The following is a 56,435-nucleotide window of genomic DNA, read 5'->3' as shown; positions in this document are numbered from 1 at the left end:
CTTCGCCAGCCAGCCGCAAACCCAGAAGACCTTCTCCGAAAACATCCCCTACGGCCCGGTGCACAAGGGCACGCTGGACCTGTTGCCGGCGGACGTGCGCGACGCGCTGCCCACCGCGCCGGCCAACCTCGAAGGCGCCCGCTCGGTGGACGCGGCCTTCTGGGTCGACCACGGCGAAGAGCTGGAACAGCGCTTCAACGCCTGGGCCGCTCGCTGATTTGCCTTTCCTGATCCGCGCCCGGCGCTTGCGCCGGGCCTGCCTTGCCAACGACGCGTGAGAAACACAATGACAACGACGCAAAACCAGGCGACGACGCTGGAGCTGAGCACCATCCAGCCCATCGCCGCGCACGAACGACACGGCCGCGCCCGCGACCTCTTCACCATCTGGTTCGGCAGCAACATCATGCTGCTGACCGTGGTCACCGGCGCCCTGGCGGTCACCGTGTTCAAGCTGCCGTTCTTCGCCGCCGTGCTGGCGCTGGTGCTGGGCAACCTGGTGGGCGGCGTGTTCATGGCCCTGCACTCGGCCCAGGGCCCGCAGCTGGGCGTGCCGCAGATGGTGCAGACCCGCGGCCAGTTCGGCTCCTTTGGCTCGCTGCTGGTGGTCGCCCTGGTGGTGATCATGTACCTGGGCTTCTTCGCCTCCAACCTGGTGCTCGGCGGCCAGGCGCTGCATGCACGCTTCGAGGTGATCGGCACCAACACCGGCATCCTGCTGGTGGGCGCGATCAGCGTGATCGCCACGGTGTTCGGCTACCGCCTGATCCACGGCTACACCCGCGTGATGTCCTGGCTGTCCGGCGCGGTATTGCTGGTCAGCTTCGTCTGGCTGGTGTTCGTCCACGGCCTGCCGACGGACCTGCTGCAGCGCAACGAGAACAACATCCCCGGCTTCCTCGGCGCGCTGTCCATCGCCGCGCTGTGGCAATTAGCGTATGCGCCCTACGTTTCCGACTACTCGCGCTACATGCCGCAGGGTACCGGTTCGCGCACCGCGTTCTGGTCCAGCTACTGGGGCTGCTGCCTGGGCTCGATCCTGCCGATGCTGCTGGGCGTGCTGGTCGGCCTGTCGGTAGGCGAGGGCGACGTCATCGCCGGCCTGATCGAGATGACCGGCGGCTTCAGCGCCGTGATGGTCGCAGTGTTCTCCATCGGCATCGCCGCCACCAACTCGATGAACCTGTATTGCGGCACGCTCTCGGCCATCACTGTCGGCCAGACGCTGATCCCGGCCTGGTCGGCCAAGGCCGGCTGGCGCGCGGTGATTGCCCTGGCGCTGTTCGGCGGCTCGCTGACCATCGCCCTGCTCGGCCAGGACAACTTCATGGCCAACTACACCAACTTCATCCTGCTGCTGCTCTACGTGCTGGTGCCCTGGAGTGCGATCAACCTGGTCGACTACTACCTGATCGCCCACGGCGAGTACGACGTGCTGTCGTTCTTCCGTCGTGACGGCGGCATCTACGGCACCTTCAACTGGACCGCGGTGAACTGCTACATCCTCGGCATCCTGGTGCAGGTTCCGTTCATGTCCACCGCGCTCTACACCGGCGCTGCCGCACAAGCCATGAACGGTGCGGACATCTCCTGGGTCGTCGGCCTGGGCGTGGTCTCGCCGGTCTACTGGCTGTTCAGCCGCAAGCGCCAACGCGCCCTCGAGGCGGCCCGCGCATGAGCCGTCGTACCGGGTTCTTCTTCGACGAGCGCTGCTTCTGGCACGCAACCGGGCTGCACGCGCTGATCCTTCCCGTCGGTGGCTGGTTGCAGCCGCCGGTGGGCGGCGGCCACGCCGAATCGCCGGAGAGCAAGCGCCGGCTGAAAAGCCTGATGGACGTTTCCGGCCTGAGCAGCCAGCTGCACCTATCCAGCGCGCCGCTGGCCAGCGAGGAAGACCTGCTGCGCGTGCACCCGGCGAGCTACCTGGAGCGCTTCAAGGCCTACAGCGAAGTTGGCCACGGCGACATGGGCGAGGAGACCATGGTCAGCCATGGCACCTATGACATCGCCCGGCAATCCGCCGGCCTGACCATCGCTGCGGTGGATGCGGTGCTGCGCGGTGAGTTGGACAACGCCTACGCGCTGTCCCGCCCGCCGGGTCACCACTGCCTGCCCGATCGCGGCATGGGCTTCTGCTACCTGGCGAACATCGCCGTGGCGGTGGAGACGGCCAAGGCGCGCCACGGCATCCAGCGCGTGGCGGTGCTCGACTGGGACGTGCACCACGGCAACGGCACCGAGGCGATCTTCTACGGCCGTGACGACGTGCTGACCCTGTCGATCCACCAGGCCGACTGCTACCCCACGGGGACTGGTGCGGTGGACGATATTGGCGAAGGTGCGGGCAAGGGCTACAACCTCAACGTGCCGCTCTATCCGGGCAGCGGTGACGACGCCTATCGCGTGGCCATGGAAACCCTCATCGTGCCGGCGCTGGAACGCTTCCAGCCCGAGCTGATCGTGGTCGCCAGTGGCTTCGACGCCAACGGCGTGGACCCGCTGGCGCGGATGCTCGCCCACAGCGAAACCTTCCGCTTCATGACCGCTGCGGTGCGTGACGCTGCCGAGCGCCTGTGCGATGGCAAGCTGGTCGTGGTGCACGAAGGCGGCTACGCGGAAGCCTATGTGCCGTTCTGCGGTCATGCAGTGATCGAGGAAATGGTTGGCGTGCGCACCGAAGTGGTCGATCCCTTCCTGCCGATGCTCGAAGGCCAGCAGCCGGACGCGGACTTCCGCGCCTTCCAGCGCCAGGCGCTGGAGCGGATGGCGGCGAAGCTGCTGGGCTGATGTTGCTGGCATGGGGCCTGGCGACGTAACGGCGGATAACCGCTAGCGGTTATTCGCCCTACGCCAGGGGTTCGGCCCCACGTAGGGCAAATAACGCCCCAGGCGTTATCCGCCGCCGGTCCTGGTCGAACCTGGGCCCGCGTCCTACAACGTTTTCCTGCCCGAGCGGCTAGAGTGGGGATTCCATCCAAAACAACGGATCGCGTCCCCATGAAGTTGCTGCTCCTTCCCCTCGGCCTGCTGGCCTTCTCCTCCTTCGCCCAGGCCGCTGCCGACTGCGCCGACGCCCAGACCCAGGCGGATATCAACGCCTGCATCGGCTCCGCTTACAAAGCCAGCGACAAACGCCTCAACGACCTCTACGGACAGTACCGCCAGCGCCTGGATGCCGGGCAGAAGAAGGCCCTGACCGCCGCGCAGAAAGCCTGGCTGAACTACCGCGACCTGAGCTGCAAGTTCGAGACGTCCAGCGTCGAAGGCGGCTCCGGTTATCCGATGGCCTACAGCAATTGCCTGAAGGCCATGACCGATAACCGCATCAAGGAACTGCAGACGCTGTCCGACTGCCAGGAAGGCGACTTCAACTGTCCCGCTCCGAAGCGCTGAACTGCTTTGTAGGATGGCGTGGAGCGAAGCGATACCCATCAATTCTCGGCACCGCCAGCATGGGTATCGCTGCGCTCCACCCATCCTACGAGGGCCTTGCGGGCCCGGCTGTTGTGGGAGCGAGCTTGCTCGCGAACAGATTTCCCGGTTGCGTCGGCGTTGGGCGGGTTCGCGAGCAAGCTCGCTCCTACAGATCAGGCCCACCGCGATTCATTCGACGTGGTGCCGAGGCTCGCCATCGCGGACGGAGTCCGCTGCTGCGAGGGAGCGAGGCACAAAAAAAAGGGAGCCTTGCGGCTCCCCGGAGAGACGGCCGCGCTGGGGAGCACGGCCGGGAGCAGGTGCGCCGTCAGGCGGCGCGGAACAGGTTGTGCGGGTCGATGACGAATTTCTTCGGCACGCCGGCATCGAACTCGCCATAGCCCTTGGGTGCGTCGTCCAGGGTGATGACTTCCACCCCGACGATGTCGGCGATCTTGATGCGATCCCACATGATCGCCTGCATCAGCTGGCGGTTGTACTTCATCACCGGGGTCTGGCCGGTGTGGAAGCTGTGCGACTTGGCCCAGCCCAGGCCGAAGCGAATGCTCAGCGCACCGTGCTTGGCCGCGTCGTCCACCGCGCCCGGATCCTCGGTGACGTACAGGCCCGGAATACCGATCTTGCCGGCAACCCGAACCACGCCCATCAGCGAGTTCAGCACGGTCGCCGGAGCCTCGTGCTGCGAGCCCGAATGGCCATGGCCGCGGGCCTCGAAGCCCACCGCGTCGACTGCGCAGTCCACTTCCGGCTCGCCCAGCAGATCGGCGATCTGCTCGTGCAGCGGAGTGTCCTTGGACAGGTCGGCGATCTCGAAGCCCTGGGCCTTGGCGTGGGCCAGGCGGGTCGGGTTGACGTCACCGACGATCACCACGGCGGCGCCCAGCAGGCGCGCCGACGCAGCAGCGGCCAGGCCGACCGGACCGGCACCGGCGATGTAGACGGTGCTGCCCGGACCGACGCCGGCAGTCACCGCGCCGTGGTAGCCGGTGGGCAGGATGTCGGAGAGGCAGGTCAGGTCGCGGATCTTCTCCATCGCCGCGTCGCGGTTGGGCAGTTTCAGCAGGTTGAAGTCGGCGTAGGGCACCAGTACGTATTCCGCCTGGCCGCCGACCCAGCCGCCCATGTCGACGTAGCCGTAGGCACCGCCGGCACGGGCCGGGTTGACCGTCAGGCAGACGCCGGTGTGCTGCTCCTTGCAGGTTCGGCAGTGGCCGCAGGCGACGTTGAACGGCACCGAGACCAGGTCGCCGATCTTCATGGTTTCCACGCCACGGCCGATCTCGACGACTTCACCGGTGATCTCGTGGCCCAGCACCAGGCCTTCCGGCGCGGTGGTGCGGCCGCGGACCATGTGCTGGTCGGAGCCGCAGATGTTGGTGGAGACCACGCGCAGGATCACCCCGTGGTCGATCTGCTTGCCCTGCGGGTCCTGCATCTTCGGATAGGGGATGTTCTGGACCTCGACCTTTCCCGGGCCGAGATAAACCACACCACGATTGCCAGACATACGCATTCCTCATTGTGTTTGTGGGTACAAAGGCGGGCCTTGCGGCGCGCGGTTCTGCACTGGGATGTCGTGTGTTGCGCGACAGGGCCGGTAGGTACTGCTGGCAGCCGGCTGGGCTGTCGGTGTTGCTCGGTGCGTGGAAGTGGGCCTGAGAGCCCCTCTCCCCCAACCCTCTCCCATAGGGAGAGGGGGCTTGTTCGGTACGCTGGCTGGTCACCGGCTTCACCGGTGGCTCCAGAAGCGTAGGGCGGATGAGCTCCATCCATCCGCCGTTGCAGGCGTCATGGCGGATAACGCCGGTGGCGTTATGCGCCCTACGGGAGTGCCGCGGTTACAGCACCACTGTCCGGTTGGCGTTCAGGAAGACGCGTTTTTCGATGTGGTAGCCCACGGCTTTCGCGAGGGTCAGGCACTCCACGTCGCGGCCCTTGGCGATCAGGTCCTCGGGGTAGTGGGAGTGGTCCACGGGCTCGACGCCCTGGGCGATGATCGGCCCCTCGTCGAGGTCGTTGTTGATGTAGTGGGCGGTGGCGCCGACCAGCTTCACGCCCTTCTGGTAAGCCTGGTGATAAGGCTTGGCACCCTTGAAGCCGGGCAGCAGCGAGTGGTGGATGTTGATCGCCCAGCCGTCCAGGCGCCGGCACAGCTCGGGAGAGAGCACCTGCATATAGCGCGCGAGGATCACCAGTTCGGCGCCGGTGTCTTCGATCACCTGCCAGACCTTCGCCTCCTGCGCGCCCTTGTCGTTAGGGTCGAGGGCGAAGTGGTGGTAGGGGATGCCATGCCAACGCGCCAGCGGCTCCAGGTCCGGGTGGTTGGAGACCACCGCCGCCACGTCCATCGGCAACTGGCCGATGCGCTGGCGGTAGAGCAGGTCGTTCAGGCAGTGGTCGGCCTTGGAGACCATGATCACCACCTTGCTGCGATAGCCTGGCGGGGTCAGCTCGACATTCATCTGGAACGGCGAGACGCGATCGGCGAGGCCGGCGCGGAAGGCCGCTTCGTCGAAGCCGTCGCCGGCGCGGAATTCGATGCGGATGAAGAAGCGCTGGGCCAGGCGGTCGTCGAAGGAGTGGTGCTCGGTGACGTAGCAGCGCTGTTCGAACAGGTAGCGCGTGACCACGTCCACCGTGCCCAGCAGGCTCGGGCTGTCGGCGGTGAGGATCCAGGTATCGGGGGTGCGGCTCATGGTCTGGCTCCGAAGTTTTCCTCTGGGTGCAGAGGTTGGAGTGGGGTTTCCCTCACCCCGGCCCTCTCCCAGGGGGAGAGGGGGAAAAGCGCTTCTTACGCCGCTACCTGCAGGCCGTACTCGGCGCAGGCGTCCTGCAGCCACAGCCAGATGTAGTCGGAGAAGCTGCGGCGCACCACCAGTTCCCAGGTGTGTTCGCCGGTATGACGGATCACCAGCTGGGACTTGGCGAAGTTCGTGCCCACCGCCTTGCCCACCGGGAAGTTGCTCGGATGCACGTCGTAGCCGGTGGACTTCATCAGCACTTCGCGGACCTTGGCGCCCTCGAGCTCCAGCAGGGTCTGGCCGCCGCTGACGTTGATCACCGAGTAGTGCAGTTCTTCGCCCAGTGCTTCGCGCAGACGCTGTTCGACGGCGAACTCCTCGCCGCCGGGGACGATCAGCAGCCACTCGTCCGGGCCGAGCCACTGCAGCGAGGTTTCGCCCTTGGCCACCAGGCCCAGGGCCACCGGCAGCTCCAGGCCCAGGGCCTGGTGCACGCCGCCGGCGAAGGCCGGGTCGTGGGCGTCGCCGCGCAGGGTCAGGTGGCCGAGGAATTTCTTCTCGCGCAGGGTCACGCCGGCGTTGGCCACCTTGCGTGCGGCGAGCTTGTCCAGCTCGGCGTGGTGCAGGGGCGATTCGGCCTGGATGCCGTCGGCGGGGCGTTGCTGGTAGAGGTTGGCTTTGCTCATGTTCTGTTCACCTTGGGATTCTGGCGCTTTCCCTCTCCCCAACCCTCTCCCTGAAGGAAGAGGGGGCGGATCGGCTTTTGCTTGCAGCTTGTGGCTTGCCGCCTGAGGCTGCTTTCAATCAATCCACGTTCTGCCGTTCGCCTTTCGGGTCGTAGAACACCGAGCTGCAGATTTCCGCCTCGATCACCCGGCCATCCGCCAGCGGCGCATAGACCTTCTCGCCCAGGCGCTTGATGCCGCCCTTCACCACCGCCAGGGCGAAGCTGTAGCCCAGGCTGCTGCTCATGTAGCTGGAGGTGACGTGGCCGACCATGGTCGCCGGGACGCTGTGCTGCGGGGTGAACAGCAGTTGCGCGCCCTCGGGCAGCAGGTCCATCGGGTTGGTCGGCTTCAGGCCCACCAGCTGCTTGCGGTCTTCGCGCTGGCAGTCGGCGCGGTTCATGCCGCGCCAGCCGATCCACGAGAACGGTTTGGTACGACCGACCGCCCAACCCATGTTGAGGTCGTCCGGGGTGACCGAGGCATCGGTGTCCTGGCCGACGATGATGAAGCCCTTCTCGGCGCGCAGGACGTGCATGGTCTCGGTGCCGTACGGCGTCAGGTTGTACTTGGCGCCGGCGGCGATGATGGCCTCCAGCACACCCATGGCGTAGTTGGCCTGGATGTTCACCTCGTAGGACAGCTCGCCGGTGAAGGAGATGCGGAACACCCGCGCCGGCACGCCGGCGACCTTGCCTTCCTTCCAGGTCATGAAGGGGAAGGCGTCCTTGTCCAGATCGATGTCGGTGACCTCGGCCAGCAGCTTGCGGCTGTTGGGGCCGGACAGGGTCAGGGTGGCCCAGTGGTCGGTGACCGAGGTGAAGTACACCTTCAGCTCCGGCCATTCGGTCTGGTGGTACAGCTCCAGCCACTCCAGCACGCGCGCCGCGCCGCCGGTGGTGGTGGTCATGACGAAGTGGTTGTCCGCCAGGCACGCGGTCACGCCGTCGTCGAAGACCATGCCGTCTTCCTTGCACATCAGGCCGTAGCGGGCCTTGCCCACGTCCAGCTTGGTCCAGGCGTTGGTGTAGACGCGGTTGAGGAACTCGCGAGCGTCCGGGCCCTGGATGTCGATCTTGCCCAGGGTCGAGGCGTCCAGCAGACCGACCGACTCACGCACGGCGCGGCATTCGCGGGCCACGGCGGCGTGCATGTCTTCGCCACGCTTGGGGAAGTACCAGGGGCGCTTCCACTGGCCGACGTCCTCGAACTCGGCGCCATTCTTCACGTGCCAGGCGTGCAGGGCGGTGAAGCGCACCGGCTCGAACAGGTGGCCGCAGTGCCGGCCGGCGACGGCGCCGAAGGTCACTGGGGTGTAGTTGGGGCGGAACATGGTGGTGCCGGTGTCGGCGATGCTCTTGCCCTGGGCGCGGGCGGCGATGGCCAGGCCGTTGATGTTGCCCAGCTTGCCCTGGTCGGTACCGAAGCCCAGCGCGGTGTAGCGCTTGACGTGCTCGATGGACTCGAAGCCCTCGCGGCAGGCCAGTTCGATGGCGGCGGCGGTGACGTCGTTCTGGGTGTCGACGAACTGCTTGGGCGCGCGCGCCGTGGATTTCTCGTGGGGCACCTGGAACAGCGCGAGGGTGGCGTCCTCGGCGCGCTCGGCGACCACTGGCAGTTCACCGTCGACGGCCTTGAAGCCGCCGTCGACCGCCGCCTGGCTGCCGGCCTGGTAGCCGTCGGCCAGGGCATCGGCGAGGCGGAACACGCCGTTCACCGCGCCGGCACAGATACGCTTCTGGAAGGCCAGGCCGGGCACGAAGGCGAGGATGTCCTCGCGCCATTCCGGCTTGCCGCCCAGGTGCGAGGCCAGGTGCACCACCGGGCTGTAGCCGCCGGAGCTGGCGACCAGGTCGCAGTCCAGCCATTCGCCGGGCGCGTTGACGGTGTGGCGGAAGGTGTCGATGGACGCCACCTTGGCGCCGGTCACGCGTTTGCAGCCGCGTGCCTCGATCACTGCGCTGCCGGTGATGACCCGCATGCCGCGCTTGCGCGCTTCCTCGACCCATTCGCCGCGCGGATTGGGGCGGGCGTCGGCGATGGCGACCACCTGCAGACCGGCTTCCTGCCAGTCCAGGGCGACGCGGTAGGCGTAGTCGTTGTTGGTGGACAGCACCAGTTTCTTGCCCGGTGCCACGCCATAGCGGCGCACATAGGTAGAGACGGCGCCGGCGAGCATGTTGCCCGGCACGTCGTTGTTCGCGTACACCAGCGGGCGCTCGTGGGCGCCGGCAGCGAGCACCACGCGGTTGGCACGCACGCGGTGCACGCGCATGCGCACCTGGCCCAGCGGAGCGGTTTCGCCGATGTGATCGGTGCGGCGCTCATGGATGGTGAGGAAGTTGTGGTCGTGGTAGCCGTTGACCGTGGCGCGCGGCAGCAGGATCACGTCCGGGTTGCCTTCCAGCTCGGCGATGGCCTTGGCCACCCATTCCTCGGCCGGCTTGCCGTCGAGGGTTTCGCGGGTATCGAGCAGGCTGCCGCCGAACTCTTCCTGTTCGTCGGCGAGGATCACCCGCGCACCGCTGCGCGAGGCGGCCAGGGCGGCGGCGATACCGGCGGGGCCGGCGCCGACGATCAGCACGTCGGCGTGGTGGTTCATCCAGTCGTAGCTGTCCGGGTCCACTTCGGTGGGCGCGCGGCCAAGGCCCGCGGCCTTGCGGATGTACTTCTCGTAGGTCAGCCACATGGACTGCGGGTACATGAAGGTCTTGTAGTAGAAGCCGGGCGGCATCAGCTTGCCGCCGACCTTGCCGAAGATCCCCATGAGATCGTTCTGCACGTTCGGCCAGCCGTTGGTGGCGGTCGCTACCAGCCCGCTGTACAGCGCCTGCTGGGTGGCGCGCACGTTGGGCACCTGGGTGGATTCGCGCGAGCCGATCTGCAGGATGGCGTTGGGCTCTTCGGCGCCGGCGGCGACGATGCCGCGCGGGCGCGAGTACTTGAAGCTGCGACCGAGGATGTCGACGCCGTTGGCCAGCAGCGCAGCGGCCAGGGTGTCACCGGCGAAGCCCTGGTAGCTCTGGCCGTTGAAGCTGAAGGTCAGTGGCTTGTTGCGGTCGATGCGACCGCCACGGGACAGGCGATTGATCTGGCTCATTAGGCCTTCTCCACGGCGGGCTGGACGGCGGCTTGCTTTTCGGTGTCAGCATCGGCGGCGGTGACGCTGGGCTTTTCGCCGATCTTGTAGGTTTCGAGGATTTCGTAGGTCACCGTGTGGCGGGTGACGTTGAAGTACTGGCGGCAGCCGGCGGCGTGCACCCACAGTTCGTGGTGGATACCGCGCGGGTTGTCGCGGAAGAACAGGTAGTCGCCCCACTCGGCATCGGTGCAGGCGGCGGGGTCGAGCGGGCGCGGGATGTGCGCCTGGCCCTTGGCGTGGAATTCCTCTTCGGAACGCAGCTCGCCGCAATGGGGGCAGAAGATGTTCAGCATTTTTGTAGCCTCCCGAGTTTCTTTCCGAGTGGCGCGGGGTGTTGGCGTTTCGCCGAGCCACCCTCACCCGCCCTTCGGGCACCCTCTCCCAGGGGGAGAAGGTCATCAGTTGTCGCCCTACGGACGAATGTTCAATGAGCTACGGCCGCAGCGCCGTGTTCGTCGATCAGCGCGCCGGTGTGGAAGCGTTCGATGGAGAAGGGCGCGGCCAGCGGGTGCGGCTCGCCCTTGGCGAGGGTGGCGGCGAAGACGTTGCCCGAGCCGGGGGTGGCCTTGAAGCCGCCGGTGCCCCAGCCGCAGTTGAAGAACAGGTTCTTCACCGGGGTCTTGCCGATGATCGGGCAGGCGTCCGGGGTGGTGTCGACGATGCCGCCCCACTGGCGGTTCATGCGCACGCGGGAGAGCACCGGGAACATCTCGACGATGGCCTGCAGGGTGTGCTCGATCACCGGGTAGGAGCCGCGCTGGCCGTAGCCGTTGTAGCCGTCGATGCCGGCGCCGATGACCAGGTCGCCCTTGTCCGACTGGCTGATGTAGCCGTGCACGGCGTTGGACATGATCACGCTGTCGATGATCGGTTTCAGCGGCTCGGAAACCAGCGCCTGCAGCGGGTGGGATTCGATCGGCAGGCGGAAGCCGGCGAGCATCGCCATGTGTCCGGAGTTGCCGGCGGTGACCACGCCGACGCGCTTGGCGCCGATGAAGCCGCGATTGGTCTCGACGCCGATCACCGCGCCATCCTGCTTGCGGAAGCCGATCACTTCGGTCTGCTGGATCAGGTCCACGCCCAGGGCGTCGGCGGCACGGGCGAAGCCCCAGGCCACGGCGTCGTGACGGGCGACGCCGCCGCGACGTTGCACGGTGGAGCCCATGACCGGGTAGCGGGCGCTTTTGGTGCAGTTCAGGTAGGGAATCTCTTCGGCTACCTGCTGGGCGTTGAGCAGCTCGCCGTCCACGCCGTTGAGGCGGTTGGCACTGACGCGGCGTTCGCCGTCGCGCATGTCCTGCAGGGTGTGGCAGAGGTTGTAGACCCCGCGCTGGGAGAACATGACGTTGTAGTTCAGGTCCTGGGACAGGCCTTCCCACAGCTTCATCGCGTGTTCATAGAGCAGCGCCGACTCGTCCCACAGGTAGTTGGAACGCACGATGGTGGTGTTGCGCGCGGTGTTGCCGCCGCCCAGCCAGCCCTTCTCGATCACCGCGACGTTGGTGATGCCGTGCTCCTTGGCCAGGTAGTAGGCAGTGGCCAGGCCGTGCCCGCCGCCGCCGACGATGACCACGTCATACACCGGCTTGGGCGTGGGCGTGCGCCACATGCGCTGCCAGTTCTCGTGGTGGCTCAGGGAGTGCTTGAACAGGCCGAAGCCGGAGTAGCGTTGCATGGGGTGCTCCTGAAATCTCTAGTCGCCGTGCCGCCCCTGCAGGAGCGAGCTTGCTCGCGAATGGCCTCGCAGCGGGGCTGTTCGCGAGCGAGCTCGCTCCTACAGAAGAGCCTTGGGGAATCTCAACGGTAGACCGGGAAGTCCGCGCACAGCCCGGCGACCTGGGTCGCCACCTTGGCCTCGACGTCGGCGTCGCCCAGGTGGTCCAGCACGTCGCTGATCCAGCCGGCCAGCTCGCGGCACTGCTCTTCCTTCAGGCCACGGGTGGTGACGGCCGGCGTACCGATGCGGATGCCGGAGGTGACGAACGGGCTCTGCGGGTCGTTCGGCACGGCGTTCTTGTTCACCGTGATGCCGACGCGGCCGAGGGCGGCGTCGGCTTCCTTGCCGGTGAGACCCTGCTTCACCAGGCTGATCAGCATCAGGTGGTTGTCGGTGCCGCCGGACACCACGTCGTAGCCGCGCTCGATGAATACCTTGGCCATGGCCTGGGCGTTCCTGATCACCTGGGCCTGGTAGTCCTTGAAGCCTGGCTCCAGCGCCTCCTTGAAGCACACCGCCTTGGCGGCGATCACGTGCATCAGCGGGCCGCCCTGGGCGCCGGGGAAGACGGCGGAGTTGAGCTTCTTCTCGATCTCTTCGTTGGATTTCGCCAGGATCAGGCCGCCGCGCGGGCCGCGCAGGGTCTTGTGGGTGGTGGTGGTGACCACGTCGGCGTAGGGCAGCGGGTTCGGATACAGGCCGGCGGCGACCAGGCCGGCAACGTGGGCCATGTCGACGAACAGCAGCGCCCCGACCTTGTCGGCGATGGCGCGGAAGCGCGGGAAATCCAGCGTCTTGGAGTAAGCGGAGAAGCCGGCGACGATCATCTTCGGCTTGTGCTCCACGGCCAGGCGCTCGACTTCGTCGTAGTCGATCAGCCCGGTGTCGGTGTTGAGGCCGTACTGAACCGCGTTGTACAGCTTGCCGGAGGACGACACCTTGGCGCCGTGGGTCAGGTGGCCGCCGTGGGCCAGGCTCATGCCCAGGATGGTGTCGCCGGCGTTGATCAGCGCGAGGTATACGGCGGAGTTGGCCGAGGAACCGGAGTGCGGCTGCACGTTGGCGTAGTCGGCGCCGAACAGCTGCTTGGCGCGGTCGATGGCCAGCTGCTCGACCTTATCCACATGCTCGCAGCCACCGTAGTAGCGCTTGCCCGGATAGCCTTCGGCGTACTTGTTGGTCAGCCCGCTGCCCTGGGCCTGCATGACGCGCTTGCTGGTGTAGTTCTCCGAGGCGATCAGCTCGAGGTGGTCCTCCTGGCGGGCCTCCTCGGCATCCATCGCCGCGAGCAGTTCGTCGTCATAGCCCTGGATCTGGTCGTGCTTGCTGAACATCGCTGGTCTCCCTGCGGCGCCCGGAAGCGCCATGGCCGGTACGGGGCCGAGTGGCCCCCATGGCAGCGATGGTATGACTGGCCCTGCCGGACCAGATGCCTACGCACGCCGCGGCTAGGTGCGTTTGCGACATGCCGCGACAGGCGCAGAAGCGACCCGGTGCGTGGAATTGGCCCCTGTCCCAGGTCAGAATGCGACATCCCCGCGCCAGGACGGCGTGGCCTGTGGAGCCCAGGCGATGAATCGCTGCCTTCTATCCGTTTCGCTGTGTCTTGCCCTGCTGATCTCGACGCTATCGGCCTGGGGCATGTCGCGGTTGTTCGACGGCGACGCACAGGTGTGGCAACGCGGCGACACCCTGTGCTTCGGCGGCAAGGCGTTCAAGTCGCCCGGGATGTTCTTCAACCGCCTGCTGGACGTCGACCAGCGGCAGGTCGCCGTGAGTTACATCGAGGTCTATCGCGACCCCTACGAGACGTTGTGGGCGGCGGGCGCCGAAGACCCGACAGTCGGCGCGCCGCTGCGCAGCGACACCTGCTTCGCCTACGGACAGGCCATTCCCGGCTTCAAGCAAACGCGTCCCGCGCAATCGCTGGTTCCCGGGCTGTACCACGTCACGCTCAACGGCCGCGACAGTGCCGGCGATGGCGCGCGGGCGACGTTCATGCGGACCTTCTGCCTGGCGCCGCGCGGCGACCGGCTGGCAGTGGTCGACGCCATCTACGACAAGACCCTCGGTCGCTGGCGCTGCGATCCAGCGTAATGCAGCTGCCGATAGGAACCGCTCGGCCAAGGGACTAAACTGCGCCCCTCACGATATGCGAGGACGCCATGAACCGCTCCCTGACTCTGCTTTCCGCCCTGCTGCTCACCGCGACGCTGCAGGGCTGTGGTGACGACAGCAAACCTGCCAAGGCCGAAGCGCCCGCAGCCGCCGGCACCGCCGCAGCCACGCCGGCCGGCGACAGCTGCACCGGCCATGTACTGGAAAAGGCCCTGCCGCCGACCAAGGCCATCTACGGCTACCCCTACCTGTCCCGCGAGTGCGGCTACGACGACGCCACCATCGTCTATGGCAAGGCCGACGGCACCCAGCACCTGGTCGTGACCCTGACCGACACCGGCCTGCCGGCGCCGGGCGCCGACCAGCAGGGCGAGGCTGCCAAGCAGTATCTGGCCGCCCAGGCCAAGCTGCGCGACACCACCGCGAAGAACGTCTCGCTGCTCAACCAGGCGCGCCAGGCCGCGCTGCAGAACGGCACCGCCGCGCAGTTCGGCGGCGAGCAGTACCTGCCGCTGATCGACAGCACGCGCATGGGCGACCCGCTGGCGATCAGCGTGCCGGGCCCGGACGACAAGGCCGGCGAGTCCAGCCTGACCGGCCTGATCAAGGGCCGCTACGTGCTCAACATGACTTCGCCGGACAAGCCCAACGGCGGCACCGCCCAGTCCCTGCGCGAGCTGTTCGTGCCGATCTCCGAGCAGATGGCGCTGACCAAGCTGCCGTGACAGATAGAGAGATATCTGACATTTAGGCGTCCAAAGTTCTGATCCTCCACCTCTCCTATATCTGAGGAAAATCTCCGGCGTTGCTTATCACCCAACGTCAGGAAGAGGTGGAGGACCATGAATTTCAAAGCACGAGGCCTGCCGCTATTCCTGGCGGCACTGCTGTCGCTCTCCGCGCACGCGGTGCAGATGCCTGCGCAGCCGGTCCACGAAATCAAGGCTTACAGCGGTACCGATGGGGTCAAGGTCTGGCTCGAGCAGATCGGGCCGCGCCGGGCCAACATGTATCTGCTGCGCGTCGGCGGGGTCGATCACGCCTGGAACATGCGCATTCAGCGGATGGATGGGCTGAGCCTGCTAGACGAGTCGCTGTTCAAGCTGCATTCCCAGCGCGAGGAGCCGATTGCCCTGGTGCTGCGCGGCGACTGCGGCGAAGTCATGCTCCCCGGTGAGCGCGTTGGGCGCCGGGTCTGCTACGACCAGGCACTCTCGACGGCGCAGGACCCCGCTCAGTTCGTCTCGGCTTACCTGCAGCAACGCCGGTAGGCCTTGGCGGGCTGCACGAGGGACGGGGTTTTCGCTACGCTGCTGACTGACTTTATGCGCAGTGCCGAGGCAGCCCCATGACCGACAACACCCAACAGTTCGCCAGCGACAACTATTCCGGCATCTGCCCCGAAGCCTGGGCAGCCATGGCCGAGGCCAACCGTGGCCACGAACGCGCCTATGGCGACGACCAGTGGACCGCCCGTGCCTCCGACTACTTCCGCGAGCTGTTCGAGACCGACTGCGAAGTGTTTTTCGCCTTCAACGGCACCGCCGCCAACTCCCTGGCCCTGGCGGCGCTGTGCCAGAGCTACCACAGCGTGATCTGCGCCGAGACCGCCCACGTCGAGACCGACGAGTGCGGCGCGCCGGAGTTCTTCTCCAACGGCTCCAAGCTACTGCTGGCGCGCACAGACGCCCAGGGCAAGCTGACCCCGGAAGCGATCCGCGAGATCGCCCTGAAGCGCCAGGACATCCACTATCCCAAGCCGCGCGTGGTCACCATCACCCAGGCCACCGAGGTCGGCACCGTCTACCGCCCGGACGAGCTGCAGGCGCTCAGCGCCACCTGTCGCGAACTGGGCCTGCACCTGCACATGGACGGCGCGCGCTTCTCCAACGCCTGCGCCTTCCTCGGCGCGACGCCGGCCGAGCTGACCTGGAAGGCCGGCGTCGAGGTGCTGTGCTTCGGCGGTACCAAGAACGGCATGGCAGTGGGCGAGGCCATCCTGTTCTTCAACCGCGAGCTGGCCGAAGGCTTCGACTACCGCTGCAAGCAGGCTGGCCAACTGGCCTCGAAGATGCGCTTCCTCGCCGCGCCCTGGGTCGGTGTGCTGCAGGACGATGCCTGGATGCACTACGCCAGCCATGCCAACCGCTGTGCACAACTGCTCGCCGAGCGTGTCGCCGATGTGCCGGGGGTGCAACTGATGTTCCCGGTGGAAGCCAACGGCGTGTTCCTGCAGATGTCCGAACCCGCGCTGGAAGCCTTGCGCCAGCTCGGCTGGCGCTTCTACACCTTCATCGGCGCCGGCGGCGCGCGCTTCATGTGCTCGTGGGATACCGAGATCGAGCGGGTCGAGGAACTGGCTGCCGACATTCGCAAGGTCATGGCGGCCGGCTGAAACGCGCCTGAGTTGTCCCCAGGCGCTGGGGACGGTTGCACGGGCAACCTGTCGCCAACCTGTGGATGAATGATTGCAGGCCACGGGTGGCGTGGCTTGCACAGGTCAGGTCAATATTTGAGCGACGCACGCCTTATGGTAGGAGCGAGCTTGCTCGCGAACCTCTTCCGCCTGATTTCACAGGGTGAAGCGAGGCTACGGATGTTCGCGAGCAAGCTCGCTCCTACAAGGGGTCTTACTCCCCACAGCGATTGGCACAGGATGAGGCGGTGGTCTCAGCCGGCACGGATTGCCCCCTCTCCCTGAGGGAGAGGGCTAGGGGAGGCAATGGCTCGGGCCTCCCGGAGAACAAGCAGGGTTTCTATATCTTCACCGCCGTCCCGCTCACGCTGACCATCAGCATGCTGCCGTTCTGGCCCACCACCTCGTAATCCAGGTCGATGCCGACCACGGCGTTGGCGCCCAGCTCCTGCGCGCGCTCCTGCAACTCCTCGAAGGCGATCTCGCGCGCCCGCCCCAACTCCTTCTCGTACGCTCCGGAGCGGCCACCGATGATGTCGCGCAGGCCGGCGAACAGGTCGCGGAACACGTTGGCGCCGAGGATCGCCTCGCCGACCACGATGCCGCGGTATTCCTGGATGGTCTTGCCCTCGATGGTGGGTGTGGTGGTCAGGATCATGGGACTGGCTCCTCTGCTGGGGGAAATCCAGCATAGCCCCGCACCCCACGGAAGGCCGCGACGGCTGTGTTTCAGCGTTTGCCGAAGGTACCGGGGAAAGCTTGTGATAAAGCTGTGGACAACCTGGTGGAAAATGACGCTCCCATGGCACTTTCGTGAAGGCGGAAAAATCTCTGCGGATCTTTACCAAGTGCCCGCCATACGGGGCTTTCAGGCGGAATACTGAATGTCGAGGAGATCTCCACAGCTGCTGTGGAGGCACACTTGCCCAACCTGTGGAAAACCTGTTGGGAGGAGCCTGCGCAGCTGATGGCGCCTGGCTTGCCTGGATCTGGCTGTTTTCTGATCAAACCCTTCTTTTCAATCACTTGGGAGCCTGTGTATCGATTTTGGCAAAGGGTCTGTGCACGATCTTTCCTCCGCTATCCCCGGTTTGTGTTGACCCACTTGTGCGCCTCCTGTGGAAAACATCGTCCGTGCCACGCCTGCCGTGGGTTTCACGGCCTTGCTCAAGATATGACCAGCGAGAGGCGCAAGCAGCTGATCCACAGCGACTTTTCCCCAATGGCGGGGCCAGCGTAAAACTTTCCACAATGGCTGTGGGGCGAATCTCGAGGAAGCTGTGGACAAGCTGTACCCAGATCGCTGGAGGCCGCGCACGGCGCGCTGTTCTTGTCTCAGTACGCTTTTTGATCAAATGGTGAGAGTGGCGTCGTTACTGGCTTGCAGCGGATTTCCCGACGAGTTTTCCACATCGGCTGTGCAGCGTTCTGCCAGGAACTTGTGGGCGGGTTGTGGATGGATTGCTGCGAGCCCCGCTCCCTCTGGCTCCCGTGAGGTTGATCAATATTTGTCCAGGGCCGCGAGGGGAGGCTGCCTATAATTTACCCACGCCGGGCAGAAACCCTGGGGGCGGGAGATTCAGCATGTCCAGTTACTCGGTGGAACAGATCCGCACCGTGGCCCTGGTCGGTCATGGTGACAGCGGCAAGACCCTGCTTGCCGAGGCGCTGCTGCAGCACGCCGGAGCAATCCCCAGCATGGGCTCGCTGGAGCGCGGCGACACCCTCTGCGACTCCGACCCCATGGAGCGCGAATACCACCACTCCCTGGCCGCCGCACTGGCGCACTTCGAGCACGCGGGCGCGCACATCCGCCTGGTCGACACTCCCGGTTATCCCGACTTCATCGGCCACGCGTTGCCGGCGCTGGCCGCGGTGGAAACCGCGCTGGTGGTGGTGAACGCGCAGAACGGCATTGAGCTGTCCACGCGGCGGATGATGGACTGGGCCGGCGAACGCGGCCTGTGCCGGATGCTGGTGGTGAACAAGATCGATGCTGAACGCGTTGACCTGCCGGCCCTGTTGGCGGGTTTGCGCGAGTCGTTCGGCAAGGAAGTACTGCCGCTCAATCTGCCCGCCGGGGGCGGTGCACGGGTGGTGGATTGCTTCTTCAATCCCGACGGCGAGGCTGACTTCTCCTCCGTGGCCGAGGCGCACCAGGCGCTGGTGGACCAGGTGGTTGAAGTGGATGAGGCGCTGATGGCGCATTATCTGGAGGAAGGCGAGGTGGCGCCCGAGGCGCTGCACGAACCCTTCGAGCGCGCGCTGCGCGAAGGGCACCTGATTCCCCTGTGCTTCGTTTCCGCACGCAGCGGTGACGGTGTACCCGAGCTGGCCGATATTCTTGCGCGCCTCGCGCCCAATCCCTGCGAGGGCAATCCGCCGCTGTTCCTGCGCACCGACGACAAGGGCAGGGAACACCCGGTGACCTGTCAGCCGGACCCCAAGGCCCATGTGCTGGCCCACGTGTTCAAGGTGGTGATCGACCCCTTTGTCGGCCGCCTGGCCGTGTTCCGCGTGCACCAGGGCACGATCCGCCGGGAAATGCAGCTGTTCGCCGGCGACGGACGCAAGCCGTTCAAGGTCGGCCACCTGTTGCGCCTGCAGGGAAAGAAGCATGAGGAGGCGCCGTGGCTGATCCCCGGAGACTTCGGCGCGCTGACCAAGGTCGACGAACTGGAGTACGGGGTGGTGCTGCACGACTCCCACGATGAGGACCATATCCATCTGAAGCCGCTGGAATTCCCCGAGCCGATGCAGGGCCTGGCCATCGAGGCGAGCCGCCGCGGCGACGAGCAGCGCCTGGCGGAAATCCTCCAGCGCCTGCAGGCCGAGGACCCGTGCGTGCGCCTGGACTACAACGCCTCGACCCAGCAGACCGTACTGCGCGGTATGGGCGAGATGCACCTGCGCTACCTGCTGGAACGCATGGCCGGACAATACAAGCTGGAGGTGCACACCCGCGCGCCCGCCGTGCCCTACCGCGAGACCGCCAGCCGCGTGGCGGAGGGCCACAGCCGGCACAAGAAGCAGACGGGCGGAGCGGGGCAGTTCGGCGAGGTGTACCTGCGCGTCGAGCCGCTGCCGCGTGGTGAGGGTTTCGCTTTCGTCGATGCGATCAAGGGCGGGGTGATTCCCGGCAACTTCATCCCCTCGGTGGAAAAGGGGGTGCGCTCGGCGCTGACGGCCGGGCCGCTGGCCGGCTTCCCGGTGGAAGACGTCAAGGTCACGGTGTTCGACGGCAAGAGCCACTCGGTGGATTCCAAGGACATCGCCTTCCAGGCCGCCGGGCGCAAGGCCATGCTCGATGCCCTGCGCAACGCCGGTGGCGTCGTGCTGGAGCCGGTGATGCAGATCGATGTGACGACGCCCGAGGCGCATCTGGGCGACATCACCGCCGATCTCACTGGCCGCCGGGGCCAGGTGCTGGGTACCGAGTCGTTATCCACCAGCGTGGCGTTGGTGCGCGGGCAGGTTCCGCTGGCGGAGCTGGACGGCTATGCCAACCGGCTCAAGTCCATCACCGCCGGCCAGGGGCTCTACAACCTTTCCTCCAGCCATTACAGCGCCGTCCCACAGGACGTGCAGCAGCGCCTGTCCAGTGGCTACAAGGCAACCCCGGAAGAAGACTGAGCGAATGTGGATAGTTGTCGCAGGCAGGTGTCGCAAAGGCCCATGCCTGTGCGCTTTCACGCGTCTCCACAGCAGTCCTGCATGTCTGCTGAAAGCCACGTGGCATGCGGGTTGCAGGCGGGATCGAGGCGGCCAGGCGGTTCGGCCGGAGGTGTCTCCGACCTGGTGTCGGGATACCTCCGGCCTGTGGATAACTCAGTGGGTAACGTGTGGGACGGATGGGGGCAGCCTGTGATCAGTACTCGATCACCACGTCGCCCTTGGGCACGCTGCAGCAGGACAGGATGTAGCCTTCGGCGACGTCTTCGTCGGTGATCCCGCCGTTGTGCTCCATCTCCACCTCGCCGGAACGCTTCATCACCTTGCAGGTGCCGCAGATGCCCATGCCGCAGGCCTTGGGAATGTGCAGGCCGAGCTGGGCGGCGGCGGCGTGGACAGTCTCGCCCGGCGCCACGCGGATGCTCTTGCCGGTGTCGCAGAACTCCACGAGGTTCTGCTCGGCCAGCGGCACGGCCGGCGCTTCGGCGGCCTCGGCGGCCAGTTCCTTCACGTCGGCGCGGACTTCCGGCGGGGTCGGGCCGAAGGCTTCCTCGTGGTAGCGCGACATGTCGTAGCCCTCGGCTTCGAGCAGGCGCTTGACCGCGTGCATGTAGGGCGTCGGGCCGCAGCAGAAGACCTCGCGTTCGAGGTAGTCCGGGGCCATCAGCTGCAACATGGCCTTGTTCAGGAAGCCCCGGTAGCCAGCCCAGGATTCGCCCATCTCGTACTTCTCGCAGACCAGGTACAGCTTGAAGTTGTTGATCCGCGAGTTCATGTGCTCCAGCTCGCGGTGATAGATGATGTCCTTGGGCGTGCGCGCGCTGTGCACGAAGACCATGTCGACGTTGGCGTTGGTGTCGAAGAACCAGCGCGACATCGACATCACCGGGGTGATGCCGACGCCACCGGAGAGGAACAGTACCTTCTCGGCCGGGAAGTCGATGGCGTTGAAGTTGCCCACTGGCCCGTGCACCGGGATCTGGTCGCCCTCCTTGAGGTTGTCGTGCAGCCAGTTCGACACCTTGCCGCCGGGTACGCGCTTGATGGTGATGGAGAAGCTGTAGGGCACCGAGGGCGAGCTGGAGATGGTGTAGGAACGCATGATCGGCTGGCCGTCGATCTCCAGCTCCAGGGTGACGAACTGCCCCGGCTTGAAGAAGAACATGATCGGCGCGTCGGCCATGAAGCAGAAGGTGCGCACATCCCAGGTTTCCTGGATGGCTTTCACGCAGCGCACCAGGTGGCGGCCGTTGGCCCAGGTCTGGGTGTTGACCGGGTTGAGGAAGGTGTTCGTCGACATGCTGTCTCTCCGCGCACGCGGGCCGTGCTGGGCCTGATGGGGCAGCGCCGGGGCCTGCTTGTCTGCGTCGCGTGGACATAGAAAGCACGGCGCCTGTCGGCATGCCTGATGGGGCGGATTGTGTGCACGAGGATGCCCGCTGCATTTACCTGCCAGCGACATTTGCATGCTTATCGCGACCTGCCGCCTGGCACGTGCCGTTGCGCGTCGGGAAATGATCTGGCCGTGTCGCCCATGGATAAGGGTATTCCCGGGTCGCGGCCCCACACTCAGCTTCATGCCGAGCAACCCCCAGGTTGAGCGAGACGGCAGGAAACGGCGCACTCGGCGCGCCTGACACCTGCCGCAAATGCCCTGCGTGGCAAACCGTATCAGCCACTTATTTCCGCCGGCAGCCCGACCGGGCTGCGGCATGAGGACCTAGCAATGGACGTCACCACCACCCTGAGTCTGGGCGACCCGCTGGAACCGGCCCGCAAGGCCACCGCCGAGATGCTGCGCACTCGCGACCACAGCTTCTCGCTGCCGCAGCCCTTCTACAACGACGAGCGCCTGTTCCAGCTGGACATGCAGGAGATCTTCCACAAGGAATGGCTGATCGCCGGGATGACCTGCGAGATTCCCGCCAAGGGCAACTTCCTCACCCTGCAGATCGGCGACAACCCGGTGATCGTGCTGCGCGGCGCCGAGGGCAAGATCCACGCCTTCCACAACGTCTGCCGCCACCGCGGCTCGCGCCTGTGCGTCAGCGACAAGGGCAAGGTCGCCAAGCTGGTCTGCCCTTACCACCAGTGGACCTACGAGCTGGACGGCCGCCTGCTGTTCGCCGGCACCGAGATGGGCGCGGACTTCGACATGAAGGACTACAGCCTGAAGCCGGTGAACGTGAAGACCGCCGGCGGCTACATCTTCATCTCGCTGTCGGAGAACCCGCCGGCCATCGACGACTTCCTGCGTACGCTCGAGCACTACATGGAGCCGTACGACATGGAGAACACCAAGGTGGCGGTGCAGACCACGCTGCGGGAAAAGGCCAACTGGAAGCTGGTGCTGGAAAACAACCGCGAGTGCTACCACTGCAACGGTTCGCACCCGGAGCTGCTGAACACCCTGCTGGAGTGGGACGACGTTACCGACCCGCGCGCCAGCCAGGCGTTCAAGGACCAGGTCGCGGCATGCACCACTGCCTGGGACGCGGAAAAGATTCCCTACGCCCACGCCAGCTTCGGCCTGCGCAACCGCATCGTGCGCATGCCGCTGCTGCAGGGCACCGTGTCCATGACCATGGACGGCAAGCAGGGCAGCAAGAAGCTCATGGGCCGCATCCAGAACCCGGACCTGGGCTCGATGCGCATCCTGCACCTGCCGCATTCGTGGAACCACTGCATGGGCGACCACCTGATCGTCTTCACCGTGTGGCCGATCAGCGCGCAGGAAACCGTGGTCACCACCAAGTGGCTGGTGCACAAGGATGCGGTGGAAGGCGTCGACTACGACGTGGCGCGCCTGCGCGAAGTCTGGGACGCCACCAACGATCAGGACCGCCGCCTGGCCGAAGAGAACCAGCGTGGCATCAACTCCACCGCCTATCAGCCGGGGCCGTACTCGAAGACCTACGAGTTCGGCGTGATCAACTTCCTCGACTGGTACAGCGAGCGGATGCTCAACAACCTGGGCGAGGAATCCGCCCACGCGCGCCTGGTCGCCGAGAAGTAGGCCCCGCCCCATCGGCGCCCCCGTTAGCGGGGGCGCTGTCGTTACCGAGGAAGCCACGTGGACGCCATGCTCTTCTACAGCAGCTCCGCCTTCGTCACCGGCCTGGTGGCGTGGAACCTCTTCGCCTGCTGGCGCAAGCGCTGATCTCCGTCGCTGTGCTCTTTGTAGGATGGGTGGAGCGCAGCGATACCCATCGGCGCGGCCCGCGATCGCAAATTGATGGGTATCGCTGCGCTCCACGCCATCCTACGTCTCGGCTCTGAACCACCTCCTTATCTGTAATCCGCGGCTTCCGAGTCTTTGCACGGCACGCATTCCCCTGCACGACGCAAACGCTGTCGCCCATGTCGTGAGGTTGACGCTTTCGGGTCGACCCTGGTCGTTTTCGAACCGGGTCGTCTCCGGGGGCAGGGATATCCTGCCTGCAAAGCGTCGGCACAAGTCCCGGCGCGCCAAGCCTGACAAGCCTTGCCTGAATAGAGAGACGCCAAGATGAGCCCAGCCGAACTTCACGCCGACAGCATCGTCATCGATGGCCTGATCATCGCCAAGTGGAACCGCGAGCTGTTCGAAGACATGCGCAAGGGTGGCCTGACCGCCGCGAACTGCACCGTGTCCGTGTGGGAAGGCTTCCAGGCCACGGTGAACAACATCGTCGCCAGCCAGAAGCTGATCCGCGAGAACGGCGACCTGGTCATCCCGGTGCGCACCACGGCCGACATCCGCAAGGCCAAGGAGCAGGGCAAGACCGGCATCCTCTTCGGCTTCCAGAACGCCCATGCGTTCGAGGACCAGATCGGCTATGTGGAGGTGTTCAAGCAGCTGGGCGTGGGCATCGTGCAGATGTGCTACAACACCCAGAACCTGGTCGGCACCGGCTGCTACGAGCGCGACGGCGGCCTCTCCGGCTTCGGCCGCGAGATCGTCGCGGAGATGAACCGCGTGGGCATCATGTGCGACCTGTCCCACGTCGGCTCGAAGACCTCCGAGGAAGTCATCCTCGAGTCGAAGAAGCCCGTCACCTATTCCCACTGCCTGCCGTCGGGCCTCAAGGAACATCCGCGCAACAAGTCCGACGCCGAGCTGAAGTTCATCGCCGACCACGGCGGCTTCGTCGGCGTGACCATGTTCGCGCCCTTCCTCGCCAAGGGCATCGACTCGACCATCGACGACTACGCCGAAGCCATCGAGTACGTGATGAACCTCGTCGGCGAGGATGCCATCGGCATCGGCACCGACTTCACCCAGGGCCACGGCCAGGACTTCTTCGAGTGGCTGACCCACGACAAGGGTTACGCCCGCCGCCTCACCAACTTCGGGAAGATCGTCAACCCGCTGGGCATCCGCACCGTGGGCGAATTCCCCAACCTCACCGAGAACCTGCTCAAGCGCGGCATGCCCGAGCGCGTGGTGCGCAAGGTCATGGGCGAGAACTGGGTGCGCGTCCTGAAGGACGTCTGGGGCGAATAAGCCGCCTTTCCCCCTCTCCCGCTGGGAGAGGGCCGGGGTGAGGGCTGCCGGCGCTCACCCGTGAACCCCTCACCCCAACCCTCTCCCCAAGGGAGAGGGAGCCAAAAGAATTGGAGCGAAACCCCATGGCCAAACATGCCCCCGAACTGCCCATCGAAGTCGACAGCGAAACCGGCGTCTGGACCACCGATGCCCTGCCGATGCTCTACGTGCCGCGGCATTTCTTCGTCAACAACCATATGGGCATCGAGGAAGAGCTGGGCGCCGAGCGTTATGCCGAAATCCTCTACAAGGCCGGCTACAAGTCCGCCTGGCACTGGTGCGAGAAGGAAGCCGAGTGCCACGGGCTGGTCGGCGTGGAAGTCTTCGAGCACTACATGAAGCGCCTGTCCCAGCGTGGCTGGGGGCTGTTCCAGATCGAGCAGATCGACCTCGACGCCGGCACCGCCCAGGTACGCCTGAAGCACTCGGCCTTCGTCTACGTCTACGGCAAGGTCAACCGCAAGGTCGACTACATGTTCACCGGCTGGTTCGCCGGCGCCATGGACCAGATTCTCCAGGCCCGCGGCAGCGCCATCCGCACCGTGGCCGAGCAGGTCTACAGCGGCGCCGAGGAAGGCCACGACGATGGCCTGTTCGTCGTCAAACCTCTCTAACAACCCCATTCAATCGAGATTGAAAACGTAGCGAGCGAAGGGTAGGCGAGGCGGAGGCTGGATCGAAAAGCGGAGAGTAAATAAGCATTTTCGATCCAGCCTCCAACGCTGCATAACCGAGCGCAGTAGTTTTCAGAGGATGCCGCAATGGCTTTCGAGTCTATGTTCCAGCCGATCCAGATCGGCAAGCTGACCATCCGCAACCGCGTGCTCTCCACCGCTCACGCCGAGGTGTATGCCACCGACGGCGGCATGACCACCGAGCGCTACGTGAAGTACTACGAGGAGAAGGCCAAGGGCGGTATCGGCCTGGCCATCTGCGGCGGTTCCTCCGTGGTCGCCATCGACAGCCCGCAGGAATGGTGGAGTTCGGTGAACCTCTCCACCGACCGCATCATCCCGCACTTCCAGAACCTCGCCGATGCCATGCACAAGCATGGCGCCAAGATCATGATCCAGATTACCCACATGGGCCGCCGCTCGCGCTGGGACGGTTTCAATTGGCCGACCCTGATGTCGCCCTCGGGTATCCGCGAACCGGTGCACCGCGCCACCTGCAAGACCATCGAGCCGGAAGAGATCTGGCGGGTGATCGGCAACTACGCGCAAGCCGCGCGCCGCGCCAAGGCCGGTGGGCTGGACGGCGTCGAGCTGTCCGCGGTGCACCAGCACATGATCGACCAGTTCTGGAGCCCGCGAGTCAACAAGCGCACCGACGAATGGGGCGGCAGCTTCGAGGGCCGCATGAAGTTCGGCCTGGAAGTGCTCAAGGCCGTGCGTGCCGAGGTGGGCGACGACTTCTGCATCGGCATGCGCATCTGCGGTGACGAGTTCCACCCGGACGGCCTCACCCACGACGACATGAAGCAGATCGCCAAGTACTACAGCGACACCGGCATGATCGACTTCATCGGCGTAGTCGGCTCGGGTTGCGACACCCACAACACCCTGGCCAACGTCATCCCGAACATGACCTACCCGCCGGAGCCGTTCCTGCACCTGGCGGCCGGCATCAAGGAAGTGGTCAACGTACCGGTGCTGCACGCGCAGAACATCAAGGACCCGAACCAGGCCACGCGCATCCTCGAAGGCGGCTACGTGGACATGGTCGGCATGACCCGCGCGCACATCGCCGACCCGCACCTGATCGCCAAGATCAAGATGGGCCAGATCGACCAGATCAAGCAGTGCGTCGGCGCCAACTACTGCATCGACCGCCAGTACCAGGGCCTGGACGTGCTGTGCATTCAGAACGCCGCCACCTCCCGTGAATACATGGGCGTGCCGCACATCATCGAGAAGACCACCGGCGTGAAGCGCAAGGTGGTGGTTGTCGGCGGTGGTCCGGCCGGCATGGAAGCCGCACGCGTCGCTGCCGAACGCGGCCACGACGTCACCCTGTTCGAGAAGAAGGACCAGCTTGGCGGGCAGATCACCACCGCCTCGAAAGCCCCGCAGCGCGACCAGATTGCCGGTATCACCCGCTGGTACCAGCTGGAGCTGGCGCGGCTGAACGTCGACCTGCGCCTGGGCACCGGCGCGGATGCCGACACCATCCTCGACCTGCGCCCCGACGTGGTGGTGCTGGCCAACGGCGGCCATCCGTTCCTCGAGCAGAACGAACACTGGGGCGCCGCCGACGGGCTGGTGGTCAGCAGTTGGGACGTACTCGACGGCAAGGTCGCGCCGGGCAAGAACGTGCTGGTCTACGACACCATCTGCGAGTTCAGCGGCATGTCGGTGGCGGACTTCCTTGCCGACAAGGGCGCCCAGGTCGAGATCGTCACCGACGACATCAAGCCCGGCGTGGCCATCGGCGGCACCACGTTCCCGACCTACTACCGCAGCATGTACCCCAAGGAAGTGATCATGACCGGCGACTTGATGCTGGAGAAGGTCTACCGCGAGGGCGACAAGCTGGTGGCGGTGCTGGAGAACGAATACACCGGCGCGAAAGAGGAGCGGGTGGTCGACCAGATCGTCGTCGAGAACGGCGTGCGCCCGGACGAGAGCCTGTACTACGCGCTCAAGCAGGGCTCGCGCAACAAGGGCCAGATCGACGTCGAGGCGCTGTTCGCGATCAAGCCGCAGCCGTGCCTCAGCGCTCTTGATGACAACAGTGGGGGCGACGGTTACCTGCTGTTCCGCATCGGCGACTGCGTGGCCCAGCGCAACACCCACGCGGCGATCTACGACGCGCTGCGACTGTGCAAGGACTTTTAAGAGCAGCATCAGGCTGCAGGCGACAGGCTACAGGTGAGCGCTTTGCCTGGAGCCTGGAGCTTGTAGCCTGCCGCTGCGGCGAAGGTGGTTTTCCATGTTGAGCACGCTGCTTCCCATCCTCCTTTTCATCGCCCTGGCACTGGCCGCATTCGGTGCCGTGAAGCGCTTCGCGATGTGGCGCTGTGGCCGGCCCGCGCAGGTCGACTGGATCGGCGGCCTGCTGAAGATGCCGCGCCGTTACCTGGTGGACCTGCACCACGTGGTCGAGCGCGACAAGTACATGTCGAAGACGCACGTGGCCACCGCCGGCGGCTTCGTGCTGGCCGCGCTGCTGGCCATCCTCGTGCATGGTTTTGGCCTGCACAGTCGCATCCTCGGATTCGCCCTGCTGGCGGCCACCGCGCTGATGTTCTGCGGTGCGCTGTTCGTCGCCAAGCGCCGCCTCGACCCGCCGTCGCGCCTGTCGAAAGGCCCGTGGATGCGCCTGCCGAAAAGCCTGCTGATGTTCTCGGCGAGTTTCTTCATCGCCACCCTGCCGGTGGCCGGCATCCTGCCGGAAGGTTTCGGCGGCTGGTTCCTTGCAGCCATCCTCGCCATCGGGGTGGCCTGGGGGGTGTCCGAGCTGTTCTTCGGCATGACCTGGGGCGGGCCGATGAAGCACGCCTTCGCCGGTGCCCTGCACCTGGCCTGGCACCGCCGTTCGGAGCGCTTCGGCGGTGGCCGCTCCACCGGCCTCAAGCCGCTGGACCTGCAGGACCCGATGGCGCCGCTGGGCGTCGAGAAACCCACCGATTTCACCTGGAACCAGTTGCTCGGCTTCGACGCCTGCGTGCAGTGCGGCAAGTGCGAAGCCATGTGCCCGGCCTTCGCCGCCGGCCAGCCGCTGAACCCGAAGAAGCTCATCCAGGACATGGTCATCGGCCTGGCCGGTGGCAATGACGCCAACTTCGCCGGCAGCCCGTATCCCGGCAAACCACTGGGCGAACACAGCGGCGGTCCGCACCAGCCGATCGTCGCGCTGGACGGCAAGGCACTGGTGGATGCCGAGACGCTCTGGTCCTGCACCACCTGCCGTGCCTGCGTCGAGGAATGCCCGATGATGATCGAGCACGTCGACGCCATCGTCGACATGCGCCGCCACCTCACCCTGGAAAAGGGCGCGACCCCGAACAAGGGCGCCGAGGTGCTGGAAAACCTCATCGCCACCGACAACCCCGGCGGCTTCGCCCCCGGCGGGCGGCTGAACTGGGCGGCGGACCTGAACCTGCCGCTGCTGGCCGACAAGCAGCAGGCCGACGTGCTGTTCTGGGTCGGCGACGGCGCCTTCGACATGCGCAACCAGCGCACCCTGCGCTCCTTCGTGAAGATCCTCAAGGCCGCCAATGTCGACTTTGCCGTGCTCGGCCTGGAGGAGCGCGACAGCGGCGATGTGGCCCGCCGACTGGGTGACGAAGCGACCTTCCAGACCCTGGCCCAACGCAACATCGCCACCCTGGCCAAGTACCGCTTCAAGCGCATCGTCAGCTGCGACCCGCACAGCTTCCACGTACTGAAGAACGAATACGGCGCGCTGGGCGGCAACTACCAGGTGCTGCACCACACGACCTTCATCGATGAACTGGTGCACAAGGGCGCGCTGAACCTCGGCCAGAGCAAGGCCGCCAGCGTGACCTACCACGACCCGTGCTACCTCGGTCGCTACAACGGCGAGTACGAAGCCCCGCGCGCCGTGCTCAAGGCCATCGGCATCGAGGTCAAGGAAATGGCTCGCTCCGGCTTCCGTTCGCGCTGCTGCGGCGGCGGCGGCGGCGCGCCGATCACCGACATCCCCGGCAAGCAGCGGATTCCCGACATGCGCATGGTCGACATCAAGGAGACCGGCGCGGAACTCGTGGCCGTGGGCTGCCCGCAATGCACCGCCATGCTCGAAGGCGTGGTCGCGCCGCGCCCGGAGATCAAGGACATCGCCGAACTGGTTGCCGAGGTCCTCATCGAGGCCACCGAGGTGCCGGCAAAAAAGCCCTCGCTGGCGCGCCGTGAAGAAGCGGTGGAGGTGCACCTGTGAACGTCCTGCCTAGCCCCGTAGGGCGCATGAAGCCGAAGGCTTTATCCGCCGCGTCGGCCGCTTCGGCGGATAACGCTGCGCGTTATTCGCCCTACACCAGCCTGGAGCATCGAGCATGAGCGACATCCTCCGCCGCGACCCACGCGCCGAGTGGATCGCCCGCAATCGCCTGCATCCGCTGCACGCGGCCATGCAATCGGCGCAGGGCGGCGAAACCCGCTGGATGGGCCCGAACGGTGTGGTGCGCAAGAATCCCCACGCCGTCGGCTTCATAGGCCCCAATGGCGTCAAGCGCATCGACCGCTCCGGTGGCCAGCAAGGCACGGCAGGCGGCAAGCGCAGCAGCGCACCGGAAGTGGTGCAGCTGCCGCTGGTGACCATCGAGCAGCCGGCCTTCCTGATTGCCGTGGTGCCGGACATGGTCGGCGGCCGCCTCTCCAGCCACGACTGCGACCTGCTGGGCCTGGCCCGCAAGCTCGCCGGCAGCGACGGAGCGGTGCTGGCCGTGGTGTTCGGCGAGCACAAGGAAAGCGCCTTCGACGCCGCCGGGGTGGACCGCCTGCTGCAGATCGAAGGCACCGAATACGAAGGCTATGCCCCGGAGCAACGGGTGCTGGCGCTGCGCACGGCCAACAGTCAGTTCGCCCCGCGCCACTGGTTGCTGCCCGACAGCCGCAGCGGTGGCGGCGAACTCGGCCGCCGCTTGGCCGCCAGCCTGGGCGAACGTCCGGCCACCCGCGTCTGGCAGGCCGAGGGCGAACGTTGCGTCGGCCGTGCCGGTGCCGGCCAGCAGGACCTGCACCGCGAGCTGCCGCGCCTGATCCTGGCCGCCGCCGAGTGCGCCGAGCCGGTCAGTGAGACGCGCCACGAGGCTCGTGCCGTGGAACTGGAAAGCAGCGTTGCGCGCAACCTGCCGCGCATCGAGGACCTCGGCCCGGTGGCGGTGGACCCGGCGCAGATTCCCATGGCCGAGGCGGAGTTCATCCTCTCCGGCGGCAACGGCGTGAAGGACTGGGCGCTGTTCCACCGCGCCGCCGTCGCCCTCGGCGCCACCGAAGGCGCGTCTCGCGTGGCGGTCGACGACGGCCACATGCCGCGTGCGCGCCAGGTTGGCGCCACCGGCACCTGGGTCACCGCGCGGGTCTATCTCGCCGTCGGCATTTCCGGCGCGATCCAGCACCTGCAGGGCATCGGCTCCTGCGACAAGGTGGTGGCGATCAACATGGACCCGGGCTGCGACATGATCAAGCGCGCCGATCTCTCGGTGATCGGTGATTCCACGGCGATCCTCAAGGCGCTGATGGCCCTGGCCGAAGCCCATCGCAACGGAGCGGCGCGCGATGCGGCATAAGAGCAGCGACAAGCCCCAAGCCATAAGCTTCAGGCAAGAGCGGTGTGTGGCGCTGGACCATATCGCGTTCGTAGGGCGGATAAAGCCGAAGGCTTTATCCGCCATCACGGCCAAATCGGCGGATAACGCTGCGCGCTATTCGCCCTACGTCGAGATTGCAGCATGAACGACCTGAACATCGTTGCCCTGGTCTCCATCGGCGCCCATCCCGCCTCCGGTCGTGCGCGGCGCGCCGACCAGGACGCCCGCGCGGTGGAACTGGGCATGGGCCTCGCGGGGAAGCGCCTGCGCGTGGTGCATGCCGGCGATGCCGGGGAAGAAGCGTTGCGCGGTTACCTCGGCATGGGTCTGGATGAGTTGGCGGTGCTGGAACAGCCCGCTGGCGCCGACGCCCTGCCAGCCCTGGCCGCCTACCTGGGCGACAGCGATGCGCAACTGGTGCTCACTGGCACCCAGGCGGAAACCGGTGAAGGCTCCGGCATGTTGCCCTTCCTGCTCGCCGAGCGTCTCGGCTGGCCGCTGGTGGTCGGCCTGGCGGAAGTGGAGAAGGTCGAAGGCGGCAGCGCACAGGTATTGCAGGCATTGCCGCGCGGCCAGCGTCGCCGGCTGAAGGTGCGCCTGCCCTTCGTCGCCAGTGTCGACAACGCCGCGCCGGTCGCTCGCCAAAGCGCCTTCGGCCCGGCTCGCCGTGGTTACCTGGAAGCCCATGAGGTGGAAGTGGTGGAAGACCCGCTACTCGCCGACGGCAACCTGCAACCCGCGCGCCCGCGTCCCAAGCGGCTGAAGGTGATCAAGGCGAAGACCGGCGCCGAACGCATGAAGGCCGCTACCGCCAAGGCTTCCGGCGGTACCGGGCAGGTGCTCAAGGACGTCTCGCCCGAGGCAGGTGCGGAGGCGATCTTCAAGCTGCTGCGCGAGGAAGGCGTGATTCGCGTTTGAACAGGGAGCGGCCCGAAACCGATCGCGGACGGAGTCCGCTCCTACGCTCGGAATTTGCCGTAGGAGCGGACTTTGTCCGCGATTGGCTGGTCAAAACTCCGCTGGTGGCCGGAAATTATTGAAATGACACGAGAATTATCTCGTAAGCCATTGAATTGACAGTATACGGCTTGTCAGAAGACCCGCGTTTTTGCTGGCCCCGCCGCGCCCCTTTCTTTATCCTCCGCACCCTTTGAAAGGCTTTGCGGAGGCTCCCATGCTTGATTCCACCCTCGAACAACTTGAACAGCTGGTCGCCGAACTGCTGCAGCAGAATGAAGTGCTGGTGCAGGACAACGCCGCTGTGCGTGAAGAGCTACTCAAGGCCCGTGAGGAAAACGACAGCCTGCAGCTGTCCCTGATGGAGCAGGAAGAGAAGCACAACGCCACAGCCACCCGCCTGCAGGCGCTGATCCGCCGCGTCAGCGACAGCCGCGCCAGCGCATGAGTGGCGACGGCGTCCGCGTCCTGCGCATCCTCGGACGCGAATACAGCGTCCGGGCGCCGGCCGGTGAAGAGCGCCGGCTGCAGGACGCGGCCGCGCTGTTGCAGGCGGAAATCACCGCCAGCAAGAAGAAATTCCCCTACGTCACCAGCAATGAGCTGATGGTGCTCTCCGCGCTCAACCTCTGCGCCCGCCAGCTCGGCGGCCAGGAGGAGGAGTGCGACGAGGCGGACGCCGTCGAGCGTATCGCCGCCCTCAACCGCCGGATTCTCGATCACCTGCAACGGCAGGATTGATCTCCGCGCGTTCCCCGTGCGACTCACACCAATCGCGGACGGAGTCCGCTCCTACGAAACCTGAACCTGCGTAGGAGCGGACTCCGTCCGCGATGTTTTTCGCCGTGCCCAACTTTCAGTCTTGTAGGGCGAATAACGCGCAGCGTTATCCGCCGTCGTGCCTGGCGCGGCGCCGGCGGATAACCGCAGGCGGCTATGGGTTCTACGGTCCCGACAGCCGTTGGTAAATCACAGGCAAAAAAATAGGGACACCGGGGTAAGCGGTGTCCCTTCTAAAGGAGAGTGGGCCAAGAGGCCCCTCAACCGGTGAGACGTGGCGCCTCGGATGAATCCGCGGCGCCGGGTATAAAAGAAGGGACTGGGGGTAACCAATCCCTGAAAGGTGAGGGAGGAATACTCCCCCTCAACCGGTGAGACGTGCCCGGCTCGCGCCGGGCGGATGATCAGGCGCGCAGCGGAATCAGGCGCGGGGCGATCATGTTTTCCGGCAGCAGGATGTCGGCCAGGGTGGCTTCGTCCAGCAGCTTCTCCTCGCGAACCAGCTCCAGTACGCCACGGCCGGTTTCCAGCGCAGTCTTGGCGATGCGGGTGGAGTTCTCGTAGCCGATGTACGGGTTCAGCGCGGTGACCAGGCCGATGCTGTGCTCCACCAGCTGGTGGCAGCGCTCGACGTTGGCGGTGATGCCGGTGATGCAATGCTCGCGCAGCATGTCCATGGCGCGCTGGAGCAGGCGGATCGAGTCGAAGATCTTGTAGGCGATCAGCGGCTCCATCACGTTCAGCTGCAGCTGGCCGCCTTCGGCCGCGATGGTCAGCGCCAGGTCGTTGCCCATGATTTCGAAGGCGCACATGTTCACCGCCTCCGGGATTACCGGGTTGACCTTGCCCGGCATGATCGAGCTGCCCGGCTGGCGCGGCGGCAGGTTGATCTCGTTGATGCCGGTACGCGGGCCGCTGGACAGCAGGCGCAGGTCGTTGCAGATCTTCGACAGCTTGACCGCGGTGCGCTTGAGCATGCCGGAGAACAGCACGAAGGCGCCCATGTCGGAGGTGGCTTCGATCAGGTCGGCAGCCGGGACGACCGGGTGGCCGCTGATTTCCGCCAGGCGCTCGACGGCCAGCTTCTGGTAGCCGGGGTCGGCGTTGATGCCGGTGCCGATCGCGGTGCCGCCGAGGTTCACTTCGGTCAGCAGTTCCGGCGCGAGGCGACGCAGGCGGTCGAGGTCTTCGCCCAGGGTGGTGGCGAAGGCGTGGAATTCCTGGCCGAGGGTCATCGGTACCGCGTCCTGCAGCTGGGTACGGCCCATCTTCAGTACGCCGGCGAACTCGACGCCCTTGGCGGCGAAGGCCTGGATCAGGCTGTCGAGGCTGGCCAGCAGGGTGTCGTGGCCGAGCAGCAGGCCCAGGCGGATGGCGGTCGGGTACGCGTCGTTGGTCGACTGCGCCATGTTCACGTCGTTGTTCGGGTGCAGGTACTTGTACTCACCCTTGGTGTGGCCCATGGCTTCCAGCGCGATGTTCGCGATCACTTCGTTCGCGTTCATGTTGGTGGAAGTACCGGCGCCACCCTGGATCATGTCCACCACGAACTGGTCGTGGAAGTCACCGCGGATCAGGCGGGCACAGGCTTCGCTGATGGCAGCGTGCTTCTCGTTCGACAGATGGCCAAGCTGGTGGTTGGCATCGGCTGCCGCCTGTTTGACCATCGCCAGGCCTACGACCAGTTTCGGGTAGTGCGACAGCGGCACGCCCGAGAGGCGGAAGTTGTTCACAGCGCGCAGGGTCTGGATGCCGAAGTAGGCGTCAGAAGGTACTTCGAGGGTGCCGAGGAGGTCTTTCTCGATGCGGAACGATGCAACAGGGGACATGACGGGGATTGTCTCAGGGAAACACGGCCAGTGCCGCGATGCCCGGTAGACTAGGGATTTCGCCTTTCGTCGGCCAATGCTGTTAAAGGCTGCCTCATGCACGAACGGCATAATGTACCCTGTGACGAATTGATGACGGCGAGCGTGTGACTGTGCTACGCGCGCCCGGCTCCTGACCAATCGATCAACGTGTGAACGCGTTGGAGTTGACGTGAACCTCGAGACCAAATGGCTGGAAGACTTCAGCACCCTGGCCACCACCCGCAGTTTTTCCCAGGCCGCTGAAAAGCGCTTCGTCACCCAGCCGGCCTTCAGCCGGCGTATCCGCAGCCTGGAGGACGCCCTCGGCCTGACCCTGGTGAACCGCCAGCGCACGCCCATCGAGCTGACCGAGGCCGGCCAACTGTTCCTGGTCACCGCTCGCGCAGTGGTCGAGCAGCTCGGCCAGGTGGTGCGCCACCTGCACCACCTGGAAGGCGGGCAGGGCGAGGTGCTGCAGTTCGCCGCCGCGCACTCGCTGGCGCTGGGCTTCTTCCCCGCGTGGATTTCCCGGCTGCGCTCGGAAGGCCTGAACATCGCCAGCCGCCTGGTGGCGACCAACGTCGGCGAGGCGGTGCACCTGCTGCGCGAAGGCGGCTGCGACCTGATGATGGCCTTCTATGATCCGGATGCCGCGCTGCAGATGGACCCGGAAGTGTTCCCCTCGCTGCACCTGGGGCGCACCGAGATGCTGCCGGTGTGCGCGGTGAACTCCGCCGGCGTGCCGCTCTTCGATCTCGACAGCGGCCAGAGCGTGCCGCTGCTGGCTTACAGTGCCGGGGCCTTCCTCGGTCGCGGGGTCAACCTGCTGCTGCGCCAGCGCAACCTGCGCTACACCACTGTCTATGAAACGGCGATGGCCGACAGCCTGAAAAGCATGGCGCTGCAAGGCATGGGCGTGGCCTGGGTGCCGCGCCTGAGCATGGAATCGGAGCTGGCACGCGGCGAACTGGCGCTGTGCGGCGGTCCGCACTGGATCGTCCCGCAGGAAATCCGTCTGTACCGTTGCGCCCTGGTGCGCAAGGCGCAGATTCGTCTGCTCTGGCGCAAGCTCGAAGGCGGCCTGGGGCTGGACGAGACGCCTTGAGGCAGACAGCCGGGGCTATTCCGTTTATTTGATAAGCATTATCATTTGCGGCTTTCCAGGGTCTTCCCCTCGCACCGGCTTCGGTGCGGACCGCTGGCGAGCCTGCAGCCCCGATGTCCCATTCCGACCGCCCGGCCGACTCCCGCGCCGCGGACGCCCCGGCGCCCGCCGAGGCATTGCCGCGCGAGGATTTCCTGCGGGTGTTCCTCTCCCAGCGCCCGCGCATGGAAGCCCTGGTACGCCGCCGGGTCGGTTGCCGTGCCACGGCGGCGGACCTGGTGCAGGACCTGTTCCTGCGCTTCTGGAAGCGCCCGCAGGCACCGGTGGAAGAGCTCGGCAGCTACCTGCTGCGCAGTGCGCGCAACCTGGCCATCGATCACCTGCGCGGCGAAGATTCGCGCGGCCGGACCCTGAGCGCGCTGCTCCCCGATGAAGACGATGCGCAACCTTCGCCCGAGCAGGCGGTGCAGGCCGGTGCCGAACTGGACCTCATCGAGGATGCCCTGCGCCAGTTGCCCGAACGCACCCGCCATATCTTCCTGCTCAGCCGCGTGCATGGCCGCACCTATGGCGAGATCGCCGCGGCCATGGGGCTTTCCCAGAGCGCCGTGGAAAAACATATGATGCGCGCCCTCGATGCCTGCAAGGCGAGCCTGGAGCCCGCCGCGCCGGCAGATCGCCGTGGAGCCGCCGACCGATGAAGCCCGAAATCGCCACCTCGCCCGAGGACGCCCAGCGTCAGGCGCGCCAGTGGCTGCTGCGCCTGCACGACGCCGGCGGCGACGCATGGCTGGGGGCCTTCCGGGCGTGGCTGGCGGCTGATCCGCAACATGCCCGCGCCTACGCCGAAGTCGATGCGCTCTGGCAGGCCAGCGCGCTGCCGGCGCAACGGTTGGCGGCGGCGGAGGGTGATGCGTTGGGCGCCTATCTCGCCGCGATGGATCGCCCGGTACCGCGCCGCGCGCAGAGCAATCACAGGCGCTGGGCCTACCCGCTGGCCAGCGCCGCCTGCCTGCTGCTGATGCTCTGGGCCGGCGGCTGGTGGAAACCGGACAATTGGCTGACGGACCTTGCCGCCGACTACGTCAGCGCACCGGGCGAAGTGCGTGAGATCACCCTGGGCGACGGCTCGCGCCTGACCCTGGATGCCGATAGCGCTGTTGCCGTTTCATTGGACGGCGATCAACGTCGCGTCGAGTTGCTGCGCGGCGCCGCTTCCTTCGCCGTGGAACACCTGCCCAAACCCTTCGTGGTACGTGCCGGCGAGGGCGAGGCGCGGGTGCTCGGCACCGAGTTCGAAGTTCGCCGCCTGGGCGAGCAGACCGGCGTCACCGTCGCCGAAGGTCGTGTTTCGGTGCGTGGCAGCCATGCCGTCGGCATGCCGGAAGTGGTGCTGGGTGCTGGCGAACGGGTCAGCATCAATGGCACGAGGCTCGGCGAGGCGCAGCCCGCCGATGCCCAGGCCGCGCTGGCCTGGCGCCAGGGCTGGCTGACCTTCTACCGTGCGCCGCTGGGCGAGGTGCTGGAGCGCCTGGGCACTTACTACCCGGGCCGCATCGTGCTGCTCGACAGCGAACTGGCGCAGCGCCGGGTCAGCGGCAGTTTCCGCAGCGCTGATCCGCAGGCGGCGCTGGATTCCCTGCAGGCGGTGGTGGGCTTCCATCAGCAGCCTCTGCTCGGTCGCTTCGTGCTGATTCGCTGAGGGCGAAGATTTTTTCGAAAAAGGGGTGAGGTACTGCGGCGGCTGCTCCGTGTAGTGGTCATGAATGCGATTTATTCGCATGTGTAGTCCGACCTTCGAGCAAGAGAGCCCCGATGATCCCGCTGCGCCGCGCTGTTCCCGAATTGTCCCTGAAACCCTTGGCCGCCGTCGTGCTCGGCGCTGCCCTGGTCACCGTGCAGGCTCCCTCCGCGAGGGCCGAGAATGCCGCTGACGGCGCTGCCCTGCAGGCGCGCTTTGCTTTCGCCATCGCCTCACAGCCGTTGCCCCAGGCGCTCAGCGAGTTCAGTCGGGTGACCGGCCTCAGCGTGGTCTACACCGACGAGGCGCCTTATGACCTCAGTGCCCCGGCGGTTGCCGGCCAGCTCAGCGCCAACGACGCGCTGAATCGCCTGCTCGCGGGCTCCGGCTACCGCTTCCGCGCCCTCGATGGCCGCACCCTGACCCTGGAGCGCGTGCCGACCGACACCCTGAGTCTCACTGACACCACCGTCACCGGCCAGGCGGCGTCGACCAGCTACCAACCTGCACCGGTCGCCTCCATCGGTCGCACCGACACGCCGGTGCTGGAAACCCCGCAAAGCATCGTCACGGTCCCGGCCCAGGCGCTGCGCGATCAGAAGCCGCGCAACCTCGACGACGCCCTTGGCAACATCAGCGGTATCACCCAGGCCAACACCCTCGGCGGCACCCAGGACGCGGTGATGAAACGCGGCTTCGGCGATAATCGCGACGGTTCGATCATGCGCGACGGCCTGCCCTCGGTGCTGGGCCGCAACCTCACCGCCACCGCCGACCACGTCGAAGTGCTCAAGGGCCCGGCCTCGCTGCTGTACGGCATCCAGGACCCGGGCGGCATCGTCAACGTGGTGAGCAAGAAGCCGCAGCTGCAGCAGTACAACGCCGTCACCCTGCGCGGCTCGACCTACGCCCACGGCAAGCAGGGCAGCGGCGCGCAGGTCGACAGTACCGGCGCGCTGGGCGAGAGCAACCTGGCCTACCGGCTGATCGTCGATCACCAGGACGAGAACTACTGGCGCAATTTCGGCCAGCAGCGCGAGACCCTCGTCGCTCCGTCGCTGGCCTGGTTCGGCGAGGACACCACGGTGAACCTCAGCTACGAGCACCGCGAGTTCAAGACGCCGTTCGACCGTGGCACCGCCATCGACCCGCGCACCAACAAGCCGCTGGATATTCCGCGCACGCGCCGCCTGGACGAGCCCTTCAACATCACCGAAGGCCGCTCCGACCTGACCCGCCTGGACGTCGAGCACCGCATCGACGATGCCTGGAAGGCGCATTTCGCCTACGGCTGGACCCGCGAGACCTATGATGACAACCAGGCCCGCGTCACCAAGGTCAACAGCAAGGGCACCCTGACCCGCCGCACCGACGCCACCCGCGGCGCGGTGAGCAGCGACAGCTTCGCCACCGCCGGGCTGAACGGTGACCTGCAACTCGGTGGTTTTCGCCACGAGGTGACCTTCGGCATCGACAGCGAGAAGCGCAAGATCTACCGCGCCGACCTGATCCGCGACACCAGGAACACCACCTTCAACTACCTCGATCCGGTGTACGGGCAGATTTCCCCGGCCACCGCGGTCAGCCCCGGCGACAGCGACCAGACCGACAAGCTGCGCAGCGACTCGTTATTCCTGCAGGATTCCTGGCACCTGGACGAACACTGGATCCTGGTCGCCGGCGGGCGCTACCAGATGTACGACCAGTACGCCGGGCGCGGCCGGCCGTTCAAGGCCAACACCGATATCAGCGGACAGAAGTGGGTACCGCGCGCCGGGGTGATCTACAAGATCAACGACGAGATGTCGCTGTATGGCAGCTACACCCAGTCGTTCAAGCCCAACTCCACCATCGCGCCGCTGTCCACGGGCGAGGTGATCGACTCGGCGATCCAGCCGGAAGAGGCGACCTCCTGGGAGATCGGCGGCAAGCTCGACATCCCCGGCCGCGTCACCGCCAACCTGGCCTTCTTCGACATTCGCAAGCGCAACGTGATGGTCACCCAGCTCGACAGCAACGGCGACAGCCGCGTCAGTACCGCCGGCAAGGTGCGCTCCTACGGTGCGGAGCTGGACGTCACTGGCCAGTTGACCGAGCAGTGGAGCCTGATCGGCAGCTACGCCTGGCTGGATGCCGAAGTGACCGAAGACCCGGTGCTGGAGGGCAACCGCCTGCAGAACGTGGCCAAGCAAACCGCCTCGCTGGCGGCAGTGTATGACGCTGGTTCGATCTTCGGCGGCGACAACCTGCGCCTGGGCGGTGGGCCGCGCTACGTCGGCAAGCGCGCGGGCGATCCGTCCAATTCCTTCGAATTGCCGTCCTACACCGTGACCGATGCCTTCGCCAGCTATGACACGAAACTGGGTGGCCATAACGTCGGCTTCCAGTTCAACGTGAAGAACCTGTTCGACCGCACCTACTACCCGTCGGCGGCGAACAACCTCTACGTCGCAGTCGGCGAGCCACGGCAGTTCGAGATTTCGACCACTGTGGAGTTCTGATTCGTAGGAGCGGACTCTGTCCGCGATGCGCCTGAATGCCGGCCTGCCGGCCGGATCGCGGATGAATCCGCTCCTACAGGGCAGCTTTTGTAGGATGGGTGGAGCGCAGCGATACCCATGCTGGCTGCATCGCGATCGATGGGTATCGCTGCGCTCCAAGCCATCCTACGCAGAGCTTGGTGTTTGGAACGGCGCTTACATCTCGACGACGATCCGTCCTTCGATCTGCCCGGCGCGCATGCGATCGAGGATGCTGTTGATGTCATCCAGCTTGCCGGAGGCGACGGTGGCTTTCACCAGGCCTTCGCCAGCGAAGTCCAGGGCTTCCTGCAGGTCGGCGCGGGTGCCGACGATGGAGCCGGTGATGTGCAGGCCCTTGAGCACCACGTCGAAGATCGGCGTGGGGAAATCGCCCGGTGGCAGACCGACCAGCGATACGCTGCCGCCCCGGCGAGCCATGCCGATGCCCTGGCCGAAGGCGCTGTTGGACACCGCCGTGACCAGCACGCCGTGGGCGCCGCCGATATCGCGCTGGACCACCTCGACCGGGTCCTCCTTCTTCGCGTTGATGGTCAGGCTGGCGCCCAGGCGCTTGGCCAGTTCCAGCTTGGCGTCATCCACGTCCACCGCTACCACGTGCAAGCCCATGGCCTTGGCGTACTGCACGGCCACATGGCCGAGGCCGCCGATGCCGGAAATCGCTACCCACTGGCCGGGGCGTGCCCCGGTTTCCTTCAGGCCCTTGTAGACGGTGACGCCCGCGCAGAGGATCGGCGCGATCTCGAGGAAGCTGACTTCCTTGGGCAGGATGCCGACGTAGTTCGGGTCCGCCAGGACGTATTCGGCGTAACCGCCGTTCACCGAGTAACCGGTGTTCTGCTGGCTCTCGCAGAGCGTTTCCCAACCGGTCAGGCAGTGTTCGCAGCAACCGCAGGCGGTGTACAGCCAGGGCACGCCGACGCGGTCGCCTTCCTTCACGCGGGTGACGCCAGCGCCGACCGCGGCGACGAAGCCGACGCCCTCGTGGCCGGGGATGAAGGGCAGGCTGGGTTTCACCGGCCAGTCGCCCTCGGCGGCGTGCAGGTCGGTGTGGCAGACGCCGGAAGCCTCGATCTTCACCAGGATTTGCCCGGGGCCGGGCAGCGGGACTTTGACTTCCTCGATCCGCAGCGGCTGGCCAAAGGCGTGGACGACGGCGGCTTTCATGGTCGTGGGCAGGGTCGTGGACATTGCGCTCGCTCCTTGAAGGATGAGGTGCCTGCCCAGTCCGGGCAGGCTCGGCTCAGACGAGTCTGAGCCTCTGAGCCTAGGCCATCTTGAGCTGTGGCAAGCTTTTCCGAAGTCGCCAACACCCCTGCGCCCCCCGGAATGACGAAATCGGGACCAACGGTCACGGGCAGTGCACGCCAGCGTGCCCTTTGCGGTATACTGCGCCGCCTTCAAGCCGGCACTGCCCGCCGGTTTGGCCACGTACAAGCCACGCCCTCACGGAGTCGTGGCTTGTTGGTTTCTGACGCGCCAAGAGCGCACTTGAGAGAGGCACGACGATGAGCGCACTGGTTGGCGTGATCATGGGTTCGAAATCCGACTGGAGCACCCTGAGCCACACCGCAGACATGCTGGACAAGCTCGGCATTCCGTATGAAGTGAAGGTGGTTTCCGCCCACCGTACTCCGGACCTGCTGTTCCAGTACGCCGAAGAGGCCGACGGCCGCGGCATCGAAGTGATCATCGCCGGCGCCGGCGGTGCCGCCCACCTGCCGGGCATGTGCGCCGCCAAGACCCACCTGCCGGTCCTCGGCGTGCCGGTGCAATCCTCCATGCTCTCGGGCGTCGATTCGCTGCTGTCCATCGTGCAGATGCCTGCGGGCGTCCCGGTCGCCACCCTGGCCATCGGCAAGGCCGGCGCGACCAACGCCGCCCTGCTGTCCGCCAGTATCCTGGGCGCCAAGTACCCCAAATACCACGAGGCGCTGAAGCAGTTCCGCGCCACCCAGACCGAGACGGTGCTGGACAATCCCGATCCGCGCGAGGCCTGAGTACGACCATGAAGATCGGTGTCATCGGTGGCGGCCAGCTGGGCCGCATGCTGTCCCTGGCGGGCACTCCGCTGGGCATGAACTTCGCCTTCCTCGACCCGGCGCCGGACGCCTGCGCGCAAGCCCTGGGCGAACACATCCGCGCTGACTACAGCGACCAGGACCACCTGCGCCAACTGGCCGACCAGGTTGACCTGGTGACCTTCGAGTTCGAGAGCGTGCCGGCCGAGACCGTGGCCTTCCTCTCGCAGTTCGTGCCGGTCTATCCGAACGCCGAGTCGCTGCGCATCGCCCGCGACCGCTGGTTCGAGAAGTCGATGTTCAAGGACCTGGGGATTCCGACCCCGGCCTTCGCCGACGTGCAGTCCCAGGCCGACCTCGATGCCGCGGTGGCCAGCATCGGCCTGCCGGCGGTGATGAAGACCCGTACCCTGGGCTACGACGGCAAGGGCCAGAAGGTCCTGCGCAAGCCAGAGGACGTCACCGGCGCCTTCGCTGAACTGGGTAGCGTGCCCTGCATCCTCGAAGGCTTCGTGCCCTTCACCGGCGAAGTCTCGCTGGTGGCGGTGCGTGCCCGTGATGGCGAGACGCGCTTCTACCCGCTGGTGCACAACACTCACGAGAACGGCATCCTGCGCCTGTCCGTGGCCAGCACCGAGCACCCGCTGCAGCAGCTGGCCGAGGACTACGTCGGCCGCGTGCTCGACAAGCTGGCCTATGTCGGCGTGATGGCCTTCGAATTCTTTGAGGTCGACGGCGGCCTGAAGGCCAACGAGATCGCCCCGCGCGTGCACAACTCCGGCCACTGGACCATCGAAGGCTCCGAGTGCAGCCAGTTCGAGAACCACGTGCGCGCCATCGCCGGCTTGCCGTTGGGCTCGACGGCGAAAGTTGGCGAGAGCGCCATGCTCAACTTCATCGGCGAAGTCCCGCCGGTGGCGGATGTGCTGAACATTGCCGATTGCCATCTGCACCACTACGGCAAGGCCTTCAAGGCCGGGCGCAAGGTTGGCCACGCCACCCTGCGCAGCGCCGACCTGCCGACCCTGACGGCGCGCATTGCCGAGGTCGAGGCGTTGATCGCCAAGGGCTGACCGTTACGGTGCTCTGAAAGAAGCCGCGTCAATCACTGGCGCGGCTTTTTTCATGTCGGTTTTCCACAACGCTGTAAGGCTGGCGAAACACCGGCGGTCGCTCTGGATCGCGGCAAAACACGGAACGCTGGCATTTCCTACACTGTCCCATGACAGGCGCGCACCCACCGCGCTCAACCCACAAGGAGGGACTGTCATGGGATTTATCGGAACCATCGTCATCGGCCTGATCGTCGGACTCATCGCACGCTTCCTGAAGCCCGGCGATGACAGCATGGGCTGGATCATGACCATCCTGATCGGCATCGGCGGCTCGCTGCTGGCCACCTACGGCGGCCAGGCACTGGGCATCTATGCGGCCGGCCAGGCGGCGGGCTTCATCGGCGCGGTGATCGGCGCCATCGTGCTGCTGGTCATTTACGGCCTGATCAAGAAGAATTGACGGTGATTTCCGGCCCTCTCCCGCCAGGGGGAGGGTGCTGGAGGAATATCCCGCCTGTGCCCGACCGGGCCTTTCGAGTCCACGATGCGTCGAACATTGCTTGCCTGCAGCCTGATGCTGCTGACCTCCCTGGCGTCCGCCGCCGAGCTCCCCGAAACCGACTGGCTGTCCCTGATGCCGCCGAGCGACCGCAAGGCGCTGGAAAACATGCCGGAAATCACCCACAGCGGCCCCGAGGCCAACGGCACCTTCACCAACAAGGGCGGGCTCAAGCAGTCCGACAAGAAGCTGCCGCAGGTGATGTATTCGACCAAGACGGTGGCGGCGCTCAACGGCAAGGCGTTGCGCCTGGGAGGCTATCCGGTGCCGCTGGAGAATGACGCCAAGGGCCGCGTTACCGAATTCTTCCTGGTGCCCTACCCGGGGGCCTGCATCCACGTGCCGCCGCCGCCGCCGAACCAGATCGTGCTGGTGCGCTACCCCAAGGGCATTCGGATCGACGATATCTACAACCCGGTCTGGGTCAGCGGCACGCTGAAGGTCGAAAAGGTCAGCAATGACCTGGCGGATGCGGCCTATGCCATCGACGACGCCAAGGTGCGGCCGGTGGAAGAGAGCGATCTGTAAGGTATTGCTCTCGTAGGAGCGGACTCTGTCCGCGATTGGCGTCCGGCGCGATGCGGACCGATCGCGGACAGAGTCCGCTCCTACGTATTGTCATACCGCTGAGTGATCAGCCCTGCAGCGGTTCGCTCCAGATTTCCACGCGCATTGTCTCGCTGCGCCCGGGCGCCACGCTCATCACGTCGTCCCAGACCCGCGCGGTCTCGATACAGAGCATGTCCTGCCAGGCATCGTCCGTGAACTGCGACAGGCGTGCGGCCTTGTCGGTCCATGGGTTCCACACCACCGCCGAACGCGAGCCGCCGGCCTGGATGTGGATGCCGCGCTCCCACACCGGATCACGAATCACCAGCGGTTTTTCCACGTCCAGGTAGATGCGGTCGGTTTCCCCGGCGATGCGCACCACCCCGTGCTGTTCACGCAGCTCCCAGTTCTCCAGCGTCTCCACGTAGCGGCAGCCCTGCAGGCCGTCGATGCTGGCCTGGCGCACGTCAGCCACGGCGAAATAGGTGTGCAGCGCCTGGCTGACCGGCAGCGGTGCGTTGCCCAGGTTGTGGGTGGTCATTTCCAGGGTCAGGCGCTCGCCGAAGCGCATCACCAGCTCCAGCCGCGCCGAGTGCGGCCAGCCGGGCAGGCCGTCACGCGCGTCGAAGCTGAAATGCACGGAGAGCTGGCCCAGTTCGTCGGCGATATCGTCCAGCTGCCAGTCCACCGCGCGTACCAGGCCATGGGCGGGTGCCTTGTCGCCCTGGTAGGCGGTGCGGATTTCCACCGGGTTGCGTTCCAGATTGCCGAACCACGGCCAGCACACCGGTACGCCGCCGCGCAGGGACTGGCCGTGGTGGTATTCGGCGGTGTCGCTCAGCCACACCAGCGGCGGCTGCTCGTGGGGCTGATAGCTCAGCAGTTGCGCGCCCTGCTGGGCGATCAGGGCTTCACCATGGGCGGTATGGATGCGCCAGCAGGGCAGTTGGTCGATCTGCACCTGTTCAACGCGGGGTGTCTGGATGTCGCTGCTCATGGTGGTCTCCGGGACTGCGCTGCGAAAGAGTCAGTATCACCGATCCTTTACGCAGCGGGCAGTTCCCGGAGAATGAAAAGATCAGCCCTGGCGCAGGTCTTCCAGGCGAGCGCGCTGCTGCCCGTCAGCGTCGAGGTTGGCAGCGTCCAGCCAGCGTTCGAAGGCGCGCTGGCAGCGCGGCCATTCGCTGTCGATGATGGAGAACCAGGCGGTGTCGCGGTTGCGATCCTTCACCACGGTGGCCTGGCGGAAGGTGCCTTCGAAGACGAAGCCCAGGCGCGCGGCGGCCCGCATGGAACGGGCATTCAGCGCGTTGCACTTCCACTCCAGGCGCCGGTAGCCCATCTCGAAGGCCCAGCGGGCGAGCAGGTAGACCGCCTCGGTGGAGGCCGGCGAGCGCTGCATGACGCGCCCATAGGCGATATGGCCGATCTCGATGCTGCCGTCCCTGGGGAATATCCGCAGGTAGCTGAGCAGCCCGACAGCGCGGCCGCTGGTGCGATCGATTACGGCGAAGAACAGCGGGTCATTGCTTGCCGCATTGCCTGCCAGCCACGCGTCGAACGCTGCGCGCCCGGTGAAGGGGCCATAGGGCAGGTAGTCCCAGAGCACGGGGTCGCAGTCCGGACCTTGCAGCGCTTGCCAAAGGTCATCGCCGTGGGTGGCGACGTCCAGCGGCGCCAAGTTGATGGTGCGGCCGGTCAGCGTACGGCGCTCGGGGCTGGCGGCGGGGTGCCAGTTCAGCAGGGGTTGGTCGTTCATGGGGGCTCCGGCTCAGAGGATCTTGCGGTACTGGACGAACCCGGAGCGGTCGGCGATCCGGTCATAGAGGAACATGGCGTCGGTGTTGCTCTCGTGGGTCAGCCAGTGCACCCGCGAGGCACCCTTGGCGCGGGCGTCGGCGTAGACGTGCTCGATCAGCGCCGCACCGATGCCGCCACCGCGCTGGCCTTCGGCGACGTACAGGTCCTGCAGGTAGACGTAGTCGCCCTGGGTCCAGCAGGAGCGATGGTAGATGAAATGCACCATGCCGATCGCCACGCCATCGCGCCAGGCGAGGGCGGCGTGCATCGGCTCGGCGGCATCGAGGAATCGCTGCCAGGTGACGGCCGTGGTGGCCTCGTCGATGGTGGTCTTGTAGAAGCGCTGGTAGCCCTGCCAGAGCGGCAGCCAGGCGGCGTGATCATCGGCGGTGATCGGGCGGATCTCGACAGCGGAAGACATGGTGACGACCTTGTGTGCGTTGGAGTGCTTCCAGCCTAGGCGCGGAATTGGTTCTGCTAAAGAGCCATTCATGGTCAAATCAAAGGAACCATTTTAGCTGTCCTGGAAGCTGTCCCATGAGTGTTCCGCTGCCGTTCAACCCTTCCGGCATTCGCCTCGATCCTGCGCAACCGCTGGGCCTGCAACTGTTCCAGGCGCTGCGCGAGCGCATCCTCGATGGCCGCCTAGCAGCCCGTTCGCGGCTGCCGGCCAGCCGCGACCTGGCGGCGTCGCTGAGCGTCTCGCGCAACACCGTGGTGCGCGCCTACGAGCAACTCTATGCCGAGGGTTACATCGAGGGCCGTACGGGCGACGGCACCTATGTGGCCGAGCGCGTGCAGCCCGCGGTCGAGACGATCCGCAGCGAGGCGCGCAACCCGGACGCACCGTCCCTCGAGCGGCTAGCGCGGCATCACTTGCCCATGCCGCCGACCGGCGCGCCGCGCGCTTTCCGTGTGGGCGTACCGGCCTTCGACCTGTTTCCCTTCGACACCTGGGCGCGGCTGCAGGCACGCTTCTGGCGCGATCCGCCGCTGGATTGCCTGGGCTACGGCGATCCGGCCGGCGAGCAGCGCCTGCGCGAGCTGGTCGCCGCCTACCTGCGCAGCACGCGCGGTCTGCACTGTGACGCCGGGCAGATCATCATCACCAGCGGGGCCCAGCAGGGCATTGCGCTGTGCGCCCAGGTGCTGCTGGCCAGCGGTGACGTTGCTGCCATCGAGAACCCCGGTTATCGGGCCGCCGGCCATGCCTTCGCCACGGCGGGCGCACGGTTGCATGGAATCGCGGTGGATGCCGATGGCCTGCGCACCGAGCAACTGGGGCAGTTGCCGGATTGCCGCCTGGTCTACGTCACGCCCTCGCACCAGTACCCCACCGGCGTGACCCTGTCGCTGGCACGTCGCCTGGAATTGCTGGAGTGGGCCGAGCGCAGCAATGGCTGGATCGTCGAGGACGACTATGACGGCGAGTACCGCTACAGCGGCACCCCGCTGATGCCGTTGGCGGCGCTGGACCGCCATGACCGTGTGCTCTACGTCGGGACCTTCTGCAAGATCGCCTTTCCGGCATTGCGCCTGGGTTATCTCGTTGTCCCGCCGGCATTGGCGCAGGCTTTCGCGCGCCGCCGTGCCCTGGACGTGCGCCATTCGGAAGTCGGCACCCAGCGGGTGATGGCCGACTTCATCGCCGAAGGGCATTTCCAGCGCCACGTCCGCCGTATGCGCCGTGCCGCCCGTAGTCGTCGCGATGCGCTGCTGCGGGGCTGGCCGCAAGTGGACGGTTGTGCGCCGATGCCAGCGGTGGAGGCGGGGCTGCATCTGTGCGTGAGGGTTGACAGCCGCGAGCGCGAACAGGCGTTGGTGCGTCGCGCCGCTGCCGTGGGCGTGGAGGTGAATGCACTGAGCGATTACTGGCTGCCGGAGTCGACCGAGCCGGCGGATCAGCGTGCCGGACTGGTGCTGGGCTTCGCGGCCGTGCCGGAGGCGCGGATCGCCGAGGCGCTGAAGGCATTGCGCAAGGCCTGGGCGTAGGGCGGATAGGCGTGAGCGGTTATCTGCCATCCGGCCCCTGGCTCGGAGTTATTGGCGGATAACGCTTGAGGCGTTATGCGCCCTGCGTCGTGTCCTAACGCCTGGTTATTTCCTTAGCTGACTTACGAAGTTGGCGCGAGGCACTACGCTCCCTAGAATGCTGCCCCTCTTGAAAAAGCATCCCTGGAGTCGCCATGAGCCTAGCCCTGTCCACCGTTCCCGAGCGCAAGTCCAGCGCGCTCTGGATCGCCTTCCTCCTGCTGCTGGCCGGCGCGTCGTTCCTCGCCCAGGCGGTCAGCGGGCGACAGGCGCTGCTGTTCCTGGTCGGCGGCGCGCTGGGGCTGACGCTCTACCACGCGGCCTTCGGCTTCACCTCCGCCTGGCGTGTGTTCATCCGTGAGCGCCGGGGCGCCGGCCTGCGTGCGCAGATGGTGATGCTGGCGATCGCGGTGCTGCTGTTCTTCCCGGCGCTCGCGGCTGGCACCTTGTTTGGCGAGCCAGTGAAAGGTCTGGTCTCTCCGGCTGGCACTTCGGTCATCGTTGGCGCCTTCATCTTCGGCATCGGCATGCAACTGGGCGGTGGCTGCGCCTCCGGCACGCTGTTCACCGTGGGCGGCGGCAACGCTCGAATGCTGGTGACGCTGCTGTTCTTCATCATCGGTTCGGTGGTCGCCACTCACCACATCGGCTGGTGGTTCGCCCTGCCGTCGCTGCCACCGACTTCCATCGTCCAGTCTCTCGGCCTGTTCCCGGCGCTGGCGCTGAGCCTGGCGCTGTTCGCCGCCATCGCCGCCATCAGCGTGGTACTGGAGCGCCGCCGTCACGGTGTGCTGGAGCTGATCGCGAGCAACGGCGAGCACGGCGCAGGTCGTTTCCTGCGCGGCCCCTGGCCGCTGGTTTGGGGTGCCATCGCGCTGGCGCTGCTGAACTTCGCCACCCTGGCACTGGCCGGGCGTCCGTGGGGCGTCACCTCGGCTTTCGCCCTGTGGGGCGCGAAGGCGTTCGAGAGTCTTGGCATCGCTGTGGACCAGTGGGCCTTCTGGCAGGCCGAAGCCAACGCCAAGGCACTGGCAGCGCCAGTGTGGCAGGACGTCACCAGCGTGATGGACTTCGGCATCATGATCGGCGCGCTGCTGGCTGCCGGCCTTGCCGGGCGTTTCGCCCCGAGCCTGAAAATTCCGGCACGCTCGCTGGTCGCGGCGGTGATCGGTGGCCTGCTGCTGGGCTACGGCGCGCGCCTGGCCTACGGCTGTAACATCGGTGCGTACTTCAGCGGTATCGCTTCCGGCAGCTTGCATGGCTGGTTGTGGCTGGTGGCGGCGTTCTTCGGCAATACCGTGGGGGTGCGCCTGCGGCCGATCTTCTTCCCCGCCGAGCGCGTGGAAGCGCGCCTGACCGGCTGCTGAGTCAGGCCGGGCGGGGCGTCTCGCGCTCCGCCCAGTAGCTCTGCTTGTGGCCGCGCGCCTGGTAGTCCCGCGCCAGGGCTTCGGCCTCGGCGCGGGTCAGCTGGCGACGCATGACGAAGCGGTTGCCATTGTCATCCAGGCGCAGCAGGCACCAGTCCCGCTCCTCAGGCATTGAAGGTGGAAGTCTTGCGCAGGCGCAGGGCAAGCAGGATCAGCAGCACGCCGAAGAACACCGAGTAAGCGCCGATCACCCAGGCCACGGCGATCGCCCCGGCCCCGGGGTTGCCAATCATCAGTACGCCGAACAGTACCGATACCGCGCCGGAAAGCCCCAGCCACCATTCGTTCTGCAGCGCCTTGCGCAGGCGGATGGCGGCGATGATCTGCAGCACGCCCATCACCAGTGCCCAGCCGGCGATCAGCATCAGCAGGCCCAGCGCCGTGAGTTGTGGCCAGAAGAAGGCGACCAGTCCGGCGATGATTCCCAGCAAACCCACCAGCACCAGCGGCCACAGTGGCCGACCGGATTCGCGCATCTGCGCGGCGGCGATCAGGGTGAACAGGCCGTCGACAAAGGCGTAGGCGCCGAAGAAAAGCACCATGACGGTCAGCACAATGCCTGGCCAGACCATCGCCAGGATGCCGAACAGCAGTGCGGCAACGCCCCGCAGGGCGATCCATTTCCAGTGGCGGCCCAGGGCTTGCCAGAGCGGGTGTTGCGACATGGCGGCGATCCTCGCGAGGGGTGTGGCTCAAACCATAGTCCCTCGCGTTCTCGATCGCTTGCGCCAGGTCACGCCGTGATCTGTAGGAGCGAGGGGGACGCCCAGTCTTTGCTCGCGAACCGCCCGACGCTGGTGCTGCCGATGAATCCATTCGCGAGCAAGCTCGCTCCTACAACGAGAACCCAAAAAGAAAGCCCGGCGCATGGCCGGGCTGTGGAAGGCCCGTCGCAACGGGCGGGTGCCGTCAGGCGACGTCACCGGGGAGAGCGGCTACGACACATCAGGCGCGGATTCTGCGATCCTTGCCGGCGGGAATATGGCGCAGCGATGAACGGTATAGGCCCCGCCATGCGGGAGCTTCGGAGGTCTTGATGCAACGCAGCATATTCTTGATTGATTGAGCGTTCAATAAAAAACAAATAGACTGGCCCACAGTATCGCCGGACGGCACAGGCATGTCCGGCGAAGAGGAGATTGAAAAATGCCCAAGGTCGGTATGCAGCCGATTCGCCGTTCCCAACTGATCCACGCGACCCTCGAGGCGGTGGACCAGGTGGGCATGAGCGACGCCAGCATCGCCCTGATCGCCCGCCTGGCGGGGGTCTCCAACGGCATCATCAGCCACTACTTCCAGGACAAGAACGGACTGCTGGAAGCGACGATGCGACATTTGATGTCGGCATTGAGCAAGGCCGTCGCCGAGCGCCGCGCTACCTTGCGCAACGATGAACCGCGCTCGCACCTGCGGGCCATCATCGCCGGCAACTTCGACAGCAGTCAGGTCAACGGTCCGGCGATGAAAACCTGGCTGGCCTTCTGGGCAACCAGCATGCACCAGCCGGCGCTGCGCCGGCTGCAGCGGATCAACGACCACCGGCTGTATTCGAACCTGTGCAGCCAGTTCCGCCGCGAACTGCCGCTGGCCCAGGCACGCAGCGCCGCCCGCGGGCTGGCCGCGCTGATCGACGGCCTCTGGCTGCGGGGCGCGCTCTCGGGCGACGCCTTCGACACCGAGCAGGCGTTGGCGATTGCCTACGACTACCTCGACCAACAACTGGCCAAGCGCCCCGGATAGCGGGCGCAGCCTTGCGCTGACACCGACAAGAGAGGACCACCGCACCATGGCTCGATTCGAAGTACAGAAGCTCTACATTGGCGGTCGCTACGTGGAAGCCACCAGCGGCGCCACCTTCGAGACCATCAATCCGGCCAACGGTGAAGTCCTCGCCCAGGTACAACGCGCCTCGAAGGAAGACGTCGAGCGTGCCGTGCAGAGCGCGGTGCAAGGGCAGAAAGTCTGGGCGGCGATGACCGCCATGCAACGCTCGCGCATCCTGCGTCGCGCCGTCGACATCCTCCGCGAACGCAACGACGAGCTCGCCGAGCTGGAAACCCTCGACACCGGCAAGCCGCTGGCCGAAACCCGCTTCGTCGACATCGTCACCGGCGCCGACGTGCTCGAGTATTACGCCGGCCTGGTGCCCGCCATCGAAGGCGAGCAGATCCCGCTGCGCGACACCAGTTTCGTCTACACCCGCCGCGAGCCACTGGGCGTGGTCGCCGGCATCGGCGCCTGGAACTACCCGATCCAGATCGCCCTGTGGAAATCCGCGCCGGCCCTGGCTGCCGGCAACGCGATGATCTTCAAGCCCAGCGAAGTCACTCCGCTGTCCGTGCTCAAGCTCGCCGAGATCTACACCGAGGCCGGCCTGCCCGATGGCGTGTTCAACGTCCTCACCGGCAGCGGCCGCGAAGTCGGCCAGTGGCTGACCGAGCACCCGCTGATCGAGAAGATTTCCTTCACCGGCGGCACCGCCACCGGCAAGAAGGTCATGGCCAGCGCTTCCAGTTCCTCGCTCAAGGAAGTCACCATGGAGCTGGGCGGCAAGTCGCCGCTGATCATCTTCGAGGACGCGAACCTCGACCGTGCCGCTGATATCGCCGTCATGGCCAACTTCTTCAGCTCCGGCCAGGTCTGCACCAACGGCACCCGCGTGTTCATCCCGCGCAACCTGCAGGCGCGCTTCGAGGCCAAGGTGCTGGAGCGCGTGAAGCGCATCCGCCAGGGCAACCCGCAGGACGAGAACACCAACTTCGGCCCGCTGGTGAGCTTCCCGCACATGGAGAGCGTGCTCTCCTATATAGAGTCCGGCAAAGAGCAGAAGGCCCGCCTGCTGTGCGGTGGCGAGCGCGTCACCCATGGCGAGTTCGGCCAGGGCGCGTACGTCGCGCCGACTGTGTTCACTGACTGCCGTGACGACATGACCATCGTCCGCGAGGAAATCTTCGGGCCGGTCATGAGCATCCTCGTCTACGACAGCGAAGACGAGGCCATCCGCCGCGCCAACGACACCGAATACGGCCTCGCCGCTGGCGTCGTCACCCAGGACCTGACCCGCGCGCACCGGGCGATTCACCGCCTGGAAGCGGGCATCTGCTGGATCAACACCTGGGGCGAATCGCCGGCCGAGATGCCGGTTGGCGGATACAAGCAATCGGGTGTCGGTCGTGAGAACGGCCTGACCACCCTGGCTCACTACACTCGCATCAAATCCGTACAGGTAGAGCTGGGCGACTACACCTCGGTGTTCTGATCGCCGCGATCGAGCCATGAAAGGCCGGTCGCAGGCATGACTCCCTGACCACCGGCCATCCCCAACACGCAGACACCGGCGCGCACGCGTCGCGGGCGGTGTCGTGCCTGAAAAAGAGGAAGGCCTGCATGTCCCAGGAATACGACTACATCATCATTGGCGCCGGATCGGCCGGTAACGTGCTGGCCACGCGCCTGACCGAGGACGCCGACGTCAGCGTCCTGCTGCTCGAAGCCGGCGGCCCGGACTACCGCGCCGACTTCCGCACGCAGATGCCTGCGGCGCTGGCCTACCCGCTGCAGGGCCGCCGCTACAACTGGGCCTACCTGACCGACCCGGAACCGCACATGAACAACCGCCGCATGGAGTGTGGGCGCGGCAAGGGCCTGGGCGGTTCGTCGCTGATCAACGGCATGTGCTACATCCGCGGCAACGCCATGGACTTCGACGGCTGGGCGCAGGAAAAGGGACTGGAAGACTGGACCTACCTCGATTGCCTGCCGTACTTCCGCAAGGCAGAGACCCGCGACATCGGCCCCAACGACTACCACGGCGGTAGCGGCCCGGTGAGCGTCACCACACCCAAGGCCGGCAACAACCCGCTGTTTCACGCCATGGTCGAGGCTGGCGTGCAGGCCGGTTACCCGCGTACCGAGGACCTCAACGGTTACCAGCAGGAAGGCTTCGGTCCAATGGACCGCACCGTCACGCCGCAAGGTCGCCGTGCCAGTACCGCCCGTGGCTATCTCGACCAGGCCCGTGAGCGGCCGAACCTGACTATCGTCACCCACGCGCTGACCGACCGCATCCTGTTCAGCGGCAAGCGCGCTATCGGTGCGACCTACCTGCACGGCGATGACAATGCGCTGACCGAGGTGCGTGCACGCCTCGAAGTATTGGTGTGCTCCGGTGCCATTGCTTCTCCGCAGTTGTTGCAGCGCTCCGGCGTCGGTCCGTCCGCTTTGCTGCGCGACCTGGGCATCGAGGTGGTGCACGATCTGCCCGGTGTCGGACAGAACCTCCAGGATCACCTGGAGATGTACCTGCAGTACGCCTGCAAGCAACCCGTCTCGCTGTACCCGGCGTTGCAATGGTGGAACCAGCCGCAGATCGGCGCGGAGTGGATGTTCCTCGGCACCGGCCTGGGCGCGAGCAACCAGTTCGAGGCCGGCGGTTTCATCCGCAGTCGCCCGGAGTTCGAGTGGCCGAACATCCAGTACCACTTCCTGCCGGTGGCGATTAACTACAACGGCAGCAACGCGGTGAGTGAGCATGGCTTCCAGGCCCACGTCGGCTCCATGCGCTCTCCCAGCCGGGGACGGATCAACCTGACCTCCCGCGACCCGCGCAAGCCCCCGAGCATCCTGTTCAACTACATGTCCTGCGAGCAGGACTGGCAGGAGTTCCGCGATGCCATCCGGATTACCCGCGAGATCATGAACCAGCCGGCGCTCGACCCCTACCGTGGCCGCGAGATCAGCCCGGGGCTGGACAAGCAGAGTGATGCCGACCTGGACGCATTCGTCCGCGAGCACGCCGAAACGGCGTTCCACCCGTCGTGCTCGTGCAAGATGGGCGACGACGACATGGCGGTGGTCGATGGCGAGGGCCGCGTGCACGGCATGGAAGGGTTGCGGGTCATCGATGCGTCAATCATGCCGCTGATCATCACCGGCAACCTCAACGCCACCACTATCATGATGGCCGAGAAGCTCGCCGATAAGGTCCGCGGTCGTCCCGCGCTGCCGCGCAGCACCGCCGACTACTTCAAGGCCAACGGTGCGCCGGTGCGCGGAAAACCGCAGCGCTGATTCCCTGCAGTAGAGACGAAAACGCCGGCAAGAGAGCCGGCGTTTTCAGTTATCAGCCACGACGCGGAGGAACCGGACGGGTACGGCCGCTGCCGTCGATGGCGACGAAGACGAATACAGCCTCGGTGACCTTGCGCCATTCGCTGGACAGCGGGTCGTCGCTCCACACTTCGACCAGCATACGGATCGAGCTGCGGCCTACTTCCAGGGTCTGCGTATAGAAGGAGAGCTGCGCGCCAACAGCGACCGGGACCAGGAAGGCCATGCGGTCGATGGCTACCGTGGCCACCCGGCCTCCGGCAATGCGGCTGGACATGGCGGTTCCGGCAAGATCCATCTGCGCCACCAGCCAGCCACCGAAGATATCGCCGAAGCCGTTGGTCTCGCGCGGCAGGGCGGTGATCTGCAAGGCCAGGTCGCCCTGCGGGATAGGATCTTCTTGTTCGAGCTCGATCATAGGTAAGGGCCTCTTGCCCCCGGCGTACTCATGGTGAGGGTATGGAAAAACTCTCCCAAGACACCTGCCGGCGCAAGGCCTTGGGACAGCTTTTGATCGGCCTGCCCGCATTATATAGAGGGAGGGCCGGCGCGACGACCGCCGGAATTCGAGAAATTCCAGCGGGCGCGCCGCTGTGTCGCCTCCGCGCAATTTGCTATGGTGCGGCACCTGCGGCTGCCGGCCGCAGATTCCTTGCCTGCAGAGATAACAAGCACCATGCCTTCTGTGAACGCTCCTGCCGCGCCCGCGTCACGTCCGTTGACCCGCAGCGACTACAAGACTCTTTCGCTGTCCGCCCTGGGCGGCGCCCTGGAGTTCTACGACTTCATCATCTTCGTGTTCTTCGCCACCGTGGTCGGCAAGCTGTTCTTCCCCGCCGACATGCCCGACTGGCTGCGCCAGTTGCAGACCTTCGGCCTGTTCGCTGCCGGTTACCTGGCGCGCCCGCTGGGCGGTGTGGTCATGGCGCACTTCGGCGACCTGCTCGGGCGCAAGAAGATGTTCACCCTGAGCATTTTCCTGATGGCCGTACCGACACTGATCATGGGCCTGCTGCCGACCTACGCGCAGATCGGCATCTGGGCGCCGCTGGCGCTCCTGCTGCTGCGCGTTATCCAGGGCGCGGCCATTGGTGGTGAAGTGCCGGGGGCCTGGGTGTTCGTCGCCGAGCACGTCCCGCATCGCCATGTAGGCTACGCCTGCGGCACGCTGACGTCGGGTCTGACCGCGGGCATTCTCATCGGTTCGCTGGTGGCGACCCTGATCAACAGTGTCTACAGCGCCGAGGAAGTGCAGGGCTACGCCTGGCGTATCCCGTTCCTGCTGGGCGGCATCTTCGGCCTGTTCTCCGTCTACCTGCGCCGCTGGCTGCACGAGACGCCGGTGTTCGCCGAACTGCAATTGCGCAAGCAGCTGGCCGAGGAAGTGCCGCTGGGCGTGGTGGTGCGTGAGCATCGTCCGGCGGTGGTGCTGTCCATGCTGCTGACCTGGGTGCTGTCCGCCGGCATCGTGGTGGTGATCCTGATGACCCCCTCGGTACTGCAGACCGTTTATGGCATCGACGCGGCGACCTCGCTGAAGGCCAATAGCCTGGCCATCGTCTGCCTGAGTGTCGGTTGCATCCTGGCCGGTCGCCTTGCCGACCGCTTTGGCGCGGGTCGCACCTTTATAGTGGGAAGCATCCTGCTGGGTGTCGTCTCCTGGACCTTCTATACCACCCTGAAGGCACACCCCGACTGGCTGTTCCCGCTGTATGCGATTACCGGCCTGTGTGTCGGCGTCATTGGCGCAGTGCCTTACGTAATGGTCAACGCCTTCCCGGCGGTGGTGCGCTTCACCGGGCTGTCCTTCTCCTACAACCTGGCCTACGCCATCTTCGGCGGGCTGACACCCATGGTCGTTGCCCTCCTTATGAAGGAAGACCCGCTGGGCCCGGCCTACTATGTGGTGGCCCTGTGCGTAGTGGGGCTGCTGGTGGGGGCCTATCTGCTGCGCCAGGAGCGCCGGCTGGTAGGGCAGGGGATAGCGGTAAGCTGATCGAGCGGACAGTTTTTTGCAGAAAGTTTAAATTAGTCGTTGACGGCTAATTTAAACTCCCTATAATGCGCACCACTCCCAGCGACGAAGCGCTGAAAGAACTTGAAAATCAAGTACTTACAGAGATTCGAAGGTGAGAGTGGTGAT

The 56,435-nt window shown here is 66.0% G+C and carries 49 protein-coding genes (1 of these 49 running past the window's edge); 32 read left to right on the top strand and 17 right to left on the bottom strand.

The window, feature by feature from the left end; translation table 11 throughout:
• The 4 genes from L6D89_RS29600 to L6D89_RS29585 all read left to right on the top strand — a co-directional run.
• Positions 1–217 carry the end of an ABC transporter substrate-binding protein gene (locus L6D89_RS29600; RefSeq protein ID WP_236202015.1) on the top strand. It extends 830 nt beyond the left edge of the window, so the window shows 217 of its 1,047 coding nt (coding positions 831–1,047); its start codon lies beyond the left edge, outside the window; the stop codon is at positions 215–217.
• Positions 218–286: 69 nt separating this feature from the next.
• Positions 287–1,678 (top strand): purine-cytosine permease family protein, encoded by a 1,392-nt coding sequence (locus tag L6D89_RS29595; protein ID WP_236202014.1) that lies wholly within the window; start codon positions 287–289, stop codon positions 1,676–1,678.
• Positions 1,675–2,787: a class II histone deacetylase gene (locus tag L6D89_RS29590; protein ID WP_236202013.1), complete on the top strand. Its 1,113-nt coding sequence runs from the start codon at positions 1,675–1,677 to the stop codon at positions 2,785–2,787. Before L6D89_RS29595 ends, L6D89_RS29590 begins: the two co-directional genes overlap by 4 nt.
• A 210-nt stretch (positions 2,788–2,997) precedes the next feature.
• Positions 2,998–3,393: a lysozyme inhibitor LprI family protein gene (locus tag L6D89_RS29585; RefSeq protein ID WP_236202012.1), complete on the top strand. Its 396-nt coding sequence runs from the start codon at positions 2,998–3,000 to the stop codon at positions 3,391–3,393.
• A gap of 349 nt (positions 3,394–3,742) precedes the next feature.
• Here the strand turns inward: L6D89_RS29585 and fdhA are convergent, their stop codons facing one another.
• The 7 genes from fdhA to glyA all read right to left on the bottom strand — a co-directional run bounded on the left by fdhA (position 3,743) and on the right by glyA (position 13,094).
• Positions 3,743–4,942, bottom strand: coding sequence for a formaldehyde dehydrogenase, glutathione-independent (fdhA, locus tag L6D89_RS29580; protein ID WP_054909647.1), 1,200 nt, complete (start codon positions 4,940–4,942; stop codon positions 3,743–3,745).
• A gap of 331 nt (positions 4,943–5,273) precedes the next feature.
• Positions 5,274–6,131, bottom strand: coding sequence for a formyltetrahydrofolate deformylase (locus tag L6D89_RS29575; RefSeq protein WP_236173728.1), 858 nt, complete (start codon positions 6,129–6,131; stop codon positions 5,274–5,276).
• Between the two features lie 95 nt (positions 6,132–6,226).
• The gene (locus L6D89_RS29570; protein WP_037012695.1) at positions 6,227–6,862 is read right to left on the bottom strand and encodes a sarcosine oxidase subunit gamma; all 636 of its coding nucleotides are present in this window, start codon (positions 6,860–6,862) and stop codon (positions 6,227–6,229) included.
• Positions 6,863–6,980: 118 nt separating this feature from the next.
• On the bottom strand, positions 6,981–10,001 hold the full coding sequence (locus L6D89_RS29565; RefSeq protein ID WP_236202011.1) for a sarcosine oxidase subunit alpha: 3,021 nt from the start codon (positions 9,999–10,001) through the stop codon (positions 6,981–6,983).
• On the bottom strand, positions 10,001–10,336 hold the full coding sequence (locus tag L6D89_RS29560; RefSeq protein ID WP_236202010.1) for a sarcosine oxidase subunit delta: 336 nt from the start codon (positions 10,334–10,336) through the stop codon (positions 10,001–10,003). The genes L6D89_RS29565 and L6D89_RS29560 overlap by 1 nt, the downstream gene beginning before the upstream one ends.
• A gap of 131 nt (positions 10,337–10,467) precedes the next feature.
• Entirely contained in the window at positions 10,468–11,718 is a 1,251-nt protein-coding gene (locus tag L6D89_RS29555; protein ID WP_045214067.1) for a sarcosine oxidase subunit beta, read from the bottom strand.
• 122 nt (positions 11,719–11,840) lie between these two features.
• The gene (glyA, locus tag L6D89_RS29550; protein ID WP_236173735.1) at positions 11,841–13,094 is read right to left on the bottom strand and encodes a serine hydroxymethyltransferase; all 1,254 of its coding nucleotides are present in this window, start codon (positions 13,092–13,094) and stop codon (positions 11,841–11,843) included.
• Positions 13,095–13,332: 238 nt separating this feature from the next.
• Here glyA and L6D89_RS29545 point away from each other — a divergent pair, with 238 nt between their 5' ends.
• The 4 genes from L6D89_RS29545 to L6D89_RS29530 all read left to right on the top strand — a co-directional run bounded on the left by L6D89_RS29545 (position 13,333) and on the right by L6D89_RS29530 (position 16,273).
• The gene (locus L6D89_RS29545) at positions 13,333–13,857 is read left to right on the top strand and encodes a hypothetical protein (RefSeq protein ID WP_236202009.1); all 525 of its coding nucleotides are present in this window, start codon (positions 13,333–13,335) and stop codon (positions 13,855–13,857) included.
• A gap of 68 nt (positions 13,858–13,925) precedes the next feature.
• The gene (locus tag L6D89_RS29540) at positions 13,926–14,603 is read left to right on the top strand and encodes a hypothetical protein (protein WP_236202008.1); all 678 of its coding nucleotides are present in this window, start codon (positions 13,926–13,928) and stop codon (positions 14,601–14,603) included.
• 117 nt (positions 14,604–14,720) lie between these two features.
• Positions 14,721–15,149: a hypothetical protein gene (locus L6D89_RS29535; protein WP_236202007.1), complete on the top strand. Its 429-nt coding sequence runs from the start codon at positions 14,721–14,723 to the stop codon at positions 15,147–15,149.
• 77 nt (positions 15,150–15,226) lie between these two features.
• A complete protein-coding gene (locus L6D89_RS29530; RefSeq protein ID WP_236173740.1) occupies positions 15,227–16,273 on the top strand; it encodes a threonine aldolase family protein in 1,047 nt (348 codons plus the stop codon).
• A 361-nt stretch (positions 16,274–16,634) separates the two neighbouring features.
• Here L6D89_RS29530 and L6D89_RS29525 read toward each other — a convergent pair whose 3' ends face one another.
• Positions 16,635–16,952: a heavy metal-binding domain-containing protein gene (locus tag L6D89_RS29525; RefSeq protein ID WP_226045662.1), complete on the bottom strand. Its 318-nt coding sequence runs from the start codon at positions 16,950–16,952 to the stop codon at positions 16,635–16,637.
• Positions 16,953–17,878: 926 nt separating this feature from the next.
• Here L6D89_RS29525 and fusA point away from each other — a divergent pair.
• Complete coding sequence (fusA, locus tag L6D89_RS29520) at positions 17,879–19,927, top strand: elongation factor G (protein ID WP_236202006.1); 2,049 nt, start codon at positions 17,879–17,881, stop codon at positions 19,925–19,927.
• 235 nt (positions 19,928–20,162) lie between these two features.
• On the opposite strand, the gene gbcB is transcribed toward fusA, so the two are convergent.
• Positions 20,163–21,266 (bottom strand): glycine-betaine demethylase subunit GbcB, encoded by a 1,104-nt coding sequence (gene gbcB, locus L6D89_RS29515; protein ID WP_236202005.1) that lies wholly within the window; start codon positions 21,264–21,266, stop codon positions 20,163–20,165.
• Positions 21,267–21,692: 426 nt separating this feature from the next.
• On the opposite strand from gbcB, the gene gbcA reads away from it, so the two are divergent.
• The 9 genes from gbcA to L6D89_RS29470 all read left to right on the top strand — a co-directional run bounded on the left by gbcA (position 21,693) and on the right by L6D89_RS29470 (position 32,466).
• A complete protein-coding gene (gbcA, locus tag L6D89_RS29510) occupies positions 21,693–22,982 on the top strand; it encodes a glycine-betaine demethylase subunit GbcA (RefSeq protein ID WP_045214087.1) in 1,290 nt (429 codons plus the stop codon).
• 492 nt (positions 22,983–23,474) lie between these two features.
• Positions 23,475–24,452, top strand: a complete 978-nt coding sequence (locus L6D89_RS29505; RefSeq protein ID WP_236202004.1) for a dipeptidase — start codon at positions 23,475–23,477, stop codon at positions 24,450–24,452.
• A 125-nt stretch (positions 24,453–24,577) separates the two neighbouring features.
• On the top strand, positions 24,578–25,108 hold the full coding sequence (locus L6D89_RS29500) for a DUF5943 domain-containing protein (protein WP_236173749.1): 531 nt from the start codon (positions 24,578–24,580) through the stop codon (positions 25,106–25,108).
• A gap of 147 nt (positions 25,109–25,255) precedes the next feature.
• A complete protein-coding gene (dgcA, locus tag L6D89_RS29495; RefSeq protein ID WP_236202003.1) occupies positions 25,256–27,331 on the top strand; it encodes a dimethylglycine demethylation protein DgcA in 2,076 nt (691 codons plus the stop codon).
• Positions 27,332–27,425: 94 nt separating this feature from the next.
• Positions 27,426–29,396, top strand: a complete 1,971-nt coding sequence (gene dgcB / locus L6D89_RS29490) for a dimethylglycine demethylation protein DgcB (protein ID WP_236202002.1) — start codon at positions 27,426–27,428, stop codon at positions 29,394–29,396.
• A gap of 115 nt (positions 29,397–29,511) precedes the next feature.
• Positions 29,512–30,747: an electron transfer flavoprotein subunit alpha gene (gene etfA, locus L6D89_RS29485; RefSeq protein WP_236202001.1), complete on the top strand. Its 1,236-nt coding sequence runs from the start codon at positions 29,512–29,514 to the stop codon at positions 30,745–30,747.
• 162 nt (positions 30,748–30,909) lie between these two features.
• A complete protein-coding gene (gene etfB / locus L6D89_RS29480) occupies positions 30,910–31,686 on the top strand; it encodes an electron transfer flavoprotein subunit beta (protein WP_236202000.1) in 777 nt (258 codons plus the stop codon).
• A 256-nt stretch (positions 31,687–31,942) separates the two neighbouring features.
• Positions 31,943–32,173, top strand: a complete 231-nt coding sequence (locus L6D89_RS29475) for a hypothetical protein (protein WP_236173757.1) — start codon at positions 31,943–31,945, stop codon at positions 32,171–32,173.
• Positions 32,170–32,466 (top strand): cell division protein ZapA, encoded by a 297-nt coding sequence (locus L6D89_RS29470; RefSeq protein ID WP_236173758.1) that lies wholly within the window; start codon positions 32,170–32,172, stop codon positions 32,464–32,466. Before L6D89_RS29475 ends, L6D89_RS29470 begins: the two co-directional genes overlap by 4 nt.
• A gap of 443 nt (positions 32,467–32,909) precedes the next feature.
• Here L6D89_RS29470 and L6D89_RS29465 read toward each other — a convergent pair whose 3' ends face one another.
• Entirely contained in the window at positions 32,910–34,334 is a 1,425-nt protein-coding gene (locus tag L6D89_RS29465; protein WP_045214106.1) for an aspartate ammonia-lyase, read from the bottom strand.
• 211 nt (positions 34,335–34,545) lie between these two features.
• On the opposite strand from L6D89_RS29465, the gene L6D89_RS29460 reads away from it, so the two are divergent.
• The 4 genes from L6D89_RS29460 (at position 34,546) to L6D89_RS29445 (ending at position 39,702) form a co-directional block, all read left to right on the top strand.
• The gene (locus tag L6D89_RS29460; protein ID WP_024766745.1) at positions 34,546–35,460 is read left to right on the top strand and encodes a LysR substrate-binding domain-containing protein; all 915 of its coding nucleotides are present in this window, start codon (positions 34,546–34,548) and stop codon (positions 35,458–35,460) included.
• Between the two features lie 113 nt (positions 35,461–35,573).
• Positions 35,574–36,161, top strand: a complete 588-nt coding sequence (locus L6D89_RS29455; RefSeq protein WP_236173760.1) for an RNA polymerase sigma factor — start codon at positions 35,574–35,576, stop codon at positions 36,159–36,161.
• Positions 36,158–37,162 (top strand): FecR family protein, encoded by a 1,005-nt coding sequence (locus tag L6D89_RS29450; RefSeq protein WP_236201999.1) that lies wholly within the window; start codon positions 36,158–36,160, stop codon positions 37,160–37,162. The genes L6D89_RS29455 and L6D89_RS29450 overlap by 4 nt, the downstream gene beginning before the upstream one ends.
• A 113-nt stretch (positions 37,163–37,275) precedes the next feature.
• Positions 37,276–39,702: a TonB-dependent siderophore receptor gene (locus L6D89_RS29445; RefSeq protein WP_236201998.1), complete on the top strand. Its 2,427-nt coding sequence runs from the start codon at positions 37,276–37,278 to the stop codon at positions 39,700–39,702.
• A gap of 195 nt (positions 39,703–39,897) precedes the next feature.
• Here L6D89_RS29445 and adhP read toward each other — a convergent pair whose 3' ends face one another.
• A complete protein-coding gene (adhP, locus tag L6D89_RS29440; RefSeq protein ID WP_236201997.1) occupies positions 39,898–40,932 on the bottom strand; it encodes an alcohol dehydrogenase AdhP in 1,035 nt (344 codons plus the stop codon).
• Positions 40,933–41,249: 317 nt separating this feature from the next.
• On the opposite strand from adhP, the gene purE reads away from it, so the two are divergent.
• The 4 genes from purE to L6D89_RS29420 all read left to right on the top strand — a co-directional run bounded on the left by purE (position 41,250) and on the right by L6D89_RS29420 (position 43,904).
• The gene (purE, locus tag L6D89_RS29435; protein WP_024766741.1) at positions 41,250–41,741 is read left to right on the top strand and encodes a 5-(carboxyamino)imidazole ribonucleotide mutase; all 492 of its coding nucleotides are present in this window, start codon (positions 41,250–41,252) and stop codon (positions 41,739–41,741) included.
• A gap of 8 nt (positions 41,742–41,749) precedes the next feature.
• Positions 41,750–42,835 carry a 5-(carboxyamino)imidazole ribonucleotide synthase gene (locus L6D89_RS29430; protein ID WP_236201996.1) on the top strand — a complete coding sequence of 362 codons (1,086 nt, stop codon included), beginning with the start codon at positions 41,750–41,752 and terminating at the stop codon, positions 42,833–42,835.
• Positions 42,836–43,031: 196 nt separating this feature from the next.
• A complete protein-coding gene (locus tag L6D89_RS29425) occupies positions 43,032–43,277 on the top strand; it encodes a GlsB/YeaQ/YmgE family stress response membrane protein (protein WP_081519143.1) in 246 nt (81 codons plus the stop codon).
• Positions 43,278–43,361: 84 nt separating this feature from the next.
• Entirely contained in the window at positions 43,362–43,904 is a 543-nt protein-coding gene (locus L6D89_RS29420) for a DUF3299 domain-containing protein (RefSeq protein WP_236201995.1), read from the top strand.
• 106 nt (positions 43,905–44,010) lie between these two features.
• On the opposite strand, the gene L6D89_RS29415 is transcribed toward L6D89_RS29420, so the two are convergent.
• From L6D89_RS29415 to L6D89_RS29405, 3 genes are all read right to left on the bottom strand, one after another.
• Positions 44,011–44,922, bottom strand: a complete 912-nt coding sequence (locus tag L6D89_RS29415) for a D-hexose-6-phosphate mutarotase (RefSeq protein ID WP_236201994.1) — start codon at positions 44,920–44,922, stop codon at positions 44,011–44,013.
• Positions 44,923–45,003: 81 nt separating this feature from the next.
• Entirely contained in the window at positions 45,004–45,684 is a 681-nt protein-coding gene (locus L6D89_RS29410) for a GNAT family N-acetyltransferase (RefSeq protein ID WP_236201993.1), read from the bottom strand.
• A gap of 12 nt (positions 45,685–45,696) precedes the next feature.
• Complete coding sequence (locus L6D89_RS29405; RefSeq protein ID WP_236173771.1) at positions 45,697–46,146, bottom strand: GNAT family N-acetyltransferase; 450 nt, start codon at positions 46,144–46,146, stop codon at positions 45,697–45,699.
• 116 nt (positions 46,147–46,262) lie between these two features.
• Between L6D89_RS29405 and pdxR the strand changes: the two genes are divergently transcribed.
• Together pdxR and L6D89_RS29395 are read left to right on the top strand one after the other, a co-directional pair.
• Positions 46,263–47,717, top strand: coding sequence for a MocR-like pyridoxine biosynthesis transcription factor PdxR (gene pdxR / locus L6D89_RS29400; protein WP_236201992.1), 1,455 nt, complete (start codon positions 46,263–46,265; stop codon positions 47,715–47,717).
• 194 nt (positions 47,718–47,911) lie between these two features.
• Positions 47,912–49,123, top strand: a complete 1,212-nt coding sequence (locus tag L6D89_RS29395) for a YeeE/YedE family protein (RefSeq protein WP_236201991.1) — start codon at positions 47,912–47,914, stop codon at positions 49,121–49,123.
• A 1-nt stretch (position 49,124) separates the two neighbouring features.
• Here the strand turns inward: L6D89_RS29395 and L6D89_RS29390 are convergent, their stop codons facing one another.
• A complete protein-coding gene (locus tag L6D89_RS29390; RefSeq protein WP_236173775.1) occupies positions 49,125–49,295 on the bottom strand; it encodes a hypothetical protein in 171 nt (56 codons plus the stop codon).
• Positions 49,288–49,848, bottom strand: coding sequence for an HdeD family acid-resistance protein (locus tag L6D89_RS29385; RefSeq protein WP_236173776.1), 561 nt, complete (start codon positions 49,846–49,848; stop codon positions 49,288–49,290). Before L6D89_RS29385 ends, L6D89_RS29390 begins: the two co-directional genes overlap by 8 nt.
• Positions 49,849–50,329: 481 nt before the next feature.
• Here L6D89_RS29385 and betI point away from each other — a divergent pair, with 481 nt between their 5' ends.
• The 3 genes from betI (at position 50,330) to betA (ending at position 54,253) form a co-directional block, all read left to right on the top strand.
• A complete protein-coding gene (gene betI / locus L6D89_RS29380) occupies positions 50,330–50,923 on the top strand; it encodes a transcriptional regulator BetI (protein ID WP_045214133.1) in 594 nt (197 codons plus the stop codon).
• Between the two features lie 46 nt (positions 50,924–50,969).
• Entirely contained in the window at positions 50,970–52,442 is a 1,473-nt protein-coding gene (gene betB, locus L6D89_RS29375; protein ID WP_236201990.1) for a betaine-aldehyde dehydrogenase, read from the top strand.
• Positions 52,443–52,570: 128 nt separating this feature from the next.
• Positions 52,571–54,253, top strand: coding sequence for a choline dehydrogenase (gene betA / locus L6D89_RS29370; protein ID WP_236201989.1), 1,683 nt, complete (start codon positions 52,571–52,573; stop codon positions 54,251–54,253).
• Positions 54,254–54,305: 52 nt separating this feature from the next.
• Here the strand turns inward: betA and L6D89_RS29365 are convergent, their stop codons facing one another.
• A complete protein-coding gene (locus L6D89_RS29365) occupies positions 54,306–54,710 on the bottom strand; it encodes an acyl-CoA thioesterase (RefSeq protein WP_017521585.1) in 405 nt (134 codons plus the stop codon).
• A gap of 258 nt (positions 54,711–54,968) precedes the next feature.
• Here L6D89_RS29365 and L6D89_RS29360 point away from each other — a divergent pair, with 258 nt between their 5' ends.
• Positions 54,969–56,288, top strand: a complete 1,320-nt coding sequence (locus L6D89_RS29360) for an MFS transporter (protein WP_236201988.1) — start codon at positions 54,969–54,971, stop codon at positions 56,286–56,288.
• The last annotated feature ends 147 nt before the right edge of the window (positions 56,289–56,435 follow it).

This window comes from Pseudomonas pseudonitroreducens, assembly GCF_021603645.1.
GTDB lineage: Bacteria > Pseudomonadota > Gammaproteobacteria > Pseudomonadales > Pseudomonadaceae > Pseudomonas > Pseudomonas pseudonitroreducens.
The sequence above is the reverse complement of the archived record's forward strand: the minus strand, read 5'-3'. Positions and strand labels throughout refer to the sequence as shown.

What these genes read in the sequence shown, in the direction of transcription:
- L6D89_RS29595 (WP_236202014.1), top strand. Translation starts at nt 287, where the DNA reads ATGACAACGACGCAAAACCAGGCGACGACGCTGGAGCTGAGCACCATC.
- L6D89_RS29590 (WP_236202013.1), top strand. Translation starts at nt 1,675, where the DNA reads ATGAGCCGTCGTACCGGGTTCTTCTTCGACGAGCGCTGCTTCTGGCAC.
- L6D89_RS29585 (WP_236202012.1), top strand. Translation starts at nt 2,998, where the DNA reads ATGAAGTTGCTGCTCCTTCCCCTCGGCCTGCTGGCCTTCTCCTCCTTC.
- fdhA (WP_054909647.1), bottom strand. Translation starts at nt 4,942, where the DNA reads ATGTCTGGCAATCGTGGTGTGGTTTATCTCGGCCCGGGAAAGGTCGAG.
- L6D89_RS29575 (WP_236173728.1), bottom strand. Translation starts at nt 6,131, where the DNA reads ATGAGCCGCACCCCCGATACCTGGATCCTCACCGCCGACAGCCCGAGC.
- L6D89_RS29570 (WP_037012695.1), bottom strand. Translation starts at nt 6,862, where the DNA reads ATGAGCAAAGCCAACCTCTACCAGCAACGCCCCGCCGACGGCATCCAG.
- L6D89_RS29565 (WP_236202011.1), bottom strand. Translation starts at nt 10,001, where the DNA reads ATGAGCCAGATCAATCGCCTGTCCCGTGGCGGTCGCATCGACCGCAAC.
- L6D89_RS29560 (WP_236202010.1), bottom strand. Translation starts at nt 10,336, where the DNA reads ATGCTGAACATCTTCTGCCCCCATTGCGGCGAGCTGCGTTCCGAAGAG.
- L6D89_RS29555 (WP_045214067.1), bottom strand. Translation starts at nt 11,718, where the DNA reads ATGCAACGCTACTCCGGCTTCGGCCTGTTCAAGCACTCCCTGAGCCAC.
- glyA (WP_236173735.1), bottom strand. Translation starts at nt 13,094, where the DNA reads ATGTTCAGCAAGCACGACCAGATCCAGGGCTATGACGACGAACTGCTC.
- L6D89_RS29545 (WP_236202009.1), top strand. Translation starts at nt 13,333, where the DNA reads ATGAATCGCTGCCTTCTATCCGTTTCGCTGTGTCTTGCCCTGCTGATC.
- L6D89_RS29540 (WP_236202008.1), top strand. Translation starts at nt 13,926, where the DNA reads ATGAACCGCTCCCTGACTCTGCTTTCCGCCCTGCTGCTCACCGCGACG.
- L6D89_RS29535 (WP_236202007.1), top strand. Translation starts at nt 14,721, where the DNA reads ATGAATTTCAAAGCACGAGGCCTGCCGCTATTCCTGGCGGCACTGCTG.
- L6D89_RS29530 (WP_236173740.1), top strand. Translation starts at nt 15,227, where the DNA reads ATGACCGACAACACCCAACAGTTCGCCAGCGACAACTATTCCGGCATC.
- L6D89_RS29525 (WP_226045662.1), bottom strand. Translation starts at nt 16,952, where the DNA reads ATGATCCTGACCACCACACCCACCATCGAGGGCAAGACCATCCAGGAA.
- fusA (WP_236202006.1), top strand. Translation starts at nt 17,879, where the DNA reads ATGTCCAGTTACTCGGTGGAACAGATCCGCACCGTGGCCCTGGTCGGT.
- gbcB (WP_236202005.1), bottom strand. Translation starts at nt 21,266, where the DNA reads ATGTCGACGAACACCTTCCTCAACCCGGTCAACACCCAGACCTGGGCC.
- gbcA (WP_045214087.1), top strand. Translation starts at nt 21,693, where the DNA reads ATGGACGTCACCACCACCCTGAGTCTGGGCGACCCGCTGGAACCGGCC.
- L6D89_RS29505 (WP_236202004.1), top strand. Translation starts at nt 23,475, where the DNA reads ATGAGCCCAGCCGAACTTCACGCCGACAGCATCGTCATCGATGGCCTG.
- L6D89_RS29500 (WP_236173749.1), top strand. Translation starts at nt 24,578, where the DNA reads ATGGCCAAACATGCCCCCGAACTGCCCATCGAAGTCGACAGCGAAACC.
- dgcA (WP_236202003.1), top strand. Translation starts at nt 25,256, where the DNA reads ATGGCTTTCGAGTCTATGTTCCAGCCGATCCAGATCGGCAAGCTGACC.
- dgcB (WP_236202002.1), top strand. Translation starts at nt 27,426, where the DNA reads ATGTTGAGCACGCTGCTTCCCATCCTCCTTTTCATCGCCCTGGCACTG.
- etfA (WP_236202001.1), top strand. Translation starts at nt 29,512, where the DNA reads ATGAGCGACATCCTCCGCCGCGACCCACGCGCCGAGTGGATCGCCCGC.
- etfB (WP_236202000.1), top strand. Translation starts at nt 30,910, where the DNA reads ATGAACGACCTGAACATCGTTGCCCTGGTCTCCATCGGCGCCCATCCC.
- L6D89_RS29475 (WP_236173757.1), top strand. Translation starts at nt 31,943, where the DNA reads ATGCTTGATTCCACCCTCGAACAACTTGAACAGCTGGTCGCCGAACTG.
- L6D89_RS29470 (WP_236173758.1), top strand. Translation starts at nt 32,170, where the DNA reads ATGAGTGGCGACGGCGTCCGCGTCCTGCGCATCCTCGGACGCGAATAC.
- L6D89_RS29465 (WP_045214106.1), bottom strand. Translation starts at nt 34,334, where the DNA reads ATGTCCCCTGTTGCATCGTTCCGCATCGAGAAAGACCTCCTCGGCACC.
- L6D89_RS29455 (WP_236173760.1), top strand. Translation starts at nt 35,574, where the DNA reads ATGTCCCATTCCGACCGCCCGGCCGACTCCCGCGCCGCGGACGCCCCG.
- L6D89_RS29450 (WP_236201999.1), top strand. Translation starts at nt 36,158, where the DNA reads ATGAAGCCCGAAATCGCCACCTCGCCCGAGGACGCCCAGCGTCAGGCG.
- L6D89_RS29445 (WP_236201998.1), top strand. Translation starts at nt 37,276, where the DNA reads ATGATCCCGCTGCGCCGCGCTGTTCCCGAATTGTCCCTGAAACCCTTG.
- adhP (WP_236201997.1), bottom strand. Translation starts at nt 40,932, where the DNA reads ATGTCCACGACCCTGCCCACGACCATGAAAGCCGCCGTCGTCCACGCC.
- purE (WP_024766741.1), top strand. Translation starts at nt 41,250, where the DNA reads ATGAGCGCACTGGTTGGCGTGATCATGGGTTCGAAATCCGACTGGAGC.
- L6D89_RS29430 (WP_236201996.1), top strand. Translation starts at nt 41,750, where the DNA reads ATGAAGATCGGTGTCATCGGTGGCGGCCAGCTGGGCCGCATGCTGTCC.
- L6D89_RS29425 (WP_081519143.1), top strand. Translation starts at nt 43,032, where the DNA reads ATGGGATTTATCGGAACCATCGTCATCGGCCTGATCGTCGGACTCATC.
- L6D89_RS29420 (WP_236201995.1), top strand. Translation starts at nt 43,362, where the DNA reads ATGCGTCGAACATTGCTTGCCTGCAGCCTGATGCTGCTGACCTCCCTG.
- L6D89_RS29415 (WP_236201994.1), bottom strand. Translation starts at nt 44,922, where the DNA reads ATGAGCAGCGACATCCAGACACCCCGCGTTGAACAGGTGCAGATCGAC.
- L6D89_RS29410 (WP_236201993.1), bottom strand. Translation starts at nt 45,684, where the DNA reads ATGAACGACCAACCCCTGCTGAACTGGCACCCCGCCGCCAGCCCCGAG.
- L6D89_RS29405 (WP_236173771.1), bottom strand. Translation starts at nt 46,146, where the DNA reads ATGTCTTCCGCTGTCGAGATCCGCCCGATCACCGCCGATGATCACGCC.
- pdxR (WP_236201992.1), top strand. Translation starts at nt 46,263, where the DNA reads ATGAGTGTTCCGCTGCCGTTCAACCCTTCCGGCATTCGCCTCGATCCT.
- L6D89_RS29395 (WP_236201991.1), top strand. Translation starts at nt 47,912, where the DNA reads ATGAGCCTAGCCCTGTCCACCGTTCCCGAGCGCAAGTCCAGCGCGCTC.
- L6D89_RS29390 (WP_236173775.1), bottom strand. Translation starts at nt 49,295, where the DNA reads ATGCCTGAGGAGCGGGACTGGTGCCTGCTGCGCCTGGATGACAATGGC.
- L6D89_RS29385 (WP_236173776.1), bottom strand. Translation starts at nt 49,848, where the DNA reads ATGTCGCAACACCCGCTCTGGCAAGCCCTGGGCCGCCACTGGAAATGG.
- betI (WP_045214133.1), top strand. Translation starts at nt 50,330, where the DNA reads ATGCCCAAGGTCGGTATGCAGCCGATTCGCCGTTCCCAACTGATCCAC.
- betB (WP_236201990.1), top strand. Translation starts at nt 50,970, where the DNA reads ATGGCTCGATTCGAAGTACAGAAGCTCTACATTGGCGGTCGCTACGTG.
- betA (WP_236201989.1), top strand. Translation starts at nt 52,571, where the DNA reads ATGTCCCAGGAATACGACTACATCATCATTGGCGCCGGATCGGCCGGT.
- L6D89_RS29365 (WP_017521585.1), bottom strand. Translation starts at nt 54,710, where the DNA reads ATGATCGAGCTCGAACAAGAAGATCCTATCCCGCAGGGCGACCTGGCC.
- L6D89_RS29360 (WP_236201988.1), top strand. Translation starts at nt 54,969, where the DNA reads ATGCCTTCTGTGAACGCTCCTGCCGCGCCCGCGTCACGTCCGTTGACC.